Origin of the sequence: Aliivibrio sp. A6, assembly GCF_028765505.1 — a bacterium.
GTDB classification, from domain to species: Bacteria; Pseudomonadota; Gammaproteobacteria; order Enterobacterales; family Vibrionaceae; genus Aliivibrio; species Aliivibrio finisterrensis_A.
Window position 1 is genome coordinate 57,672 of sequence record NZ_JARACR010000011.1, and the last position, 53,714, is coordinate 111,385.

Here is a 53,714-nt window from a genome sequence, read left to right on the forward strand (position 1 = left end):
CTGGTCTGTCTTCAATTTTTGCTGTTTTAATATTCGTTTTATGACAACTTTCACAACCGATATTTTTAAATAATTCTTGCCCTTTAATGACTTGAGGATCTTGAACATTACGGCGAATAGGCACCGCTAAGTGCTGAGAATAAAACTCGACAAAATTTAAAATCTTGTCACTCACTTCAGGAGTGCCCCCATGAGGTAACTTCTCACAAATTTCTTGCGCTTGAGTACAATCATCTTTAGGGAACATATTACTGGTTAAGCCCAAATCACCATTAAAGGCCGCGGCATTTTGCTGCATAAGTGTTGGTTGTCCAGCCTTCCAGCCAAAGCGACCTAACTCTAGTTGATTGGTTTCTACACTCCATACGCGATTAGCCTTACCAGAAACGCCTTGATCCTCTTTTTTTTGTTGTTCAGCAAAACCTAAAATTGTTGATTCAGGGATAGATTCTAATAACCCTAAACCAATCATTGGTGGCGCAATACGTGCAGACATCAATACATTATCAGCCATCTCACCATACGCTAACTCTGTGATTGATAAATTAGGCTTACGTAATGTGACAACGTCACCATCAGCCAAAGTGATTGGATGGGCTGTATACGTGATATGAATTTGCCCTTCTGGTTCAATTCCCGGTAAAGCAAAGTCTTGTAATTGACCGCCGTAAGTTGGCTCTGGGATCACTCCTTCTAACATGACACGTTTTTTCTGTTCAGGCGTTAAAGCAGGAATACTTAATCGCACTAACATAGAAACCGCGTTAGTATCCCCCTCTTTCGGCGTATGCCCTCGCCCATCTTTAATATGACAACTCTGACAACCATTGGTATTAAATAACGGGCCTAACCCATCACGGGCATCAGTAGACGCAGGCGCTTGCACCCAAGGATTACGAAAAAAGCTATTACCTACACTAAAATCGAGACGCTTACTCATTGGTAAGTTAGCAGCAGGTAGAGAAAAGGCATTCTGTCCATTTTTCTTCACGCTGGTTTTTCCGCCGGAAACTACATTTGTAAACGGTGAGTCTTCTGAATCACTCTTAGCAGACACCTCATCAGAAGAAAAAGAATAGAAAGAAAACGTTGAGAGTAAAGCTATTGCTCCAAGCATTACGGGTTTCATGGTATCGAACATCCTGACCATCATTAACATTGTTCTTATCCATACCTAGATAGGTATTATTTACTTGTTTTTTTACGATAAGAACAATGTTAGAAAATAAAAGAGCTCAATCACTATATCGGGAGGGAGAAGTGATTGAGCTGAGTACTACTGCTTTTTCTTAACGTTAAAATTAAAAATCATGATCTGCGGTATCAGGGTTTAAGCTTGTAATACCAATCACATTTGCAGCGCGCTCAATCGACGCGGTTTGTAGCACTAAAGACATAATTGATTTATTTACTAATGCATTACCTGCTGTATTGTCTGAAGCAATCAATTGGTCAAAATGTTGGTTATCTTTTTCAGCTGCCGATACTAACGTCCCAACTTGAGTGCGCGTTGCATCAAATTGTTGCTGAATCTCTTTAGCTGCCTTTGCGTCTTTCTTAGCAACTAAATCGTGAATACTTGGGCCTGATAATTGAGAGCCATCTGCACGAGTGTAAGTACCTGTATATACGTTATAGATACCTTGTTCATTATAGTAATGAGAGTTGTGCGTATTATCAGAGAAACAATCGTGCTCATCTTCTGTAGAATTGGCTTCTAAGGCTACCTTCATGCGTTCACCAGCTAGCTCACCTAATGATAAAGAGCCCATGCCAAACAGCATCTTACGTAAACCTTGCTCTGATGATTCAGATAATAGCTCTGCACGGTAATTTTTCTCACCTTCTTTCCACTGCTTTTCCATCCAAGACAAATCTTTAATTAGTAACTCAGAAGCTGATTTTAAATACTCAGCACGGCGTTCACAGTTACCGTTAGTACAAGCAGAACCAATAACATAATCGGTATATGGTCGCTCACCTGCCCCTGCATTCGTGCCATTTAAATCTTGGCCCCAAAGTAAAAATTCAATGGCATGATAACCTGTTGCTACGTTTGCTTCTGACCCGCCAAGCTCATTAAGATCCGCTAATTTATCTGCTTCTATGTTTTTCACATCAAGGGTTTCTGCACCAATTTTTATTGAGGTAGAAGCAACGATATTAGCTTTAGCACCGTCATTACCTAATTCATATTGGTAATCATCAGCCACATAATCAATTAAGCCTTCATCTAATGGCCATGCGTTTAGTTGCCCTTCCCAATCATCAACCACGGCATTACCAAAGCGGAAGACTTCTGATTGTTGATAAGGAACACGCGCTGCTTTCCATGCAGTTTTAACCGTTTGTAAGCCTTTCTCAGATGGGTTATTCAAAAAAGTGTGAATGGCTTTATCAAGTTGCTGAGCTGTCGTTAAAGAATCACTGTATACCGCATGCGCAATATCTGCGTAATGTTCAACAACTTCTGTTTGAGTCGCGGCATAAGAAAACGCAGGTAAAGCAAAAAGTGAGACGGTAACAATATTTCGAGCAAATTTGACGTGGTTCATAAATCGTCCTTGTTGAGCAAATGAATAGAATTTGTAAACCATTAATTGAAATCTGTAAGAATTCATTAATGATAATAATTTTTATTTGCGTAATATACCGAAATCAAATAAGAATGCAAATATTTATCATTTAGATTAACAAGTCGACGGTAAAGTATAAAAAAGCCCCATCCAATGATGAGGCTCTAGTAAGTGCTTTTTAGCGTTAAGTAAAAAGCAGCTATTTATCTAAATCAAGGTTATGTCCATGAGCAAGCTTTGCTTTTAAATAATGCTCATTGCCTTGCTTGATATGAGCATGAGTATTAACCACTTCTTCTAACTCAATACCGTAATTTTGAATATCTTCAATTTTCTTAGGATTATTGGTAACAAGTTTAATTTTAGAAAGTCCGAGTGCTTCAAGCATCTGAGCTGCTTCTTTAAAGTCACGTAAGTCATCACCAAAACCTAAGTGGTTGTTCGCTTCATAGGTATTCATACCTTGACTTTGAAGCTCATAGGCATCCAATTTATTATACAAACCAATACCACGCCCCTCTTGGCGAAGGTATAAAATAATACCGCCACTTTCAGACATACGATTAATGGTTTCTTCCAACTGTTCACCACAATCACAGCGTGATGAATGAAATACGTCTCCCGTTAAGCATTCTGAATGCATACGAACCAGAGGGGTTGTTTGATTCTTATCAGCGTGATTAAAAATAACAGCGACATGTTCTTTTTCAGTTTCTAGGCCTTCAAATGAAAGCATTTCTGCAGGGATATTACTTTGCTGCCCTACTTTTAACTCTATACGGGCTCTTACGTTTGCCATGCTGATTTACTGCCTTTTTCAATGAGAAGATCATATCTTCTACGATTTAATCTGATAAAAAGATCATAAGCATACCTAGCAAATATGCAAGAATCAAAAAAAAGGCCTAACAAATGTTAGACCTTTATGTACTTAATTAATGATTTTATAAATATTTAATTACATTGCTGCTTTAAAAATGCTCACAATCTCTTCATGAGTTGCTTGTTTTGGGTTAGTAAAACCACAAGCGTCTTTCAGTGCGTTTTCAGCTAGGGTATCAAAATCTTCTTCTTTAGCATTTAGTTCAGTCAAACCAGAAGGAATACCAACATCTTGTGATAATTGTTTAATCGCTTCTAATGCCGCTTGAGCACCTTCTTCGTTTGTCATACCTTCAACATTTACGCCCATGGCTTTTGCAACGTCTTTTAGACGCTCTGGACATACTTTTGCGTTGTAGCTTTGTACGTGAGGAAGAAGAATCGCATTACATACACCGTGTGGAAGATCATAGAAGCCACCTAGTTGGTGCGCCATTGCATGAACATAACCTAGAGAAGCATTGTTAAACGCCATACCCGCCATGAACTGTGCGTAAGCCATTTGCTCACGCGCTTCTAGGTTTTGGCCATCTTCTACCGCAGTACGTAAATGCGCTTGGATTAATTCCATCGCTTTAATCGCAACAGCGTCTGTAATTGGCGTTGCTGCAATAGAAACATACGCTTCAATCGCATGTGTTAATGCATCCATACCCGTTGCTGCAGTTAACGACGCTGGTTTAGCAAGCATTAACTCAGGATCATTTACCGACATTAATGGCGTTGTGTGTTTATCAACAATAGCCATTTTAATATGACGAGCTTCATCAGTAATAATACAGAAACGTGTCATTTCTGATGCCGTACCTGCCGTTGTATTGATAGCAACTAATGGCATTTGTGGTTTAGGTGATTGATCTACGCCTTCATAGTCAGCAATTTCACCCCCATTAGCGGCAACTAAAGCGATGCCTTTCGCACAATCGTGTGGAGAGCCACCACCAAGCGAAATAACAAGATCACACTGATTTTCTTGTAGGATTTTAAGGCCTGCTTTTACGTTACCAATCGTTGGATTTGGTTGTGTTCCATCGAATACAGCAACGTCTACACCGCGCTCGGCTAATAGATCAGACACCTGCTTAACCATACCAATTGCAACTAACACATTATCAGTAACGATTAACGCTTTTTTGTAGCCTTGAGATTTAATGCTGTCCATTGCTTCTGTAAGACAACCTGCACCCATTAAGTTTACTGTAGGGATAAAAAATGCACTCATAACCAACTCCATTAGTATTTATATAAATTTTAAGAACTGCTTATGTTGTAACATTGATGAGGTTAATAACTTTTTGATCTAAGACAAAAAATGAAACAGGTTTATTTTATTGCAATAAAACTGTGAAGTAGAGCATTTACGCTAATGCGTAGGATCACATAAAAAAACGCCAATTTATTGATAATAAAAACAATAGATTAAACAATTAACTGGTGCCCGTTCTCTTTAAGCCATTTTTTACACTCTTGAAAATCTGGCATTACTCGTTCGACTTCTTTCCAAAACTGAGGTGAATGATCGTGATGAATGAGATGGCACAATTCATGAATCACCACATAATCCACTACGCGATTTGGCGCTTGCATAATTAACCAATTAAACTCTAAATCCCCGTAAGGCGTACAACTTCCCCAGCGGCTTTTAAACTCTTTAATACGAATAACCGCGGTTTCAACCCCTACCATCGGCGCATAGCGGTGAACTTTTTCACGAATTTTCTTTTCAGCATTCCGCTTATACCAATTAACCAAAGCGCGATTAATATACTGCGGTTGATGTTTAGGTTCAGGCACGGTGACCAAAATGCGCCCTGCGACCAATTTGGTTTGAGTCAACTCACCCGCCACTACTTTTAAACGATAATTTCGCCCAAGGTAAGGGAAAGCTTCACCCGACACATACTCTCTCGTATTCGTTGGTGTCGCATGCTGATTTAACGCGAGCTTTTCGATAATCCACGCGTGCTTATCTGTAATTACCTTTTCTATGCGATCAAGATCGAGCCTTCTTGGCACAACAACAGTGACCTTTCCCTCTTCCACTTTAATGGACGCGGTTTTTCTGCGAGAAGTGCGCTCAATGTAAACGCAATAACTTTCTCGTTGGATCAGCTCTGTCTTTTTCTCTTTTGCCATGCTACTTATTTCCAAACTTGGTTTTCGCCAAGTCCATAAAGCGATCTTGTAGAACCGTCACCAAGGCCTTATCACCAAAGGATTGGTCAAGCACAGCACGTTTGATCTCTTTCTTCATGCGTTTTATTTCATCTTGCTTATTGAAGAAATCGACAATTTCCGTTGCTTCATCAAGCATAACCACTAACGCCTGGGTTACCGCTTTGATCTCATCATGGGTTGATTCGGCAATCACATCGCCATCACTGACGTTGGTGACTTCAGCGATAAGAATATTGTAAAAAGCGAACTCCGTTTCAGACAAACCGACATCTTGCGCCGCTTGTTGATACTGTGACCCAATATCCCCTCTCATTTCTAACATTAACTCAAGCTGCTGTGCCCATTTGCCTGCGGTTTTTTCGATAATGTCACGCAGACGTAAACTCAACGAACGGTAATATTCTGGGTCTTCATCCAAATTAATCGTAATGTGGTGCTTAATGGCACTTTCTATTTCAGAGGCTTTTGATTCATCTGATTTAATCGCTGTAATGCTTTCTTTAAAATTAGCCGCTAACAAATCAATCGGTGCGATTTTTGGATCAACACCTGTACTAAGAATATGCTCATCCACCAATTGACGCACTTTGGCACCAATCTCGCTCATATCTAGCCCTTCGTCTCGAAATTTGGTTTTTGAGGCATTATGGATCTTGCCTAATAACTTCATATCAGGAATAAACGGGGCCGCTTCGGCATCAGGTAAAATAACGTTTAATTGCTTGGCAAACTGTTTGAATGCCATGTTAAATTGCGCTCGCACCGTTTCATCTTTTAATGCTAAAACGTAATCATCAATATCGTCACTCGGTTTGCCATTTTTAAGTACCTGCTTAAAGAACGACATGGCACGCGTATGCTTGGCTTTCAGCTTTGGTATTTCATCTTTTAAGCTTTGATACGAACCTTCTATATCATCACTGCTGAACAACTCTAACGCCTCAGTAAGATGGGTCGCTAAACCATGATAATCCACCACATAACCACACTCTTTGCCTTTATAGGTTCGGTTCACACGAGCAATGGCTTGCATTAACGTGTGATCTTGCAGCTTTCTGTCGATGTACATCACTTGAGCAATAGGTGCATCAAAGCCCGTTAACAGCATGTCTTTGACTATCAAAAAAGCGGTATTATTAAACTTTTTATTTTTCTCTTCTGTGCCTTGTTTATCGATACCAAAAGGCTTTTTAAAATTGGCGATAACCTTCTTTTGATGCACTTTATCTGTGTATAGAGAGAGGTACTTTTCATCATTGTGATCGCCAGAGATAATCACCTCTGAGTGAGGCGCACCTAATTCATCTAACGTCTTTTTAAAGATAGCCGCCGCATGACGACTGCCCACCACGATCATTGCTTTAAAGCCATCAGGACGAATATGTTCTTTATAGTGTTTGATTAAATCGATACACACCCAACGAATACGAGCAGGTGCTTCACGAACCGCCTTCTCTACACCGTATTTTCTTTTGATCTCACGTTGTTCTTCTTCAGTGTATTCACCAAAGTATTCCTCAAAAAGTTTATCGAGTGAATCACCTGCCACTTCTGATTTAACTTCACGGCCTTCATAAAGCAATTTAACCGTTGCACCATCTTCTACCGCTTGGTTTATTTTGTATTCATCGATGTAACCACCAAAGGCTTGGCTCATTTTTTGAGTTTTCAGCAATGGTGTTCCGGTGAAACCAATTTTAGGCGCATTCGGTAATGCGGCATTAATCGTCATTGCCAAACCACCAAATTGGGTTCGGTGCGCTTCATCAGCCAAGACAATGATTTTGTCGCTTGGGTTTAAATCAGCAAAACCTTCTGCTACCGTTTTTTGCTTCTCTTGTTCTTTTTCAAGATCGGCAAATTTTTGTACCATCGCGGTCACAAGATCAGAGCTGTCTTTCTTTAGTAATTCTTTTAATTCTGCCACAGAGCCTGCGTTATACACCGTCTCACCCTGCGCATCACGGAAGGTATTTGATAGCTGCTCATCAAGCTGAGTTCGGTCGGTAATAAACACCAATTTGTACTGTTTTAATTCTTCATCACGACGCATTTTTACTGCAAGCATCACCATGGTCAGCGATTTACCACTGCCTTGTGTATGCCAAACTACACCACTTCTTTCTTTTCGATCCTTGCCTGATTTCAAGCGTTCAATCACTTTATTAACGGCTCGATATTGCTGATAACGCGCCACTTTTTTAATTAAGCGACCATCATCAGTTTCAAATAAAATGAAGTTTTGCAGAATATCGAGAAAGTTTGAAATACTGAACATGCCCGCCAATAAACGCTGTTGCGCGGTGACTTCTGTTAATACCTCATAACTTGCTGCTGGCTCGGCGGCTTGTTGCCATTCATCATGCTCTGCTGAGTTATCTTCACTCTCGTCTAACGCATCATCAGGGATTTGAACCGTAATAGCAGAACGAAGTGGGACGATATTATCGCGTAATGACTGTTGTGCTAATTGTGCATCAGAAAAAGGATACGCGTCTTTCCAATCACCATAATGCTGACTGTTTGAGCTGATGGTGCCCACTTTGGCTTGATCTCGACAAGTCGATACCATGAGTTGGTTATACCAAAACAGTTTTTCGGCCCCTTCGTGATCATCGGTATGGCGTAGATTCGCGTAACGGCGCAATTGATTAATGCCATCACTCATTGGCGCGGAGATATACGGTGATTTACACTCAATCACAGCTAACGGAATACCATTAACAAAGCAAACAATATCTGGAATGATGCTTTGGTTTGTACCTTCTACTTTAAATTGGTTAGTACATAAGAATTCGTTATTGCTTGGGGTTTCAAAATCAACCAGTTTAACCGTCTGCCCTTTTCGCCCTTTGCCTAAGTCTTGTTCTACTGAGAGATAATTAACCATGGTTTGATAGAAGGCGTGGTTATATTCCATTAAGGCGGCAAAATTGGGGTGCGTGACTTCACGAGAGACTTTGCGAAGGTTCTCGTCGCTTATCCACGGGTTAATGCGTTTAATCGCGGCTTCAAGGCGTTTGACTAACACCACATCACGCAGGTAAGTACGCTCAGGAACACCATCGGCACAGGCATAATCTGGCGACAGTTGTTTGCCTTGAATGTAAGTCCACCCTAGTTGAACCAACTGAGCAATGGCAGGGGCTTCTACTTTATTGAATTCGTTGTTAGCCAAAATGTATTCTCTGCTAAAAAGAAGGGATTAAACTTTACCGCCTTGGGTAAGCCTATCTGAATTAAGTGCAGGTACGATTGAATTACCTGTTGTCATATCAAAACAGCCGCTCTCTGCGGTGCCTTCGAACGTCTGGATAAATCGAACTTTCATATCGAGATAAGCATTGAATACTTTCATCCAAATACTAAAAAAACCGGTTTGCTTAGCCATCATAACAATGACCATTGTTTTTCTAAATGCGGCTGTCCATAAGCGCCATCTTTTGGCTCAATATGCTCAACGGCCAATAAGGTGACGATTTTCCTTTCACAATAACTGCAATATAAACCTAATCGACTAACCAGTTCTGGTTTAGCATCCTCGTATTTATTAAAGTCACCAGCAACTGGGGAAACGCCTTTTCTGATTGGTCGCATTATCTACTCCCCTAGTTTAGCGACTCGTTACATTTCCAAAAAGGCTTGGAATGCCGGATTATCCGCATAAGGTGCTAATGAGTTAGCCAGTCTCTCTTTATATTGTTCAAGCTTATCTTCAGCCACCATATCCGTCTCACTTAGGGCTTTTAGGTATTCTGTCGCAACCCCTTTCATCTCCGAATATCTTTCACTGACTTCAGGTGAATTGACATTCATGATACCAACGGCAATGTCTTCTAAGGTTTTATTTGCGACCTGTACTGGCACTTGTCCATCAAGCATGATCAACTCTTCACTTGAGCGTAAAGATTGAATTAAAAATGGCGAATGCGTAGTGCAAATAAACTGAACATTTGGGAATGTAGTGCGTAAATCCTCAATGACATGACGTTGCCATTTTGGGTGCAAATGCAGATCAAGCTCATCGATTAAAACCACACCTTCTGTTTGTTCTAAAACAGCTTCACCAAGATGTGGGTTTAGTAATGCGGCTTTTTGAGCGATATCGGCGACTAAAGCTAACACACAGCGTTGACCATCACTTAATAAATTAAATGGTTGAGGCTCTGCGTCTTTGAGCGTTAATAGTAACTCTTCCCTTTTTGGATCATAACGTAGCTGCTCTGCGTTATCGATACAACTGACCACGGCTTTACGAACGACCGTCAACATGGTTGGCTCTTTACCTAGCTGAAACGCTTGCCACTCTTGGCGAGCAAACCAAGCAACCAATTCTTTAAGGGCAATACGTGGATCAACACAATGCTTATAGCCATCAAGTCTGGATGGCTTGGCACTTGATTTAGTTAATGAGGGTTTGGCTTTCGATGCTTTAGGATCTTGCCATAAACGCATGGTGCCGTAATAACTAATAAGAGGCAGTGAAATATCATCAGCAAGATTGTCATCACACGCTTTCGCTAATGAAATTAGATCGCCTGCGTTGCCATAGCGAGTGTTGCCCGCTGGGGACTCTTTTGAACGCTCCCACGAGATGGCTTTTTCGTTTACCATTCCTGAGGCTGAAACAACCACAGGCCACGCCTCTATAAATTGAGCTTCATCTTCTTTTTCTACATACGATAAGGTGGCATCACTTGGCTCTAGTCGTTTTTTATCGTTCTTTTTCTTAAAACCAAGCAACCATGTTGCGATAGCGACAGAAACTGCATCCAGTACCGCTGTTTTACCTGTCGCATTTTGCCCAACAATTAAATTAACTTGAGGATGAAAACGAAATGTTTCGTCTTTATAACAACGAAAATTTTTAACTGATACGGTATGTAGTTTCATTGAGTTACCAACGTAAAGAAATATCTGCCTAACATCTTAACCTATAACCACTGTCTTTTCAGGTGGTTGCTTCACTATTTTTATGTCCCGACTTGGGGGGTGACTTAGGGGGTAACTTGGGGGGTCATTGATAATAATCACCAATGACCCAAGGTGTAATTGACGCTAATGTGGTTATTCGGTGTCTACCTTTACTCGTACTTTGCCAGTTAGGAGATCTTGCATAAGGGCTTTTTTATTATTCTTAATAGCAACCATTCTTTGCTGTTTCGTCCGTAACAAATTCTGGATACTACTAATCGCCAGAGCTATTTTCTTCTGCTCACTTTTAGGTGGCAGCACACAAGGTATCTTCTTTATATCTTCTATATTGATACGACTTACTGTTGTGCCAATAGACATCTCAAATATTCTTTTTCTTGCCATTTCAGACGTTAAAAATATCGAAAAAAAGTCTGCATCTATTACATCGCTATTTGGACGCAGTAATACCATTCTCTGCCCCATACAAACTTTAACATTTGAAGGAACTAAACATGATTCACCAGCAGGTGCTTCACGTGTAAATAGGACATCACCATTAGATGGCACCGCTCGCTTAGTCCATTCTTTAAATCCATCAGAATGTGTAAACTTCATATCTTCTAATACGAGTTCACCATTCCTAACATTGCTTGTTCGTACAACCATGTATTCAGACTTTTCAACATATGGTGCCGTTTTATGCTCACAGTCGATTACTCGCTCCGCCACATCAGCAAGTGGCAATACCTTCCACCCCTTCGGAATTCTGCCCACTGGTGAGTCTTTAAACTCGGTATGTGGTTTTCCATCTACACCGACACCACGCGTTAGTAGCTCTTGCATCATGCCTGTTTTTAGGTCTTTGAGCTTATTAATTTGCGCCTGTGTTTTTTCTATTACTTCATCGACTGAGGTGAGAATCGCTGCGATTTTTTGTTGTTCTGGGAGTGGTGGAAATAACAGGCTTATTTGATTTAAAGCACCTTGAGTTATTTTAGGTTGAGCAGAACCACTAGCGATATTTTTATAATTAAATGCTTCCAATACTTCGCATAAATATCCAATATCAATGTTTTTTTTAGGTTGTAGTACGTGAGCGTGATTATTAACCCAAAATTTACCTTTAACAATAAATGCAAGAGGGAGATTGCGCGATAGTACATTTTCACCATCCTCTCCTAAGAGAATATAGTCACCATCAAATATATAATCATCTACATAATCAATAATATTAGATGCACCGTAATATCGGTATCGTCCTTGTCTGGCTGCTCGGTCTGTCGATTTTAAAGCAACTCGTTTACCATCAAAGTTATTAGCTACTTCAGATACAGAACTTACCTTCCATCCTTCAGGCACAAACTCACTCATAACCCAACTCCTTCAAGTATCCTTGCATTACTTGTTCGGCTTCGGTCACTTGTGCATCTAACTCATGCAGAGATACTTGGTATTTGTCCCACCAGTGCTCTAGTTGGCTGATGATCTTGGCATCAACATCACCGACGGCTTCTTCAACAACCGCTCGGATCTGCTCTTTGCTTTCAATGCTTGGTTTGAATGCATAATAGTCGTTGTCATTTTTATCACTTTTTATATCAAAGACGACCGATACATCAAAGCCGTTTAACATCTCTTCTTGAATGTACTCGTCATTTACTTCACGCATTGGAATGCCACCATGAAGGATCGCACGTACATCAAAGATCTCCGCCGGAGGTGATGTATCCGCATAACGGCGAATGTTAAGGTTAAAATCGTTCTCTGCAATTTCAGAGAATGGAACCACACGCGCATAACGCTTAATATCACACTGGCTTTCAAACGAGTGGTTTTCAAAGGTGGTTACAATTTTAGCAATGTCTTCTGGACGCAGTTTGTTTTGGTTTTTGCCCTCTGCAAATTCCAATTCACCATTAATGAACAACACCTTGCCTTTACGTGCACTTGGTTTGTTTTTATTGATGATCAGCAAACACGCAGGAATGCCAGTGCCGTAGAATAATCCTGATGGTAAACCCACCACGGCTTCTAATAAATCGTCTTCTAAAATCCCTTGGCGAATGGCTTTTTCACTTGAGCCACGGAATAACACCCCATGAGGCATAACCACGCCCACCATGCCTTCGCTGTTGGTGCTGGCGATCATGTGTTGTACAAAGGCTAAATCACCTGCGTCTTTTGGTGGTGTGCCGTAAGGGAAACGCCCAAAACCGTCGTTATCACACTCATCTTTGCCCCACTTTTTCAGTGAGAACGGTGGGTTGGCAATAACGCGGTCGAAGCTCATTAGCTCGCCGCCTTCGGTATGTTGTGGGTCACGCAATGTATCGCCTTTACGAATATCAGCATTTTGTACGCCATGTAAGAACATGTTCATCTTACAAATTGCCCATGTGTTCAAGTTCATCTCTTGACCATACAGTGACAAGTTAGCGGCGTTTTCACCCTGCTTTTCTAATTGGTTACGTGTTTGAACAAGCATACCGCCCGACCCTGATGTAGGATCATAAATACGCATTCCTGCATGAGGTTTTAATAACTCAACCAATAGCTGAACCACTTCACTTGGGGTATAAAACTCGCCGCCTTTTTTGCCTGCGCTGTCGGCAAACATTTTAATCAGGTATTCGTAAGCCGTACCCAGTAAATCAGGACGGTCAAAGTCTTCATTACGTAAGCGGTATTTATTGAAATGCGACAGTAAGTCTTGCAGCTTTTTATCTGACAATTTGTTTTTGATGTTGAAGTCAATCGTCACTAACACGCCTTCTAGCGCCGAGTTGAACTCTTCAATCGATTCTGTGGCTTTGTTAAGGCTTTCACCAATGTTGTGCTTTAAATCTTTAAGCACTGACCAACGGGCGTTTTCTGGGATAAAAAAGGTGCTGTCGTATTCGTCTTCATCATTCGCTAATTCCTCGGCTTGAGCCTGTGTTTTTCCTTTATCTAGGTAGTATTGAATGACTTTTTCTTGAGATTCTTCAAAGGCATCCGATAGACGCTTTAAAAACATCATACCGAAGATGTAATCTTTAAATTCAGACGCATCCATGTTGCCACGAAGAATGTCGGCGGTTTCCCATAAGAAGGATTCGAGCTGTTGAAGAGATAGCTTGTTAGTCATGCAATTGTGCCTATTAAATTAGGGGCAACTCGTACTCAATTGTACGGGTTTATTCAAACGAATTGATATGTGGTGAATTTTACGAGGTTATGCCGTTGGGGGCAATCGAACCGTCAGATAAACGTAGACAATAGATAAGAAAAAAGCCAACGAATCAATTCATTGGCTTTTGGAAGTCATGGAATAACTAAACTGCGATTAAGAACGCTTTGGCTGCTGGTACGTTTTACCTGCGGCTTGGTACGTTTCTTTTTGCTTCATATCAAACATTGCGTAGAAGAACCAAGCGATGAATTTAATAACATCATCACCTTCGTTCATGATCCACTCTGCAAGCTCTTGTGCTTCGCCATTTTCGTCTTCATCATTAAATACATGATAAATACGTTGCTCGCCTTCAACTTCAGCAAGACGGAATTGACCCGCTAGCGATTGTGCCGCTTCAACGATGTCTTGGTCTTCACACGTTTTTAATGCTTCTAGCACTTGAGGAAGATTTTCTTTTTGGCATAGTTCTTTAACTAGTGTTTCAAATTCATTCTGTTGCATTTTAATTTAACTCTTTTAGTCAACATGTCATCTAGATAGCGCAATTTTAGCAGTAATTAAAATTTATTCGACAGGAATTCGTTTTAATCCTTGATATTTCGCCTTCACTTTGGCTTTATGGAGGTATTATTTACTTATAATTGAATGGATTCAGATGTCAGATAAATTAGAGACCAAATACGTCACCGCTGGTCGTAGCAAAAAATGGACAAAAGGCGTAGTAAACCCTCCTGTTCAACGCGCTTCTACTGTAGTATTTAATACTGTTGCTGAAAAAACGCACGCCATGATTAACCGCGCAAAACAAACGCTTTTTTATGGCCGTCGTGGCACAGAAACTCACTTTGCATTTCAAGATGCGATGGTTGAACTTGAAGGTGGTGCAGGTTGTGCGCTTTACCCTTGTGGTACTGCTGCGATTGCCAATGCGATTTTATGCTTTGTAAAAACCGGCGATCATATTTTAATGGTCGATGGCTGTTATGAACCGACTCGTGATTACTGTGAAACCATCTTAAAGAAAATGGGCATTGAAACCACCTATTACGACCCAATGATTGGTGAAGGCATTCGTGATCTAATTAAACCAAATACCACAGTGCTATTCACTGAATCCCCTTGTTCTATCACGATGGAAGTTCAAGACGTTCCGCTACTTGCTCGTATCGCGCATGAATCCGACATTGTCGTTATGCTTGATAATACATGGGCTGCGGGGGTGAACTTCTCACCGTTTGATCATGGCGTTGATATCTCTATTCAAGCCGCAACCAAATACATTGTCGGCCACTCTGATGTGATGCTTGGTACCGCAGTAGCGAACGAAAAACATTGGGATCAACTGCGTGAACAAAGCTATTTAATGGGCCAGTGTATTTCACCTGATGACGCCTATTTAGCGATGCGTGGTTTACGCACTATGGGCGTACGTCTAAAACAGCACGAAGCAAGCAGCATTAAAGTGGCTAAGTGGCTTGAGCAGCATCCACTGGTTGATCACGTTCGTCACCCTGCACTTGAAAGCTGCCCGGGCAATGAGTTTTATCAACGTGATTTTAAAGGCTGTAATGGCTTGTTCTCTTTTGTGCTAAAACAATCTGATAGCAAAGCGACAACGGCCCTGCTTGATGGCATGAGTCATTTTAGTATGGGTTATTCTTGGGGTGGGTTTGAAAGCTTGATCTTAGCGAATGAACCAAAAAGCTTTAATGCGTTAAGAACGGTGGCTCATCCTCAGTTTGAAGGGACTTTGATCCGCGTTCATATTGGCCTAGAAGATGTGGATGATTTGATTCACGATTTAGAAGAAGGATTAGCACGCTACCAAGAGACGCTATCTGCCTAATTCAGTAGTTTAATCTGGCGTTGAACACAAAAATGGCGATTACAGTTATACCTGTTAGTCGCCATTTTTATATCTGTCTGTATTTAATATCAATGCTGATAAAAAATTAACGCTTTCTTTCTTGTTTTGTTAATTCAAAATCGAATTCGTCGGGAAAAAGGATTTGCCCTTCTTCGTTTTGATTTGGGAATACTACAACCGCTAATTCATCATCTTCAAGACCTGTTGTCCAGCGACTGTGCCATTTGTTTAATGAAATAGACTCTGCTTTACATACGTCCCATTCACCTGTTGCCCATGCTTCTGCAAACTCTTTATTTGGCCATACAGGAACGCAATCTTCTTCTTCGGTATTCAACATCACACAACCGTGTTCATCAGTCAAAATCCAAATTTCACGATTAGCGACAACTTCTTTCATAAAGTAAGTAAAACGCTCTTCTTCATGAGAATTTACGATTTTGTCCATTGCTTGTTGATCTAATTGGCTCATTTACTGTTCCTAATATGTGGACTGCATTTGTATTATCCAGATAGAATATCACAAAAAAAGCCCATACTAGATATTCTAATATGGGCTTTTGAACATTTATTCTATGCGTCTATTTTAGTATTCGACGACTTTAATTTTATGGAACATGCGATACAACACAGGAACCACAATTAAGGTCAGTACGGTTGCGAAACCTAGACCAAACATAATGGTTACCGCCATTGGTTTAAAGAAGGTATCTGGTAATAGTGGGATCATACCTAAAATGGTCGTAATTGCTGCCATACAAACCGGACGAACACGGCTTAACGCGGCATCAACGACTGCATGGTAGGGTTCTTTTCCTGAGTGTATTTCTATCTCAATTTGATCAAGAAGTACGATACCATTTTTCAATAACATGCCACTCAAACTCAAGAAGCCAAGCAGTGCCATAAAGCCAAATGGGGTATTGAGTAAGAGCAGACCACTGGTTACACCAATGAGTGCCAATGGCACCGTTAACCAAACAATCACCGACTCTTTCACACTGTTAAACAAGAACACAGTCACTAAGAACATGAACAAGTAACCCATTGGCATGGTTTGGAACAATGACGCTTGTGCATCACGAGACGATTCATATTCACCGCCCCACTCCAAGCTATAACCCGTAGGGAAATCAATCGCTTCAATTTGTGGCTGTAAACGCTTTTGTAATGTTGCGGCAGTTTCTTCCCCTAAAATATCAGGGTCAGCCATTACCGTTAGCATACGTTTACGGTTTTTACGCACAACCAGAGGATCTTCCCAAATCACGTCATAACCTAGCACCACTTGTTGTAATGGTATGTATTGTGACAGCGCTGGACTCCAGATCTTCATTCCTTCAATGGTGCTAATATCTACACGTTCATTTTCAGGCAAACGAGTAACGATTGGCATCAATGTTGTCCCATCACGGTACACACCAATGGCTTTACCTGAGAACGCCATTTCAAGCAGTTCATTAACATCCGTTTTGGAAATACCGTATCGACGCGCCTGACTTTCGTTAAATTGAGGCTCAAGTACCTTAGTACGCTCACGCCAATCATGACGTACGTTTGTTGCACCAGAATCGTTATGCATTACCTCAATAACCTGTGCCGCTAAACCACGTAATATTGTAGGATCAGCACCTACAATTCGTGCTTCCACTTTTGCACCGCCACCTGGCCCTAACTCAATCAGTTTTAATTTGTATTGAATTTGAGGATAGTTGGCTTCGATATGTTGACGAAGCTTGTCCATTAGATCAGGTAACGCTAAGTAATCATCCACACGCGTCATTATCTCACCATAAGCTGCATAGCTCTTCTCTGGTGCGTAAGTCAGCATGAATCGTTGTAGACCTTTACCTGCGGTTGTTGTCACATGTTCAATATGATTTTGCTCTAAGATCCACTCTTCTAACTCTTTTAATGTTGCATTAGTCGAGCGAATATCTGTCCCTTCAGGCATCCATACATCCACCATAAAGATTGGGGTTGTCGATGATGGGAAGAAAGACTGTTTAACTTTAGTAAAGCCATACATGCTGCCGCCAAGTGCAATAACCAAGATGATCATCGTCACCGCTGAGTAACGCATACAGAACTCAAGAAATCGCTTATAAATAACAAAGATCATCCCATTGTATGGGTCTTTTTCTTCTAAGCTTTCCTCGTCATTTTGCACTGTCTCTTTAAAGAACAAAGAAGCGAAAAACGGAGTAAGAGAAATGGCGGTAAACCAACTCAGCATCAGTGAAATAAGCAGAACAGTAAATAAGGTCCCACAATATTCACCAGTTGCATCATCCGATAGACCAATAGGCGCAAAAGCAGTTACCGCAATAACGGTTGCACCTAATAATGGCCATTTAGTTTGCGTAACAATATCGGTAGCCGCTTGCAGGCGAGTTCGTCCTTTTTGCATACCAATGAGTATGCCTTCGACCACCACAATGGCGTTATCCACGAGCATACCAAGAGCAATAACCAAGGCACCAAGTGAAATACGCTGTAAGTCAATCGCAAAGTACTTCATGAATACAAATGTGCCTGACACTGTCAGTAACAAAATAAGGCCAATCAATAAGCCTGAACGTACGCCCATGAAGAACAGTAAAACGATGATAACGATAGCAACGGCTTGACCAAGACTGACCACAAAACCACTAACGGATTTATCGACTTCTTTTGGTTGGCTGTAGATCTCTGAAATATCAATACCAATGGGCTGTTGTTCTTTCAGCTCTAGCATTCGCTGATCAACCAGTTTCCCGATCTCGACAACGTTAACGCCAGCACTAAAAGAAATCCCCATATTCAAGGCAAAATTACCATTAAAGTTAACTAAATTGCTTGGTACTTCAACATAACCACGTTTAACTTCGGCAATGTCTTTTAGGTAAATAAGGCCTTGTGCCCCGCCTTCGGTAATAATTAAATCACCAAGTTGTGACACATCTTCAAACTCGCCCGTTGGGTGTATTTGAATGTATTCAGAACCTATTTTTACTGCACCTGCACTCGATACTGTATTTTGGTTTGATAGTAAGCCATATAACGTTTGAGGTGAAATACCAAGGCTTGTCATTCGTTTTAATGACGCTTCAATAAAGACTTGCTCTTGTTGCACACCAGAAACGGAGACCTTACTTACTCCATCAACCAATTCTAGTTCACGACGTAAATAATCAACATAATCAAGCAACTCTTTATAAGAATACCCTTGCCCAGTAACGGCTAAAAGTACGCCATATACGTCACCAAAATCATCAATAACAGACGGTTCACCAACACCCGGAGGTAATTGACGCTTCAAGTCATTCACTTTTCGACGCAGTTCATCCCAAATTTGAGGAAGATCATCAGGCCCATAATTGTTTTTCATGGTTACCGTTATTTGTGATAATCCACGGCTTGAAATTGAATTTACTTCATCAACATAAGTTAGCTGTTGAATAGCTTTCTCTATTGGATAAGTAACCTCTTCTTCTACCTGTTCAGGGGTTGCTCCTGGGTAATTGGTTACTACCATGGCGTCTTTAATGGTGAAGGCTGGGTCTTCTAATCGCCCCAAGCCAAAGAAAGCCGATGCACCACCAATCATAAAGATCAGAGTCAACATCCAGCTAATCACTTTATTTTGTATAAAGTAAGCTGCAATTCCTTTTTCTTGACTCATTATTTCTCCTCCGTATTGATGATATTCACCTCTAGGCCGTCACGTAATCGTGAGACGCCTGCAATAACAATACGATCTCCTGTTGAAACACCATCGACAACTCGTAATCCAAACGATGTCGCTTTGGTTGTTACTACTTTTTGTTTTTTTACTTTATTGTCAGAATCGACAACCCAAACGTATTTTTCTTTTTTATCAATCTCATCACCATCTTCATTAAATATGGCTTCAATAGGGATAATTAGCCCAAATTGGTTGGCTACATTTAATGAGCTCTGTTCTGTAGTGACTTCAACAGCCATACCATCCAGAATAAATTGGTCTTCTGGCATTGGCATGGTTAAGGTAACAAGATACGCTCCAGACTCTGGATCAGGCTCTGTTGTATACTCTTTCACTTTTGCATCGTAAGACTGTCCATTATCAAGGCGAACAGATGCTTGAATTAACTCTACAACACCTTGGTTTGGTTGCTTTGAATATAATTTATCAGGTACTTGAACAATAATATCAACGGAATCTTTGTTGTTAATATTCACTATTTGCTGACCTACTTGAATTGTTTCAAATTGCTCAATACTTACTCGTGAAATAACACCATCAATTGGGGCTTTTAGTTCAGTAAAACTCAGTCGAAGTTTCGCTAGCTCTAAATCAGCTAATGCTATTTGACGCTGCGCGGCTAATTCATCAAATTGCGACTTTGCCAGTAAGCCTTTATCAACTAATGGTTTTGAACGTTTATATTGGCTGTTTGCAACACTGTACCTTGCGCGCGCATTATCAACATCGATGTTGAAATCGGTTTTATCTAATACTGCTAATACTTGCCCTTTTTTAACTGTCTCACCTGGACGAACATTAAGTTCCTTAACTTCGCCAGAAAGTCTAAAGCTTAAATGGGAACGATCAGCCGCTGTTGCAACAGCAGGAAGATAAAGGCGATCACTGACTAAACCTGAATCAATATTTTTAACGATAACATTAGGAGCTTCTATTTCTGTATCCATAGGGGCTGGACTGCAAGCAGTGAGTAATATCGCTGTTGAAAGTAAGGATAGTTTCATTAAATTCTGCATAATTATAATCCTCTCTCCTTAACCCATTTGCGTACTTTCATTCCTTCTTCTAGTCCAGAAATACCTGAAGATACAATTTGCTCAGAATCATTAAGCCCCGAAATTACTTGTCGTTTTTCATTCAACTCTATCGCGATTTTCTCAACGATCCCTTGCTCAGAAACACGCCATACATAAGTGGTATCGCCGTCTTGTTCAATCGCTGAAAGCGGAAGCTTCTCACTGCCACCTTTTGGAATAGTCACTTTCACTTGGCCTGACATTCCCGGTAATATGCCTAAGTCTTTTGGTCTTGGCATGCTCATTTTTACCGTGTAACTTGATGTCTTGCTATCTGCTTCGGTATCAATTTCTTCAAATTCTAGAGGAAAACTAACCGTTGGGAATGAATCGAAAGTAACGGAAGCGGAGACTTGAGTAAAACTAAAGCGTTGCAATAGATAATCAGGAAGTTGAAAGGCAACATATAAGATATCATTGGTTTGAATATGCATAATGGGTTGCTTAGCAGTGACATATTCATAATTTTCAGCAGGTAATAACGAAATGGTGCCATCATAAGGAGCACTTAATTGGGTATAGCTTAAATTAGCACTGGCTTGATCTAACGTCGCTTTCGCTGTTTTTCTGTTCGCTACAGCACTGTCGTAATCTTGCTCTGAGACGACTTTGTCTTTACGCAGTTTTTTAATACGTTGGTATTGAACATCAATCAGTCTGTACTGTGCTTGTGCCTGCTTTTGAATCAAACGATACTCATCAGGGTTTATTGTTGCTAGTAACTGCCCTTTGGTAACTAATTGACCCGCATGAACATCTAAGCTATTAAGTTGACCGGGAACCCGAAAGGCAAGAACTGCTTTATCTCCGGCTTCAGCTTGCGCTGGAAACAATCGAGAAGTTTCATGATCGCCAACAGTGACGGTCATTATTTTAGCTGGTCGCGACTCTGGTTCAGCAATTACTGGGGCTTGTTTTCCACACCCAATAAGAAGCGTTGAACTTAACACCGTCGCTACCATCGTTTTTTTGAACATAAACCGTTCCTTGTAATGGTATATATAAGAATTATTCCTCATATCCCTACCGTCATCCAGTCAATAAGAATAATAAGTTATAAAAATACTCTTATTTATTCTTTTTTATGATTTTTCCCTTTTTCATACTCAGCACGAAAATCAGGCATAACTTGATCGCAAATGCCAAAATATGGCGCTTCACGTAACCCTAAAATATAGGCTTCTTGAGAACAATAGATAGTCGTTCCAGAGGTATGCCCTTCAAGGTACGCATTATAGAATGCCTCCGTAACCGCCTCCTCTGGGTTTGCACTTTCTAGAGTTTCCTTTTCTTGAACTAAAAAGCCATTTTTTGCTCTTTGCTCTCCATATTGGAACCAATCATCCGTATTTTTTTCTTTTACTTCAGATTGTGAAGCTGTACAGCCAACTAATAACAACATCATTAGACTAACAACTTTCTGCTTCATACTTCCTCCAAGAACAATCTAAATCACATAATATCAACAACATAATAACTTAGTTTAGACCTAAATAGTTAACATTAAAAACACAAGTATAAAAAAAGCACTCAATTTATGAGTGCTTTCTTAAATCCTAGAAATATAAATCAATTAATTCATTTCAGCGATTTTAACTTTCCATGTATCTGGGCCGATTTGATGCGCATTTGCCCCTGTTGAATCAACAGCAACCGTTACTGGCATATCTTCCACTTCAAATTCATAAATGGCTTCCATTCCCAAGTCTTCAAAAGCCACTACTCGTGCTTTTTTAATCGCTTTAGCTACTAAATAAGCCGCACCGCCTACCGCCATCAAATACACGGCTTTTTTATCCTTAATAGACGCAACCGTTGCTGGGCCACGCTCTGCTTTACCAATCATGCCCATTAAGCCCGTATCAAGCATCATATCGGTAAATTTATCCATACGAGTGGACGTTGTTGGGCCAGCAGGGCCTACGGCTTCATCACCAACCGCATCAACTGGGCCGACGTAGTAAATAAACTTACCATTGAAGTCAACGCCCTCAGGTAAACCCTCTCCACTTTCAATCATGCTTTGAAGACGCTTATGCGCTGCATCACGGCCTGTTAAGATTTTCCCAGTTAACAGAACCGTTTCACCCGTTCGCCATTCTTGTACGTCTTCTTTTGTGATCGTATCAAGGTTAACTCGGCGTGTATTAGCACCGGCTTCCCACGTAATATCTGGCCACTCTTCAAGTTTTGGTGGTTGTAAGTCCGCCGGGCCTGAGCCATCAAGTGTAAAATGAACATGACGAGTCGCTGCACAGTTTGGGATCATGCATACGGGTTTTGATGCTGCATGAGTTGGTGCGGATTTGATTTTTACATCAACAACGGTTGTTAAACCACCAAGGCCTTGCGCACCAATACCAAGCTTATTCACGCGATTAAAGATATCAAGACGAAGCTCTTCTTCTGCGTTTTCAGGACCACGATCGATCAACTCTTGAATATCGATATGCTCCATTAATGATTCTTTTGCTAATACAGCTGCTTTTTCAGCGGTTCCACCAATACCTATACCTAGCATTCCTGGTGGACACCAACCGGCTCCCATTAATGGTAAGGTCTTTTCTACCCATTCCGCCACATCATCTGAAGGATTTAGCATCACCATTTTTGTTTTATTTTCAGAGCCGCCGCCTTTTGCTGCAATCTGAATCTCAACCTTATCACCTGGTACCATATTAATATGAACTACCGCAGGCGTATTGTCTTTTGTATTAATTCGCTTACCCGCAGGATCAGAAAGTACTGAAGCTCGAAGTGGGTTATCTGGATTCGTGTACGCCTGACGAGTTCCTTCATCAATCATTTGCTGGACGGTTAAATCTCCTTCCCAGCATACATTCATGCCGATATTAACAAAGCAAGTTACTATCCCCGTATCCTGACAAATAGGACGATGCCCTTCAGCCGACATACGTGAATTTATTAAAATTTGAGCGATTGCGTCTTTCGCCGCTTGGCTTTGTTCTCTGTGATATGCTTTTTCTAGTGCTTGAACAAAATCAAGTGGGTGGTAGTAAGAAATATACTGTAATGCATCAGCCACTGAGCTGATCACGTCTTCATTGCGGATGATAGTTTCTTTACCAACAGTCATCATTAAATCCTCTTATATATATGCTTCCATGGCGTGTTAAGTCTGTTTTTTTACTTAGTGACGTGAGCGATCACCAATCTATTATTTTCTTTTAGAACAGCCAATATGATACTCTTGCTCCCCATCCAAGGCTATCGTTGCTCATCACATTCTGGTTATAAAACTTAAAATGAACAATCAATTAGATGCAAAACCACTTATTACCCTACTTGATTATCAATCTACTTCTGTGGTTGATTTATTTTCTGCCATTGAAAGCCAACCTTGGGCAATGCTGCTGCATTCATCTGCCAAAGAACATGTTGATAATCGTTACGATATTTTAGTGGCGGATCCAATAGCAACATTGCAAACCCACCAAGATGTCACTTCTATTAATGTCATAGGAAAGCAGCCTGTAACCAGTGAAGCCTGCCCTTTTAAACTGCTTGCACATTATCAAGAACGATTAACGCCTCATTGCCATTCAATAAATGGTCTTCCTTTTATTGGCGGAGCGTTAGGTTACTTCAGTTATGACTTAGGTCGCCGAGTTGAATCTATGCCTAGTATTGCTGAGCGAGATATTCCAACCGCTGATATGGCTGTTGGGATCTATGACTGGGCCCTAATTGCTGATCATAAAACGTGTACCCTCACTTTAATACAACCACAAGGGAGTAATCGTCTCTATTGGCTACAGCAATTTATAGCGATAAAAGAAAAGAAAGCTGATTTTAATTTAGTGTCTGAATGGCAATCGAATATGACTCAAGCGGAATATAGCGCTAAATTTGATGCGATTCAGGAATACCTTAAATCAGGAGATTGCTATCAAATTAACCTTGCTCAGCGTTTTCATGCTCAATATCAAGGTTCAGAATGGTTAGCGTATCAAAAATTGGCAACCCAAAATGGGGCACCCTTCTCTGCGTTTATTAGAACCCCAGAACTTACCATCTTGTCCGTCTCACCAGAGCGTTTTTTACAGGTAAAAGATCGTAAAATAGAAACAAAGCCCATTAAAGGTACTCGCCCTCGCTCAAATGATCCTGAATTAGATGCTAAAGAAGCGGATATTCTTCGTCATAGCGCTAAAGATCGCTCTGAAAACTTAATGATTGTCGATTTACTGCGTAATGACATTGGACGAGTATCCAAGCCTGGATCGGTAAAAGTGCCTAAATTATTTGATATTGAAAGCTTTCCTGCTGTTCATCATCTAGTAAGTACAATTACTGGCGAATTAGATGACAACTATACTATTAGTGATTTATTGAGTGCTTCTTTTCCCGGAGGATCAATCACTGGGGCTCCCAAAATTAGGGCTATGGCGATTATTGAAGAGCTAGAGCCTCATCGTCGTAACTTATATTGTGGCAGTATTGGTTATATTAGCCGTTGTGGGAATATGGATACGAGTATTACTATACGCACATTAATAGCCTACCAAGATACAATATACGCTTCAGCGGGCGGCGGTATTGTTGCCGATAGCCAAACTGAACTAGAATATGAAGAGACACTGCATAAGCTAAGCAAAATTTTACCCATTTTATAGTTATAAGGATCGGTTTATGGATACGCATTTACTTTCTTATTTGTTACTTCATAAACCAATTGATTACAGTTCCAGTTTACTCTCCCATCCACGACTAACGAACGGCAGTTTTAAGTCTGCTGCTGTTCTTGTTCCTATCGTAAAAAGAGAATCTGGTTTCAACCTAATTTTAACTCAAAGAGCGTCACATTTACGTCATCATCCTAGCCAAATTAGCTTCCCTGGAGGCAAGGTTGAACCCTTCGATTTATCCCTAATTCATACTGCGATTCGTGAAACAAATGAAGAAATTGGCATTGATCCTGCGCACATAAAACCATTAGCAAAACTTAACACAATACCAACAATATCTGGCTATAAAGTAACCCCTATCATTGCATTGATTGATGAAAATTATACCACCGCAATCGATTACGGTGAGGTTAGTAGCACATTTGAAGCACCGATAAATCATCTAATTAACCCTAAAAACACCTATAAACACCTATAAACACCACGTATTTAACAAAAATCATACTTATGATCTGATTTTTATTCCTTTTGATAAAAAACTCATTTGGGGTATTACCGCTGAAATAATTCACGCAATGAATTACATTACAACTTAGAAAATTTAGCATTAATGATAAGTTTTTCTAATAGTTAATCTACAACTACTGTGATCATTATCAATTATTTTTGGATCTTCGTTCATCTTTTTTCATTTTAAGATCTGGGTCAAAGTTTTTCTCGTCAAAATAACGACAATAGCGCCGTTCCCAAAATTCCTGTTCTAAAAATTAAGAGTAAAATTATGCAAACAACAAATACTGCATCAATAGATGCAAAAAAAACAAAGTGGACTTATAAAGACTTCACTTGGTGTCTTTCTCTTTTCGGTACTGCGGTAGGTGCTGGTGTTTTATTCCTTCCAATTAAAGCTGGCGCTGGTGGTTTTTGGCCTCTAGTTATCCTTGCATTAATCGCAGCACCAATGACTTGGTTCGCACACAAAAGTTTGGCTCGTTTCGTTCTTTCTGCTAAAAATCCAGATTCTGATATTACCGATACGGTAGAAGAGCATTTTGGTAAGACAGGCGCGAACCTAATCACTTTTGCCTACTTTTTCGCGATTTACCCAATTGTACTTATTTACGGTGTTGGTATCACAAACACAGTAGACTCTTTCATGGTTAACCAAATGGGCATGGAATCTATTCCACGCTGGTTATTATCAGGTGTGCTTATCACTCTGATGACATGTGGTGTTGTATTTGGTAAAGAACTAATGCTGAAAGCAACTTCTGCAATGGTTTACCCTCTTGTATTCATCCTAATGGCTCTTTCTGTATACCTAATCCCTGGTTGGAACACATCTATGATGTCTGTTTCTCCTGATTGGGGTTCAATGCCTTCTGTTGTTTGGTTAGCGATCCCAATCATCGTTTTCTCTTTCAACCACAGCCCAGTTATCAGCCAGTTCTCTAAAGAACAACGTCGTGTATACGGTGAAAATGCAGTTGCTAAAACTGACATGATCACTGGCGGTGCGGCAATGATGCTAATGGGTTTCGTTATGTTCTTCGTTTTCTCTGTAGTTCTTTCTCTATCTCCAGAGCAACTAGCACAAGCGCAAGCGCAAAACATCTCTGTACTTTCTTACCTAGCAAACGTACATGAATCTCCACTTATCTCTTACTTAGGTCCAATCGTTGCTTTTGCTGCGATTACTTCAAGCTACTTCGGTCACTTCCTTGGTGCTCATGAAGGTCTTGTTGGTCTAGCTAAATCTCGTTCAAAAGCACCTATTGCTAAGCTTGAGAAATTCTCTCTTATCTTCATCGTTGTTACTACATGGATCGTTTCTATCATCAACCCAAGTATCTTAGGTATGATTGAAACTATGGGTGCGCCAATGATTGCCGCTATCCTATTCCTTATGCCTGTATTCGCAATGCGTAAAGTTCCTGCAATGGCTAAGTACAAAACTTCAGCACCTGTGCAAATCTTTACAGCATTATGTGGTGTTGCAGCGATTACTTCTGTAATCTACGGCGCTCTTTAATAACTAGTTTATAAATCCTTATAAGCATTAGTTACACGAAGTTAATAATAATGATAATAAAGCCCCCTCTTTTGGGGGCTTATTCGAGGTAATAACATGATTAGTGTTTTTGATATCTACAAAATCGGAGTTGGTCCTTCTAGCTCCCACACCGTTGGTCCAATGAAAGCTGGTAAAGAGTTTATCGACGATTTACGTGGCATGGGCAAACTGCGTGATATCACTAAAATCACTGTTGATGTTTACGGTTCATTATCACTGACAGGGAAAGGTCACCATACTGATATCGCTATCATTATGGGTCTGGCAGGTAACACGCCAGAACACGTAGATATTGACTCTATTCCGGGCTTCATCGCTCGTGTTGAAGAAACAGAGCGCTTACCTGTTGGCATGCACTGCCACACGGTAGAATTTCCAAAAGAAGGTGGAATGAATTTCCACACAACTAACCTGTCACTTCACGAAAATGGTATGCAAATCCATGCGTGGGTTGATGGCGACGTTGTTTACTCTAAAACATACTACTCTATCGGTGGTGGTTTTATTGTTGATGAAGAAAACTTTGGTAAAGAAGTTGAATCATCAATTCAAGTTCCTTACGCATTTAATTATGCCTCTGAATTAGTTGATTTATGTAAAGAGAATGGACTATCTATTAGTACATTAGTAATGAAGAACGAACACGCTATTCTTGCAGAAGATGAAGTTCGTACTTACTTTGCAAAAATCTGGAAAACCATGCGTGATTGTATGGAAAAAGGCATGAGCACTGAAGGTATCCTACCTGGGCCTCTACGTGTTCCTCGTCGTGCAGCTGCACTTCGCCAGCAACTACTGACTTCTGAAAAGACATCGAAAGATCCAATGGAAGTGGTTGATTGGGTCAACATGTATGCATTTGCTGTAAATGAAGAAAATGCTGCAGGTGGCCGTGTTGTTACTGCTCCAACCAATGGCGCATGTGGCATCATCCCTGCTGTTTTAGCTTACTATGATAAGTTCATCCAAACAGTAACAGAGAAAGATTACATCCGTTACTTTGCAGCTTCTGGTGCGATTGGTGGCCTTTACAAGAAGAATGCGTCAATCTCTGGTGCTGAAGTAGGCTGTCAAGGTGAAGTTGGTGTAGCTTGTTCTATGGCTGCTGCTGGTCTTGCTGAGCTTATGGGTGGAAGTCCTGAGCAAGTATGTATGGCCGCTGAAATTGCAATGGAGCATAACCTAGGCTTAACTTGTGACCCTGTTGCAGGTCAAGTTCAAGTTCCTTGTATCGAGCGTAATGGTATTGCTGCTGTTAAGGCAATCAACGCGACACGTATGGCACTTCGTCGTTCATCTGCTCCTCGTGTTTCACTTGATAAAGTTATCGAAACAATGCTTGAAACAGGTAAAGACATGAACGCTAAATACCGTGAGACTTCTCAAGGTGGCTTAGCGATTAAAGTTATCTGTTAATCACAACAGACTTTACTTAAAGCAATAATGAGGGCGAATATCGCCCTCTTTTTATTTCTCCCCATTCCATTTACATCTTCTATACTAAATATATGCATCAATTTGATGAATAAACCACCTTTACTATTAACAAATGAATCAGTTACTGCAATAATGCAGTCATGCAAATAATTAGTACATTTCAATTATGAATAAGAAAAAACATACTCTTTCACCAAGAGCTCAAAAATTAAGAGCTGAATGGACAGGAATGGAAAGTGAACATCGTTTCATTTCACACTCATTTAATTGCGTTAAAATCCATATTCATACACCTGATGACGGTATGTATAACCGCTCTGTTGGTTGCCTAAAAGAAGGCCGAGAAAAAGCCTTAAAAGAAGCAATTAAGCAACGAAATAAAGTCGGTAAAGAATTATGGGGAAATTGTTGGAACATGGTTCTTAACTACCCTAGCCTGTTTGAGCGCTTACCTCACAGCTTAGAGCCTGATATTATCACGAAAAAACGCACCTTACTTTCAGGTGAAGTGCGCACAACAGATTACTATATCGTTCGTTGGAAAGAGATCGTTGATGGTGAATATAAACCAAAGAGCCGATTGTTCTCTCATGGTAACGGCAACGACAAATTAAGCGCTTACAGTAAAGCAAAGAAAGTCATGCTTGAAGTAAATAAAGACTTTATTCCCGTACTAAAAAAAATGGGTCGCTTTAATATCGTTAAAGTGATCTAATTTAAATCTTCATATACAAAAATGGCGGATAAAGTTATCCGCCATTTATATTTCGATTAAATTAACCTGAAAGATACTACATCCCTCTTTTAGTCGAGTTATAACCTCGTAAATAATCATATTTAAACTCTTTACTGATATCGTCACACACTCCAGTATAAACTCCACCTTTAGTTCCTAATTCAAATGCGTCTTGTCCGCAATATTCTTGTAATCCCTTTTTATATCCCGCAACGTACGCATCATAATTAGAGACTTTAAGCTCCTTGCCATCTAAAAGATCAACTATTTGTTCTTTAGATTCAAAATTCCAACCTTTTTGACCTGTTTCTAAACCATAAGTAGCCCAATCGCTGTCCTGTGTAGATGTTAATGGTACTGTACTTGAACAGGCTGCTAGAAAAAGTGAAACCATTATAACTAAAATTGCTTTCATAACTTCTTACCCTCTTATTTATCTATTCATCCATGCTCCGTATAACTAAATTACATTCCACCAGCGGTTGAATGCATACCGTTAATATAATCTTGGCGGAAAAAGGGATCTATTCGATCACATATACCATTGTACTGCTTCCCTACTACACCTAGCATATACGCACTTTGATCGCAGTACTCTTCCTGACCTTTAGTATACCCATCTAGATAAGCTTGATAATTCTCTTCGCTTACCGCTTTGCCATCTGACAATTTAACTAATTTGGTTTCTGATTGGACAATCCAACCTTTCATTGCTCTATCATAACCAAAGGCTTGCCAATCGCCATCAACCTTTGAGCTTGGCGGTGGTGTTGTTGAGCATGCAGCTAAAAGTAAAACAGTAAAAAGAACCGTTAAATATTTCATCATTCTGACCCTCTACAATAAACACATTATCTATTACGTTAAGTGTATCAGGTCAGATCATTAATATTTATAAAACTTGGCTAACCAATAGTAAAAAACCAAATAATAAGGTTAACCCCAACGCTACATGACCACCTTCAGCTTCATAAATGTGAGCTGAAGTTTCATTGTCATTGCCTTTTTTCTTTCTCAGCGAAACCACCATTGCTAATGGAATAAAAATAGCGAGGAATACTAAGATAACACCGGCATAACCTAATACAGATAAGAACTGATCCGCAGCTAAACTCGCACCCAATAACGGTAAAACAAAAGTACACACATAAGTCACTACCTTATTATGTGAAATCATGTCTTTATTTTGATTATAAAGTGCCATTGCCACACCCAAAAACGATGTTAGCAGAGCCAGAGAAGTAAAGATCGAAAGGATTATTTCAATGTATTCATTTTTCGCACTAAATGTTTGAATTAAATCTGAGATATTAGAAAAGTGAGTAAGCTCATCAGCGTTTAAGTTCCCAACAACTGCATATAGCCAAACTAAATAGCAGATCAGTGGAATGATAGAACCTAGGATAATCATATTTCTTAACTGTTTACTTGTGGCCTCTTTATTATAAGTTACAAGCGACGGTATCACAGGCATTGAAGCAAAGCTGGTAAACAGAATCGTACTTGTGCCAAATAGCATTCCTTTATCCGTATTTGTTACTTGTGTTAAGTTATCAACAGATATCCCTGGGACCAAAATAATCAAGGTAATCGCCAACATTGATATCATAAATAGGAATAAAACGCGGTTAAGCTTATCTATAATTTGAGTTCCACACACCACAAACATACTTGCGACAAGTGTAAATCCGATTTGCGCTACTTCTATGCTCATCTCAATATCAAACATGGCAAGTATGCGCTTTAAAAGATCTGCAGCCCCTAAAATATAAGCAATAAGCATACAAATAAGCAGCAAATAAAATAGAGCATTAGTGATCACTTGACCACCTTTACCTAACGTTCTGTTGGCAACGGTATTGATACCAAAAGCCAACTCAGTCTTTGAGCATGCCTCAGTTAAAAGTAAAGCCGAATATGTCGTACCGGCACAAATGATTAGCATCAAAAATGTGCTATAAAAAAGACCAAATTGCGCCAATACCATAGGAATTGCTAACATTCCAGCGCCAAGAGCAGTACCTGAAAGGATTAATGCACTGCCAAATAATTTAAAATTCATTGTGTATTCTTATTTCGTGAAAATGATTACTCATAAAGAGTAAAAGCATGTGCTCTACCAGTAACATAAAGCACAAATATATTAGTGGCTAAATAACTTGAGAAACCAATAAAAAAGTACCAAAAACAAAAGAGAAGATAAGCATTGCAACTCCTCCTTCAGCTAAATAGCCTTTCGTCTGAGTCTCAACTTTTCGAAGTTGAACAACCATAGCAAGTGGAACAAATACCGCTAAGAAAACCAAAATAATCCCAGCGTAGCTTAAAACAGATAAGAACTGATCCGCGGCATAAACTGCACCAAGTAACGGCAGAATAAAGCTGATCACATAAGTTACTGCTTTATTTTGCTTAAACGTATCTTCATTTTGAGTGAACAACGCCATTGCAACACCTAAAAATGACGTCAAGAGCGCAAGTCCAGTAAAGCTAGATAACACAAGATTAATAAAAGCATGCTCGGCACTAAATACTGAGATCAACTCTGATACATTTGAAAAGTGAGTAATTTGTTCAGGTGTTAGGTTACCTACCACTGCATATAACCATACTAAATAACATACCAATGGAATTGCAGAGCCAATGATCACCATATTTCTTAATTGCTTTGGCGTTGCTTCATGGTTATAGGAAACCAAAGATGGGATTACAACCATAAAGCCAAAACTGGTAAAGATAATCGCACTGGTTTGAACTAATTCAATGCCATTTGAATTTGATACTTGAAGGAGATTATCTAATTCGATCCCCGGAACCAAAAATACAAGAGTCAGCAACAGCATGAATAGCATTACCGCAAAAAGTACACGGTTTAACTTATCAATTACTGCAGTTCCAGAAGCAACAATCACACCTGAAACCAAGGTAAATGCAATTTGGCTTTGCACTAAGGATAAATTCAATCCAACATTTCGAAGTAATTTATTGAGTAAATCTCCGGCGCCTAAAATGTAAGCCATCAGAAGACAAATAAGTAAAGCATACAACAAACCATTCGTGACTAGTTGCCCTCCTTTACCTAAACTTTTGCGAGCGATGGTGTTCATACCTAAACCACCACCCACATTAATACTTGCTTCTAGCAGCAATAAAGCGGCATAAGTCGTTCCTACAAAGATCAATAACATCAATGCAGTACCCCAAATCAGGCCAAATTGAGCCAATACCATTGGGATTGCCAGCATACCAGCGCCTAGCGCAGTACCTGAAATAATAAGTGAGCTTCCGATTAATTTTAAATTCATTGTTATTCCTTCGTTCTATATTCGAGTTTGAGCTTTAGTTTTATTTTTTGTCAAATTCAACGCGCAAAAAGCCATCCACAAAGATAACGCGGTTGAAATTAGAGCTTATTAATTACGAATAAAAACGGAGAAATCGAAAATACGAGAAGAAGTGAAACGCGAGAAACTGAGACGAGAAAAAGCGTAGAGAAAGAACAACTGATGATTTGAAACCAGAGTTATGGGGTGAACCTTCTGTAGGCTCCAACAATGGGCCTGATGTTAATTGGAAAATCATGTGTACATCCTAATTAGTCACATTCCATTTATAATAATAGGCCGTAAATCCCTTACAGACCGAACTACCAAACTAGTAGTCCGATCCATTCTATATAATGAACTTAGCAATGCAACCCTTAAATAAAACTTGTTTCCCCATCCTTTAGCCTCTACTAAGTTATTTATCCATTTCTTACTTTTTAAACCTTAAAAATGATTACCCTTTCAAATATTGAACATGCGCTTCCATCTCTTCGCCAATTTCTTTACGCATATTCATTAGTTTGATTGCTGAATCTCTTAACTTAATGTCTTCTTCTGTCTCTGGTACCCACTCAGGAACTGACGTCGGTTTACCATTTCCATCAACCGCCACCATGATAACGATACAATGCGTGGTTAAACGGTTATTCTGCTCTTTGGGATCGCTTGCTTGCACATCAATTGCAATATGCATAGACGATTTTCCGGTATAGATGACTTTACCTGTGACTTCTACAAGGTTGCCGACAAAGATAGGCTCAACAAAACGAATACCACCTGCGTATGCAGTAATACAATATTTACCACTCCACCCTGCCGATGATGCATAAGCGGCTAAATCGATCCATTTCATCACTGCACCACCGTGAACTTTACCACCAAAGTTCACATCCCCAGGTTCAGCTAAAAAGCGTAATGTTATTTCTCGTTTTGTTTTTCCCATTTTAAATTCCTTTTTACTGCATTACATTGTGCAAAATTAACTGACTTTTTTATATTGTTTTTCTAGCTCACTCACGCCTAAACCACTGCGCTTGGTGACTTTTATTTGGACTGGTATGCGTTCTTTCATCGCTTCGATGTGGCTTATCACACCAATCATTTTTCCTGATGCATTTAAGTTATCTAATGCATCAAGCGCCATGTCTAGCGTTTCACTATCTAGCGTACCAAACCCTTCATCTAAGAACAGTGAATCAATGCTTGTTTTGTGACTAACCAGATCAGAAAGTGCCAATGCCAATGCCAAACTAACAAGGAAGCTCTCTCCACCAGATAAGGTTTTTGTATCACGAACCACATCACCTTGCCATGTATCCAGCACTTGAAGCTCTAATCCATCACTGGCTTTACGTTTAAGCTCATAGCGGCCATGTAAGCGAGTAAGCTGTTTATTGGCTAAATAGACGAGATTCTCTAGCGTTAACCCTTGAGCAAATTTACGGAATTTATCGCCTTTTTGCGAACCAATTAATGAATGCAGATATTGAATATCATCGTATTCTGATTGATACGCTTCAATCGCTTCAAATAGTGCTTTTTGATTGGTTTTACGCTCGCTGTCTGAACGTAATGCTTGAGCGATTTCACCTTCACGTTTCACTAACGTCTCAGATTGAGATTTCACTTGGGCTAACTCAGCCTCAACCGTTTCTTTTGGCATTAATTGCCACTCTGCGGCTTTTGGCGCTTGATAATGGTGTTCTTTGATTTGCTGTGCACTCTCTAGCAAAGCGCCAGTTCGCTCAATCGCTTGTTGTATTTCCGTTTTTAAGCTGAGTAGCTGTTGGCGTTCTTCTTCTGAAATCAACGCCGCTTGGAATAACTCAAGCGTTTCAAATGGGCTTTGTAATAAAGCGCCTTTCCATACATCAGAACGATCTACCGATAGTTTTTCACAACTTAAATAACTCTCTTTAAGACTATTCAACTTGCCATCTAAAGCCGCAAGGTCTTGTACTAATGCTTGTAATTTCTGTTGCTCAACATCATACGTTTGCTCTGAAATTGACAGTTTCTCACTCATCATAAAGCGCGCTGTTTTTATCTCTTGTGTTCCAAACAACTCAATACGTTTTGCTTGTTGCTTCTCTAACTCTATTGTTAATGCTGACATTTCAGTTTGTGATTGTTGCTGTTGAGTGTTCAATTCAACCAATTGCTCGGCTAAATGAGCGTGATCACTTTGTAGCGTTTGCTGTTGTTGGGTTTGCACTTGCTGCTGTGTGATTTTTTTCTGAATTTGTTGTAAGTCTTGCTCTTTTTGTACAAACCAAGAGGTAATTTGAGTCAACTCTGGTGCATTAAAGCCTGCTTGCTCAATTTCGGTGACCAACTGCTGCTTAAGTTCCGTTTGACGCAATTGCAGCTGTTCTCTTTTTTGATTGTTATCTTGTTGCTGTTGAAGCGCCGTTTGGTGTGATTGACGATCAAAATTTAACGCCGCAGTGACAGCGTCAAGACGATGCTGAACTTGTTGTAATTGGTTTTGTTGCACTCGAACCTTATCACCCGCTTCGCGTAATTGCTTTGCTTGCTCATTAAGCGTAGATAAAGAGGCTTCACACTCACTAATGAACTGAGTAATCGAATCAGTATCGCCTAAGGTTAGAGTGAGTTGCGTTGTTTCTAATAACGTAGACCATTGCTTTTGCGTGGATTCAACCGTTTGTTGCCACTGCACTGATTGAGATTGGCAATGATCTTGTTTTATTTTAAGCGAATCTAATTGTTCACGTACTGATTTACCTTGCTCGACAATCTCTACGCGTTTCTGCTCGGCTTCTTTTTTACGTTGTATTGTCGCGCTCAAATCAAGCAATTGAGCTTGTTCTAATAGTGGATGATGCGTTGAACCACACAACGGACAATCTTGATCTTTTGCTAATTCTGCTCGATATTTTGCTAACTCGCCTTCTTGCTCGATTAAGGTAGTTAAATCGATGACTTGCTGCTCTTGTTGCTTAAACTGAGTCGCTAGTTCAGTACGCTGCTCATCCAATTTTTCAATGTCATTCGCTTGTGTTTTCTGCACAGTGGCAAGCATTTTCAGCTCTTTTGTCGCTCGTAAATACTCATTATTAGTATGAGTTAATTCAACACGGTATTGATGACGAGTCGTTAGTGCCGTTATCTGCTCAGTCAGTTGTGCTTCTGACCCTTTATCTTGCCATTGTTGTAATTCAAGCTCTGCGCACTTCGTCGCTTCTATTTCGTTATTAACGATAATTTGAGCTTGATTTAATTCTGCTTCTTTTTTATTGATAGCATCAAGCAGAGTCTCTAGCGCTGCATTCGCTGATGTCAATTGACCATCTAAAGAGGCAGTATCTTTATCTTGTTGTAAAATGTGGCTAACTTGGTTCTTCCACTGACCTAAATAACGTTCAATTTGCAGATCAGCTTTATGCTCTTCAACATAATTGGCTAATAAAGAAAGTTTCTCTGTTATGTCAGATAATGTTGCTGTTAGACCTTGTTGCTTTTTATTACCATCCTCAAGACGCGCAGTAAGGTTTGCGATTTGGTGCTGCTTCTCTTGAGATTGTTGAGTCAGTTGAGCAATCGCAGTATCTAGCGGTTGCACCGAATCATTAATTAAGTTTTCTAATGTTTTACTCTCACCTTTAATAGTATCAAGCTCTTGTTTTAGCTGTGTAACATGAGACTCAAGTGCTTTTTTATCACTGGCCTTTTGTTGGTGAGATTGCTCTGTCGTCTTTAATTCTTTAACCAACTCTTCAAAGCGAGTTTGTGCTTCTTGCCATAGTTGATATGGCGTACGCAGTTTTTCAGCAGGTTCACTTTGTGCTAAACGATGTAATTGTTCGCTGGCTTGTTTTTCTTTCTCTAATGCTAATTGATTATTATCAACCGCTTGCTGCCACTGGAGTTGGTTTTTCGCATCTGCAATCCACCACTCAACATGTGCTTGCCAATCTGCAAGTTGAGCTTGTTGCTGTTTTTGGTCCGTTTGCAGTTCAGCTTGCTCATCAATTAACGCTTGCTTATCTTCTTCAGACAGCAGCTCTACCCCTTCAGCTTTGGCTTTAAGCTCAGCTAATTTTTGTTTTGATGCAGTGTAATGCTCATGCACCTTCTCTGAGATCTGACCGTAGATCTCTGTACCTGTTAGCTCTTCTAATAAACCGGCACGATCATTCGCATCAGCATTTAAAAACGCCGCAAATTGACCTTGAGAAAGCATCATGGATTTTGTAAATCGAGAGAAATCTAAACCCGTAATCGAGTTGATTAGCTCATCTTTCTTTTTTACTTGCGTTGCTAATACTTTTTCAGAATCCACTTCTGCAAGCTCTACAGTAGCGGCTTGTAAGTTGCCATCCACTTTGCCACGTGAACGACGCTGGCTCCAAAACGCACGGTACGCTTTGCCTTTAACTTCAAATTCCACTTCTGCAGAACATTCCGCCGTGCCACGCGTCATGATTTCATTGCTTGAGGTTGAAATACCACCAAGACGAGGCGTTTTATGATAAAGCGCTAGACAGATCGCATCTAAAATCGTCGTTTTACCCGCACCTGTTGGGCCAGTAATCGCAAACAATCCGTTTTCAGCAAAAGGAGACGCTGAGAAATCAATTTTCCACTCACCTTTTAATGAGTTTAAATTTGAAAAACTTAGGCTTAAAATTCTCATGCATCACCTTCTTGTGAATCCGTATCTTTATGTTCTACTTCTGACAAAATCTGTTTAAATTTCATTGTCATTCTTTCTGCGCGTTGCTGCTCTTTTTCTGTCTCAAACGTCTCTTGCTCTATACGTTTAGTAAACACATCAAACGGCGTTAACTCCGCTAGCGTTTCTGTTTTTTCTTGTGCTAACGTTTGTTCACTGCGGTTTCTTGCACGACGCAGTTGCAACACTTCAACGTTAAGATCTTGAGTTAGTGCTTGAATGCGTTGTTGTAGATCTGACAGGTAATCTTGCACTTCGACTTCAATGCAAAGCCAAGTGGTTTCTTCGCACTCTTTAAATTGTGCTAACTCTTTTTCGATGGTTTCTAGATCGCCCTTTAATGCCTTCATTTGCTGAAACATAGGGACATTCATCGGGGTAATTTGAGTTACGCTTGTTTTGTCAAACTCCACCATCACCACTTGTTTCTGAGATTTAAGCTCATCAAAACTTAATGGAATGGGTGAGCCTGAATAACGAATATGTTCAGATTTAGCCACCAATTGCGGGCGGTGAATATGACCAAGCGCGATGTAATCTGCAGGTGGGAAACCATCGGCTGCAAAGCCATCCAATGTGCCAATGTAGATATCACGAACTGAATCTGATTGTTTAACACCAAGTGCCGTCAAGTGACCTGTTGCAATAATAGGGACTTCTACATTTAACTCTTTTCGTAACTCTAACGCTTTCTGATATAGCTGATGATAATGCTGTTTAATCGCTTCACCGAGCGCTTGTTGCTTTTCTACACCCGTTGAGCCTGCGATACTAGTGACAACGTCACGCGGGCGAATAAATGGAACCGCGCATAAAATAGCGCCCACTGCACCATCACTGTTTGGAAGCGTTAATAATTGAGTGGATAAATCATCACAGGTATTGGCAATCACTCGTGCGTTCAAGTGAGCCAATAATTGTTTAGATTCATTTAGCGTTGAAACCGAATCATGGTTTCCACCAAGCACGATCAATTCGCAGTTTACTTTGTTCATCTCCACCACAAATTGGTTATACATTTCGCGCGCGTAACTTGGTGGCGCGCCCGTATCAAACACATCTCCGGCAATGATGACCGCATTAATGGCATTTTCTTGTACTTGTTCAAGCAACCAAGTAATGAATTTTTGATGTTCATTACGACGACTTTTTGTGAAGAAATTTTGACCTAGATGCCAATCAGAAGTATGTAAAATACGCATAAATATCAACTTGTTTGATGGATAGAGAAGACGATACCCCTTTTATACCATCTGGAAGAGAAACTATGTACTTTTATAAGCTTTTAAAATCAAACTATTCACTGGCAAGAGTAGACTAACCCCTTTACACTGAAGGTATATCCACTTCATATTCATCATAAAAATAAAGAGCCTTGTATTTTGTCATCACCTGAAAGCCTCACCTTTACTACCATCAATATGTTCAACTTTGTTGAGCCGCCTAATGCATTTTATGATTTTGAAAACATATTGACCCAAGATGAATGGCAAAAGAAACAAGGTTGGTTTAGAGATAGAATTACCGAATTAAACTCTGATGTGATTGGCTTTCAAGAAGTATTCAGTCCCAACGCGCTAAAAGCGTTAGTCAATGAGCTGGGGTATGCGTATTTTTGTACGGTAGATGAACCAAAATCTGAAGATGGCTATGTTTTCAACTCCCCTGTAGTTGCCTTTGCTTCGCGTTATCCAATTTTAAATGCTCAACCTGTTGTTGCAGAACCAGAACAATTAAAACGATTCGGAATTGAGTTTGAATTTAATCGCGTACCTGTTCACGCCTCTATTGAACTGCCTCATCTTGGGATTACTGACTGTTATGTGGTGCACTTCAAGTCTCAGCGCCCTAAAGAGCCTGAAGAAAGTGATGTAACGGATGAAGTCAACAGCTCTCCTCTTCATCAGCTTCATGATGAACAGCTAGGCTCTTGGCTTTCTACTGCACAACGTGGGTTAGAAGCGAATATTCTACATAACCATATAATTCAGCAGCGCAAAGAATCAAATCAGCCTGTAATTGTCATGGGCGATTTTAATAAACCTTTGTTTCATGATGAATTTAAAGGACTGCTTTCTCATGAACTTCGATTCGATAAATTCAGTACCGATTATTTAACTCGATTTCAGCTTAAAGACAGCTGGGATATTTATTGTAAGTTAAAAGGCGCAGATTTATTGGAAGAGCGAGTAAGTACCCATTATTACGGAGCAAAAGGGTCTGTATTGGATTACATCTTGTTATCTAACGAATTTGATAGCTCATTTTCGGGCAGTATTTTAGAAGTCATTGGTTACACAGTAACAGATCAGCACATTGTGAATCCAAGATTCGATATTGACCAATTCAGCACCGATCACGCTTTGGTTTCAATTACAGCTCGTATACGGCAGGCATAAAAAAGGGCTGAATAATTCAGCCCTCTCTAAACATGACAGTTAATGTAGATTACTCACCGCGGTAAGTACAACCTGCTGTACATGTCTCTTTAATTTCAATTTTACTTAGTAATGGAAGACTTGGTTTTACTTCGTTCCAAATCCACTTAGCTAATACTTCACTTGTTGGGTTTTCTAGCCCTTCAATGTCGTTTAGGTAATAATGGTCAAGGCGATCATAGGTTGGTTTAAATGCCGCTTTAATTTCAGAGAAATCAATTACCCAACCCGTATGTTGGTCAACTTCACCTTCAACATACAAACGAACTAAAAAAGAGTGACCATGAAGACGACCACATTTATGACCTTCTGGTACATGTGGTAAATGGTGTGCTGCTTCAAACATGAAGTCTTTATATAGTTCAGTTGTCATTAGTTAAAATCTCTATTACCTATATTATGAAGCAGGGATAGTACTCTACTTCCCTACTAAACAACAAGACTCACAATCAGTAAGTTCCCTATTCCCTTATGATATTGTCGATTTTTTCGGCGAATTTACAACGAAAATTGATTCTTATTCTGAAAAATCACGTTTATAGAACAACAACACTTGAAGCTATCAATAAGAAAGGTAATATGTATTTCTTGAAATAAAAATATTCGTGCATGTAGCACAACAATGGAGAATGTAATTAACATGACTTACGCGCCTGTAACAGACGTATTAAGCGGCAAACTAGCGGTTGACAGTGAAGTAACTGTTCGCGGTTGGATCCGTTCACGTCGCGACTCTAAAGCTGGAATCTCTTTCCTAGCTATCTATGACGGTTCTTGTTTCGATCCGATTCAGGCCGTAGTTCCTAATGACTTAAATAATTACAATGACGAAGTTCTTAAGCTAACAACAGGTTGTTCTGTTGAAGTGACAGGTACTATCGTAGCTTCTCCTGCTAAAGGCCAAGATTTTGAGCTAGCTGCAACTGAAGTTAAAGTTGTAGGTTGGGTTGAAGACGCTGACACTTACCCAATGGCTAAGACTCGTCACTCAATTGAATATTTACGTGAAGTTGCACACCTTCGCCCACGTACTAACGTGATTGGTGCGGTTGCACGTGTTCGTAACTGTCTATCTCAAGCGATTCACCGTTTCTACCACGAGCAAGGCTACTTCTGGATGTCTGCTCCACTAATCACATCATCTGATGCTGAAGGTGCTGGTGAAATGTTCCGTGTTTCTACGCTAGATCACGCGAACCTTCCTATGGATGACAAAGGCAATGTTGATTACGACAAAGACTTCTTTGGTAAAGAAACATTCCTAACCGTATCTGGTCAACTTAATGCGGAAACTTACGCTTGTGCACTAAGCAAGGTTTACACATTCGGTCCTACTTTCCGTGCTGAAAACTCACACACAAGCCGCCACCTAGCTGAATTCTGGATGGTTGAGCCTGAAGTTGCTTTCGCTACTCTTGATGACGTAGCTAAACTAGCTGAAGACATGCTTAAGTATGTATTCGAAGCCGTTCTTGCTGAGCGTCGTGATGACCTTGAGTTCTTTGCTTCTCGCATCGACAAACAAGCGATCACTCGTCTAGAGCAATTTGTAAGCTCTGATTTCGCACAAGTAGACTACACAGATGCTATCCAAATCCTTAAAGATTCTGGTCGTGACTTTGAGTTTGATGTTGAGTGGGGCATCGATATGTCTTCTGAGCATGAGCGTTACCTTGCTGAAGAGCACTTCAAAGCACCTGTTATCGTTAAAAACTACCCGAAAGACATCAAAGCATTCTACATGCGTCAAAATGACGATGGTAAGACGGTTGCTGCGATGGATGTTCTTGCACCAGGCATTGGTGAGATCATTGGTGGTTCTCAACGTGAAGAGCGTTTAGACGTTCTTGATGCTCGTATGATTGAAATGGGCATCGACCCTGAGCACATGAGCTGGTACCGTGATTTACGTCGTTACGGCACAGTGCCTCATGCTGGCTTCGGTCTTGGCTTTGAGCGTCTAGTGTCTTACGTAACTGGTATGGGCAACGTTCGTGACGTTATCCCGTTCCCACGTACTCCACGTTCAGCTAACTTCTAATTGGCTTTTCTTATAGGGTATTAGCTCTGTAAGAAAAGATGAAGTAGAAAGTATGAATACAAAAATGGCGACCAATGCGGTCGCCATTTTTTTATAACCAATTATTGTTCTGCTGTTACCAGAAACGCACTCTACCCGTATCAATATGCACAAAGTTACTGCCTGGGTAATAGCCTACTCCACCTGCTTTTAATGATAATGCCGCTTTTCTCACTTCATCCAATGGTACACCTTCTAAACGAAAATCCATGGCTTTGCCTAGCATATGCAAACTTTTCTTTGCCACGCCACCGTGTGATTTACCACGTAACATTTCATTTGTTGCTGGTGAGCGATAACCCGAAATAATTTGAACCTGAGTATCACAACCAATGACATTTTGAATCGCCGACAATTGGTCAAATAATCGTTTATCCATTTCGATGCTTTCATTACGTCTGAAATCTCGACATAAATGATTTAGTTTTGCTAACTCTGCGCTCTGATAACCTCGTCCATTGAAATATTCAGTCTGTAGCTCTTCACCGGTATGTAAATTGTTTAACGCTAGCTTACGTGGTGACTCTTCAAATTGTGATGCGAAAGATAACGTAGGAAATAGACTTAAACCAACGGTAGCTGCGCCACCAAGTAGGATTTTACGGCGTAATGGACTAAATTCAGACATGCAGTAAAGGGCTCACTTATAAATAGATCGATCAATAACTGAGCGCAAAGATACACACCAATCATTGATTGGTCAAATAATAAACAACTCTTTTTATCGCCTGAATTATATAATAACTAGCTTACTTATTGAACTAAATACACTTTTTAGGCTTAATTTTGAATGTCAATTATTGGTCAATTTTTAGACTTACTCCATTGATCATACTTATAAATATCATCTCTAAACTGAACTTGGTTCTTTTCATCAATCCACGCTGTTTGATAAATCGTATATACCGAGATCATTTGAGATAAAAATGCTTCTTTCGTTTCAGGTAACTGATGATAGTAACTGTACTCTTTTTTAGAGAAGTGAGACTCTTTCATTAGCAGTTGTGCAAATTCAGAAGCCCTTTCTACTCGAATGCACCCAGAGCTATAAGCTCGACTCTGTTTTTTAAACAACGACCGTGAAGGGGTATCGTGCAAATAAATGGCATTCCTATTTGGGGTGTTAAACTTGTAGCGACCAAGCGCATTACTATTGCCTGATTTTTGTCTTAATTTATAAGGAAAAGTTTCGACACTCTCCTGCTCCCAATCAATATCTTCAATAGGAATTACCTCATCACTTAGCCAAGTGGGCACAATTTCAAAGTTTTGTGATAATAAAAAACCTTTATCATTAAACGCTTTTGGTAAAATATCTTCCCTCATAATTTTCGTTGGTACCTTCCAATTAGGATTGAAAACAATGGAATCAAGATATGTCGAAAACAATGGCGTTTTTCTTTCTGGTTTCCCTACAATCACTTTACTATGAAACAACAACTCATCTTCTTGCCAATACTGCATTTCGTAGGATGGTATATTCACAAGCACAAAACGCGCTTTCTTATTTTCCCATAAGCGTAATCGCTGAATATTTAGTGCCATGATACGAACACGCTCTTTTGCCGACATGTTCAACCAATATTTAGTTTTAGGACCAATGATCCCATCAGGTAATAAACCGTGGCGTTTTTGAAAACGTATCACAACGTCAACAAGCTCTGCATTATAAAGGCCGTTATCATGTAGCAGAATTTCTCTACTTTCTTCTTTTGTCAGCTCACCGGCAACATGAAGACGATTAACCAGTGAAGCATAAGAGATAACTTGGTTAGGCCTTATAAGTTTAAAAGAGGTTAGTTTCTCAATTGGCTCACCGTAAGGATCGTAATAACTCAGCAAGCGTTGATAAAATATTTCGTACTGATCTGAATTAGGCACTAAAGTTTGGGTAAGGTAATCCAATCGACCACCAGTAAAAGCACTATTTATTGAAGAGATAACCTGTGGGTAGGGTTCACCTAAATGCTCTTTAAGCCGCCCACCAAAAAACCAACTTTTTCCTTTTTCTGGTATTTGAGATTGATAAGTTAGAAGATAAATTAAGGTATCAGTTGCTAAAACATCGTATTCCAGTTCTTTTGAATTTTGCAAACGATAATAGCGCTGTTCAAGATCATTATTTAGATCAGCAAGAACCAATAAAGCTAACTGATTTTCTAAATGTTTCCGAGCTTGTGGTGAATTCCATTTTCGCTGTTCATTTTGATAAAAGTGAAGAACTTGCTGTGGGTAAAATAACTCTGTTTCATACAGCTTTAGAACATTTTTGATACCACTCGACGCTTGTGCGTTTAATGGCATAAGTATTAAAAAAACGACAGTAAGAACCAGAAATCTCACCATAAACACTCCTTACCAAATAATAGCTCATTACTTTCATAATAGCCTTTCAGTATTGAATATCAAGTTGATAGGAACTATTCACACAGATATAAAAAAAGGCTGGATAATCCAGCCTTTAGGTAACTTTTCACTATTTTTTATTGAATAACTTCGCCACTTTCAATCACTGTTTTACGAACAACTTTTGTAAACTCAATGACTTCTTTACGAATTTCATCTTCATTAACAGTTAATATTTCACGATCTTTCATGATCACTTCACCATCAACGATTGTATGACGAACGTTACCTGAATTTGCCGAATAAACTAACGCAGAATAAGGGTTATACACTGGCAGCATATTTGGTGCTTTCGTATCAACAACAATAATGTCAGCAAGCTTACCTACTTCAATAGAGCCTATTTTATCTTCCATATGAAGCGCTTTAGCTGCACCCATCGTTGCCATATCAATAACCTTGATTGGAGGCATTGCTGCACGATCTTTATTCACTAATTTATGAACTTTAGCAACTTGGTTAAACTCATCAATAATGCTTAATGTGTTACCAGACATTGGGCCATCAGTGCCTAAACCGATACGAACACCTTCATCGTACATTTTAAGTGCTGGAGACACACCTTTTGCTGATTTGATGTTCGCACTCATGTTATGCGCAACACCCATATCTGATTCTTTTACTAGCTCAATGTCTTTATCATCAATAAGAATCATATGCGCACCAATAAGGTTCTTATTAAGCGCGCCAATACTGTGCATGTACTCTACTGGAGACATCCCATTAGAACGCTCAGCAATCACTTCTTCTTCGCGATGTGATTCTGCTAAATGGATCATTACTGGAACGTCTAGCTCTAATGATAGCTTAGCAATTTTTTGTAACGTCTCAGTTGTATTTGTATAGGGTGCATGAGGAGCAAATGCTGGAGTGATACGAGGGTGATCTTTGTATTCTTCAATAAAGTTTAGTGCGTACTGAATGCCCTCATCTGCATTTGCAGCATCTGCCACAGGGAATTTAATAACACTTTCACCTAGAATGGCACGCATACCAATTTTGTCGACCGTCTTTGCAACTTCGTCTTCAAAATAGTACATATCAGCATAAGTGGTTACCCCCCCCTTAACCATCTCTACGTTACCTAGATTAGCACCAATGCGAACCATATCGCGTGATACTAATTTTTTCTCTAATGGAAAAATATAACGGTGTAAACGGTCAGGAACATCATCACCTAATGAACGAAAAACAGTCATTGAAGCGTGAGTATGTGTATTAATTAAACCCGGTAGAACAATATCACCATCAACATCTAATACGGTTTTTGCTTCATAGTTTTTTGCAATACTTTCATCACCAACTGCAACAATTTTATTACCTTTGATGGCAATTACACCATTATCAAACGTTTGCTTAGATTCATTCATTGTAAGCAATGTTGCATCTTTGATCAGTAAATCGACTTGTTGTGCTGCCAACGTAGAAAAACTAGTTGCAGCTATAGCAATGGCAACTAAGGTTTTTTTTAAATACATAAATATACTCACTAAAGAAAGATAGATAGCTAGATTTCAGGAGCGGATGATATACGTGACATTCCTTTTATCAAGGGAATTATCAATAAACAGTCCTACCTTATTCTCAAAGTAGTGACCAATGTCATATTTTTAAAGATTCAGCGAGGGGTGAGAATTATTGCAAATAATACCCTTACTGCTATTTTGCTGCTAAGTCGGAAGGTAAGGTTGACAAAGGTATCGAAGAAGAAACATTCACTCAACAAGTGAATAGTTAAATAAGTGTTCCAAAAAATGTAAATATATTAAGAGAGCTAGCTTGCCCTCTCTTTTAATTGAAGTAAATGTCTTTATAATGCCTCTACATTTTTTTCACAATTTTGAGTTATGAAGCCTTACTTTTTATCTTTTTTATTTTTTATTTCATTGTTTCCTTTGGAGAGCAAAGCGGAAGAGGAACCTAGTGAGTTATCTCTTTACTCTGTAAACACGGGATCATTTCTCTATCATTTAGTACCCTACGATCCTGACTCTCATCAATACTTTGGTAATCAATACTTTTCTGTTGAGCGTAAATTTTCTGCAGATTCTGATTACAGCTTCATGCTAGGCACTTTTTTAAACAGCCAAGCGAATCGCTGTATGCTTATTGGTGTCCGAAAAGACTGGTATCGTGTAAATAGCAAACTTGTGATTAAAGGGATGTATTCGTACGCAGGTGAGTTCTTTATCGATGCATTTGAAGACTGTGGTGATGGTGGGATATATAAGACATCAAAAGAAAAAGTTGGCGTTGCATTTGCCCCATACATTTATCATGCAGCGCAATACAACTTTACTGACTATTTTGGCGTAGAAGCTGGCTTTATCCTACCCGGGATTATCGTAATGAGTATGCAATGGAGTTTCTAACTTCATAACAATACTAGCACTAGCCATATAATGCGGCTAATAAATACAAAAAAACCACGACTCATCAAATGATAGTCGTGGTTTTTTTTATGGTAAAACGAAAAAGCTTATTCGCTTTCTACTTCAGCTTCACCACGTAAATTCTGTTGCACACCTTGTAAAAAGTTACGTAGAACTTGGTCTTTACAAATACGGTAGTGTTTATGATCTGCTTTACGGAAGAAAGCACTCAGTTCGTGCTTGCTTAAACGGAAGTTAACTAACTTCATTAAGTCTAAAACGTCATCTGCTTTTAAGTTTAAAGCAATTTGTAATTTTTTAAGAATAATGTTGTTCGTTAGTTTTTCTTCAGGCTTTGGTTGCTCGCCTTCACGCTTACCACGACGATCATTAATTAAACCATTTAGAAACGTTGCTAATTGAACATCTTGACAACTTTTGTAGTCTTTATCGTCATCCGCTTTTAACCAGTTACATACTTCTTCACGAGTTACTTTAAGATCAGCAGCACCGAATAGTGCGATCATCTTAGTATCATCAAAATCAAAAGCGTAACGAATGCGTCGTAAAATGTCGTTATTAGTCAAGGTAAATCCTAAATGTATTAAATTTAAATTAGGTGCAGACTATAACTTGTAATCCACTCTGGTAAAAGATTTATGTGATCTATACGTATAAAAAAACCCGAGACAAACTCGGGTTTAATTCATTTCCATCAAATATTACATTTGACGTAAAGCGTCAATGCGTTTCTCAAGAGGTGGGTGGCTCATTAGCAGTTCTGTTAACGACTTTTTGCCGTTAATACCAAATGCCATCATTGAACCTTCTAACTGAGACTCTTGGCCCATGCGTAAGCGCTCAAGAGCTGAAATCATTTTTTGCTTTCCAACCAACTGAGCAGCACCAGCATCAGCATGGAATTCACGATGACGGCTAAACCACATCGTTAAGAAGCTTGCTAGGAAACCAAAAGCTAATTCAAGTACAGTAGAAACAATGAAGTACGTCATGAAGCTTCCACCCTCACCTTCACCTTCTTCATCACTTGATGTAAAGCCACTTACTGCATTAGCAATCATGCGAGATAAGAAAATAACGAAGGTATTTACTACACCTTGCATTAGCGTCATTGTGATCATATCACCATTTGCAATATGGCTGACTTCGTGTGCTAACACCGCTTCTGCTTCATCACGAGTCATGCTATGTAATAAACCAGTAGATACCGCAACCAACGAATCATCACGCTTTGCACCAGTAGCAAAAGCGTTCATATCAGGCGAATCATAAATAGCTACCGTTGGCATACCAATACCAACTTGTTGAGCTTGACGAGAAACCGTCTCTAATAACCAATGCTCAGTTTCGTTTCGAGGTTGTTCAATTACCTCACCACCAACAGAGCGTAACGCCATTGATTTAGACATCATTAATGAGATTAATGAACCACCAAAACCAAACAATACCGCCATAACTAACAAGCCAGACAGACTACCTTGCTGTATCCCCGTTACTGCATAAACAATATTCAGAACAATACTGAATACGATCATAACAGCTAAGTTTGTTGCTAAAAACAGCGCAATACGCTTCATTTATTTTTTCTCCAATTAATAATCAATTCAACTCACTTATTTTTTATATTTTGAGTTGCTACCAAACGTATCTAGCACGTTTATAAAGTATAAGCATAAGATAGTGCCATTTGTCGTAATTACAAGGCTTTGACGTACTTTGATACACTTTCTTTTGCCTATTAACCTTTCTATTCTTTTTAATTTTACCTCTCTGTAACTCAAAGAATAAACCGACCCTTAGACTTTGGTCGTATTGTCAAAACAAGTAATTAACTTTACTTTGTGAATCAAGAAAAATTATGGATATAAATATCAAGGATTGAACATGGCAGAACAACAAACTTACCTAATGGCGATTGATATGCTTTGCTGTCACCTAGGATTATCAAAAGAAGAAGCCAAAGAGCAATTAGGAATCGACGCTCAAACAACGGTCGAAAGTCAGATAGCAGATACCCAAGAAGCATTAATGGATTTATATCGTTAATTAAAATACGGCACATACAAAAAAGGCAGCTTACTAACTAATAGTAAGCTGCCTTTTACTTTTCTATAAGCTTAACGTTACGCAGTAACTGATGCAGCTTCTTTCGCTTTCATTTCACCAACCGGTAATACAGTACGACCATACTCACCGTTAATTACTTGCGCCATAGAGAAGTACATAGCGCTTAAACCGCAGAATAAACCAACATAACCAGCCATGTGACCAATTACTACACTACCTGTGAAATCACGAGCTGAAAGTAATGCGAATAAGATAGTTAAGCTACCAAATACAACTTGCTTAGCGCGTGGGTAGTTAAAAGTACCTAAGAATAAGAAGAATGTTAATACACCCCACATTGCAAGATACCAACCCATGAATGCTGCTGATGTTGCTTGACCTAAGCCCATTTCAGGCATAAGAATTAGAGCAACAAGAGATAACCAGAAGAAACCATAAGAAGTAAACGCAGTTGTGCCAAACGTATTACCTTTTTTATACTCCATGATGCCTGCAATTACTTGCGCGATACCACCGTAAAAAATACCCATCGATAAGATCGCAGTATTTAAAGGAAAGAAACCTGCATTATGTAGGTTTAGTAGCACAGTTGTCATACCAAAAGCCATTAGGCCTAATGGTGCTGGATTTGCAAGTTTGTTTGACATGCCGAAGCCTCAAAAAAAGTGTAATGATTAAAAAATGTTTTAGGAAGCGCATTCTATTTACGAGCACCAAAGATCACAACTATCATTTATGAAATCTTACATTTCATTTATTGCATTCTTAAATTTAAGCCGAAATTGATAATTTTTATGGCTCACCGTATTCAGTTTTCCCTCTTCTATTTAGACAGCATTCTTAATTACGATTACACTAGAGCTCCTGCATATTAATTGAGAACCTACATGGAATTAGTGTTTTCCCTACTACAGCAATTGAGCGTTTATCTTGTACTTGCTTATTTATTAAGTAAGACACCGCTATTTCTTCCAATTACTACTATTTCAGGGCGTTGGAGTCATCGCTTTCTTTGTTACATCATCTTTTCAGGCTTCTGTATTCTTGGTACCTACTTCGGCCTCGCGATTCAAGATGCCATTGCAAATACTCGTGCAATTGGGGCTGTCATGGGGGGCGTTCTCGGTGGGCCTTTAGTTGGATTTTTTGTCGGCCTAACGGGTGGATTACATCGATACTCAATGGGAGGTTTTACCGATCTAGCCTGCGCAATATCAACGACTACAGAAGGCTTATTAGGTGGTTTATTTCATTTGTACTTTGTTAGAAAAAATCAAATAGAACAATTATTTAGACCTAGAACCGTGTTAATGATTGCCTTTATTGCAGAGCTATTACAAATGACGATAATTCTTATTGTCGCTAAGCCATTTGATCAAGCCTATGCACTTGTCTCTTCAATAGTTTTACCTATGGTCGTTGCTAACTCTATCGGTGCTGCAATGTTCATGAGTATTATCCAAGATAGAAAAGCCATTTATGAAAAATACTCTGCCGCATTCTCTAATAAAGCACTAAACATCGCCCAACGTTCTGTTGGAATATTAAGCCAAGGCTTCAACCAAGAAAACAGTGAACAAATCGCAAAAATCATCTATGAAGAGACCGGCGTAGGCGCTGTTTCCATTACTGATAAAGAGAAAATATTGGCCTTTATTGGCATTGGTGATGATCATCACTTACCAGGTACTCCTATTGCCTCTGACTACACACGAAAAGCCATAAAGCAGAGTAAAGTAATGTACATTGATGGGGACGAACACCCCTATCAATGCTCTATTGATGAAAAATGCAAACTCGGCTCAGCACTCGTTATTCCGCTTATTGGTGCAAATAATGAGGTGATTGGCACCATAAAACTGTATGAGCCAAAACTGAAACTATTTTCCTATATCAACATAACGCTGGGAGAAGGCATCGCCAAATTGCTCTCCAACCAAATTTTAACGGGCCGTTATTTACAGCAACAATCTTTACTTACTCAAGCTGAATTACGCCTATTACAAGCTCAAGTGAATCCTCATTTCCTGTTTAATGCGTTAAATACGATTAGTGCCGTGATCCGACGAGATCCAACTCGTGCTCGAGAATTAATTCAGCATTTATCACAGTTTTTCCGTCGAAATTTAAAGCAGAACTTTGAGCAAGTCACCTTAAAAGAAGAATTACATCACGTACAATCCTACTTAGAGATTGAGCTAGCACGATTTGCAGACAGACTGACAGTCGACGTAAGTATTGACGAAAAACTGTACGATCTAAAATTACCCACATTCACCTTGCAACCCTTAGTTGAGAACGCCATCAAACATGGCACGTCGAATATGTTTGAAAATGGCGAAATAAAAATTAAAGGTTATCTATCTCATCACCAAGTGATCCTTGAGGTAATTGATAATGCAGGGCTATATACAGAGAAAACAAGCAGTGATGGTTTAGGTACTACCATTGTTGATAAACGCTTAAAAAATCAATTTGGCGACGCTTTTGGGCTAACTTTATCATGCATTGAGAATCAACAAACCAAAGCCACCATCCATTTACCATTAGAGACGATAAATCATGCTTAAAGCCATTGTGATTGACGACGAACTCTTTGCTCGCGAAGAGTTAATTGAACAATTAAACGAGATAGGTCACATCGACATCATTGCTGAATGCGGTAACGCTATTGATGGGTTAAAGCAAATAAATCAACTAAAGCCCGATGTGGTATTTCTTGATATTCAAATGCCTAAAATTACAGGAATGGATTTAATAAGCATGCTTGCTCCTGAGACCATGCCAAATATCGTTTTTGTTACCGCTTATGATGAATTTGCAGTAAAAGCCTTTGAAGATAACGCCTTTGATTATTTACTCAAACCGATAGAGCCTTGCCGCCTTAAAAAAACCGTAAAACGATTATTGGCAGCAGAAACCAAACTCGACCTCACTCCTATTATTACGCCTGACATTGAGTTAATCCCCTGCTCTGGGCACAACCGTATTCTTCTTCTACCATCTAAAGAGATTGAGGTTGCCAGTATTCAAGCGGCAGGTGTTGAGCTTGTAACCAAATCAGAAAAAGCTTGCACACAATTGACATTAAAAGTCCTTGAAGAAAAGACCCCGCTTATCCGCTGTCATCGACAGTTTTTAATTAACCCTCACTTTATTAGAGAGATTAAACTGCATGATAACGGTACCAGTGAGATCATCACTCAAAGTGGTCATACTGCTCAAGTCAGTCGTCGGTATCTTAAAGAAATTAAAGAGCGACTAGGGATTCAATGCTAATTACCGCTTTTAGTGCTGCCACTTAATCAGGCTCAAAACCGCTTAACATAATATAAAACCACTGAACCTCTAATCTTAACCACTCGCTTTTTTTGGGCGTGAACTCTTTACGCCCATCAGTATGATAACCACCATATTCATTTATTTATATTAACCAGTAATTCAAACAAGGAATAAATTATGGTTTGGTTTCTAACCTGTGTTGCAGCGCTTATCGGTGGTTACTTCATCTACGGTGCATTTATTGAAAAAGTCTTTGGTATTAAAGAAGACAGAAAAACCCCCGCTCATACAAAAACAGATGGCGTAGATTTTGTTCCAATGTCGACACCAAAAGTCTACCTAGTTCAACTTCTTAACATTGCAGGCGTCGGTCCAATTTTTGGCCCAATCATGGGTGCCCTTTACGGCCCTGCAGCTATGTTATGGATTGTACTAGGTTGTATTTTTGCAGGTGCAGTACACGATTACTTCTCAGGTATGCTATCTGTCCGTAATGGTGGAGCCTCTGTACCTACCATTACAGGTAAGTACCTAGGCAATGGTGCAAAACACTTCATGAACGTGTTCGCAATTGTTCTATTGCTTCTTGTTGGTGTGGTATTCGTGTCTGCTCCTGCAAGCATGCTAACCAACCTAATGAATGACCAATTTGATTTAGGCATCACCATGACGGCGATGGTTGTTATCATTTTTGGATACTATATCTTGGCGACCATTGTACCTGTTGATAAAATTATCGGACGCTTCTATCCGCTATTTGGTGCTCTACTAATCTTCATGTCTGTTGGCTTAATTTCTGCAATCGCACTATCAAGTGATCATTCTGTGCTTGGTGGCTACGAGCCAAGTGAGATGTTTACCAACATGAACCCGAACGACTTACCATTGTGGCCTGCACTATTTATCACTATCGCTTGTGGTGCTATCTCTGGTTTCCACGCAACGCAATCTCCGCTAATGGCGCGTTGTATGGAAAATGAAAAGAATGGTCGCTTTGTATTCTACGGCGCAATGATTGGTGAAGGTATTATCGCTCTGATCTGGTGTGCTATCGCTCTGTCTTTCTTTGATGGTATGGAAGCACTTCAAGCAGCGGTTGCAAACGGTGGTCCTGGTAACGTAGTGTACGCATCATCATTCGGTCTTTTAGGTACATTTGGTGGCATCCTAGCGTTCTTAGGCGTAGTTATTCTGCCAATTACCTCTGGCGATACTGCATTCCGCTCAAGCCGTTTAATCCTTGCTGAATATTTCAACATGGAACAGAAAACACTACGTAACCGTCTACTCATGGCGCTTCCACTGTTCGTTCTTGGTGGTATCTTAACTCAAGTAGATTTCGGCATTATCTGGCGCTACTTCGGTTTTGCTAACCAAACAACGGCTGTAATGATGCTATGGACCGCTTCTGCTTACCTACTTCGTCACAACAAGTTGCATTGGGTTGCGACGGTACCAGCGGTATTCATGACAAGCGTATGTATCACATTCATCTTAAATAACAGTCAACTTGGTTTTGGCTTACCGATGACACTATCAACCATTACCGGTGTGGTTTCAGCGTTTGTAATTGCTGGTTTGATTATTGTGAAATCAAAAGGCAAAGGTGAAATTGATTCAGAAGAAGAAAGTCTTCAATCTTAAACTAACGTTATAACCTTTCCCCTATAACGTTAGACTTAAACCGGACCATTAATCGTGGTTCGGTTTTTTTATACCCAAATAAAAA

Annotated in this window: 45 protein-coding genes (1 of these 45 only partly in view); 13 read left to right on the plus strand and 32 right to left on the minus strand. The window is 39.7% G+C overall.

Going from position 1 to position 53,714, the window contains the following annotated elements; translation table 11 throughout:
• The 12 genes from PVK70_RS08630 to PVK70_RS08685 all read right to left on the minus strand — a co-directional run.
• Positions 1 to 1,129: the 5' portion of a di-heme oxidoreductase family protein gene (locus PVK70_RS08630; RefSeq protein ID WP_130047881.1), read on the minus strand. The gene continues 305 nt to the left of window position 1, outside the view; 1,129 of the gene's 1,434 nt are visible here — the first part of the coding sequence; the start codon lies at positions 1,127 to 1,129; its stop codon lies off the left edge, out of view.
• A gap of 172 nt (positions 1,130 to 1,301) precedes the next feature.
• Positions 1,302 to 2,555, minus strand: coding sequence for an imelysin family protein (locus PVK70_RS08635; RefSeq protein WP_130047854.1), 1,254 nt, complete (start codon positions 2,553 to 2,555; stop codon positions 1,302 to 1,304).
• Positions 2,556 to 2,775: 220 nt separating this feature from the next.
• Positions 2,776 to 3,375, minus strand: coding sequence for a GTP cyclohydrolase II (locus tag PVK70_RS08640; protein ID WP_130047855.1), 600 nt, complete (start codon positions 3,373 to 3,375; stop codon positions 2,776 to 2,778).
• 159 nt (positions 3,376 to 3,534) lie between these two features.
• Complete coding sequence (gene yiaY, locus PVK70_RS08645) at positions 3,535 to 4,680, minus strand: L-threonine dehydrogenase (RefSeq protein ID WP_130047856.1); 1,146 nt, start codon at positions 4,678 to 4,680, stop codon at positions 3,535 to 3,537.
• A 197-nt stretch (positions 4,681 to 4,877) separates the two neighbouring features.
• A complete protein-coding gene (locus PVK70_RS08650; RefSeq protein WP_130047857.1) occupies positions 4,878 to 5,594 on the minus strand; it encodes a M48 family metallopeptidase in 717 nt (238 codons plus the stop codon).
• A gap of 1 nt (position 5,595) precedes the next feature.
• Positions 5,596 to 8,814: a type I restriction endonuclease subunit R gene (locus tag PVK70_RS08655; protein ID WP_130047858.1), complete on the minus strand. Its 3,219-nt coding sequence runs from the start codon at positions 8,812 to 8,814 to the stop codon at positions 5,596 to 5,598.
• Between the two features lie 27 nt (positions 8,815 to 8,841).
• Positions 8,842 to 9,030 (minus strand): hypothetical protein, encoded by a 189-nt coding sequence (locus PVK70_RS08660; RefSeq protein ID WP_207216403.1) that lies wholly within the window; start codon positions 9,028 to 9,030, stop codon positions 8,842 to 8,844.
• Positions 9,027 to 9,233, minus strand: coding sequence for a hypothetical protein (locus tag PVK70_RS08665; protein WP_207216404.1), 207 nt, complete (start codon positions 9,231 to 9,233; stop codon positions 9,027 to 9,029). Before PVK70_RS08665 ends, PVK70_RS08660 begins: the two co-directional genes overlap by 4 nt.
• A gap of 27 nt (positions 9,234 to 9,260) precedes the next feature.
• Positions 9,261 to 10,529: an AAA family ATPase gene (locus PVK70_RS08670; protein ID WP_130047859.1), complete on the minus strand. Its 1,269-nt coding sequence runs from the start codon at positions 10,527 to 10,529 to the stop codon at positions 9,261 to 9,263.
• Between the two features lie 174 nt (positions 10,530 to 10,703).
• On the minus strand, positions 10,704 to 11,924 hold the full coding sequence (locus PVK70_RS08675; RefSeq protein ID WP_130047860.1) for a restriction endonuclease subunit S: 1,221 nt from the start codon (positions 11,922 to 11,924) through the stop codon (positions 10,704 to 10,706).
• On the minus strand, positions 11,917 to 13,680 hold the full coding sequence (locus tag PVK70_RS08680; RefSeq protein ID WP_130047861.1) for a type I restriction-modification system subunit M: 1,764 nt from the start codon (positions 13,678 to 13,680) through the stop codon (positions 11,917 to 11,919). Before PVK70_RS08680 ends, PVK70_RS08675 begins: the two co-directional genes overlap by 8 nt.
• A 198-nt stretch (positions 13,681 to 13,878) precedes the next feature.
• Positions 13,879 to 14,229 carry a hypothetical protein gene (locus PVK70_RS08685; protein ID WP_105054594.1) on the minus strand — a complete coding sequence of 117 codons (351 nt, stop codon included), beginning with the start codon at positions 14,227 to 14,229 and terminating at the stop codon, positions 13,879 to 13,881.
• A gap of 154 nt (positions 14,230 to 14,383) precedes the next feature.
• On the opposite strand from PVK70_RS08685, the gene PVK70_RS08690 reads away from it, so the two are divergent.
• On the plus strand, positions 14,384 to 15,574 hold the full coding sequence (locus PVK70_RS08690) for a cystathionine beta-lyase (protein ID WP_130047862.1): 1,191 nt from the start codon (positions 14,384 to 14,386) through the stop codon (positions 15,572 to 15,574).
• A 106-nt stretch (positions 15,575 to 15,680) separates the two neighbouring features.
• Here PVK70_RS08690 and PVK70_RS08695 read toward each other — a convergent pair whose 3' ends face one another.
• The 6 genes from PVK70_RS08695 to PVK70_RS08720 all read right to left on the minus strand — a co-directional run bounded on the left by PVK70_RS08695 (position 15,681) and on the right by PVK70_RS08720 (position 23,498).
• The gene (locus tag PVK70_RS08695; protein ID WP_374954013.1) at positions 15,681 to 16,043 is read right to left on the minus strand and encodes a DUF2750 domain-containing protein; all 363 of its coding nucleotides are present in this window, start codon (positions 16,041 to 16,043) and stop codon (positions 15,681 to 15,683) included.
• Between the two features lie 138 nt (positions 16,044 to 16,181).
• Positions 16,182 to 19,259 (minus strand): efflux RND transporter permease subunit, encoded by a 3,078-nt coding sequence (locus PVK70_RS08700; RefSeq protein ID WP_130047863.1) that lies wholly within the window; start codon positions 19,257 to 19,259, stop codon positions 16,182 to 16,184.
• Complete coding sequence (locus PVK70_RS08705) at positions 19,259 to 20,338, minus strand: efflux RND transporter periplasmic adaptor subunit (protein WP_130047864.1); 1,080 nt, start codon at positions 20,336 to 20,338, stop codon at positions 19,259 to 19,261. The genes PVK70_RS08700 and PVK70_RS08705 overlap by 1 nt, the downstream gene beginning before the upstream one ends.
• 2 nt (positions 20,339 to 20,340) lie before the next feature.
• On the minus strand, positions 20,341 to 21,375 hold the full coding sequence (locus tag PVK70_RS08710) for an efflux RND transporter periplasmic adaptor subunit (RefSeq protein WP_130047865.1): 1,035 nt from the start codon (positions 21,373 to 21,375) through the stop codon (positions 20,341 to 20,343).
• 95 nt (positions 21,376 to 21,470) lie between these two features.
• On the minus strand, positions 21,471 to 21,827 hold the full coding sequence (locus tag PVK70_RS08715; protein ID WP_105054588.1) for a DUF2799 domain-containing protein: 357 nt from the start codon (positions 21,825 to 21,827) through the stop codon (positions 21,471 to 21,473).
• Positions 21,828 to 21,971: 144 nt separating this feature from the next.
• On the minus strand, positions 21,972 to 23,498 hold the full coding sequence (locus PVK70_RS08720) for a fumarate hydratase (protein ID WP_130047866.1): 1,527 nt from the start codon (positions 23,496 to 23,498) through the stop codon (positions 21,972 to 21,974).
• Positions 23,499 to 23,664: 166 nt separating this feature from the next.
• Between PVK70_RS08720 and pabB the strand changes: the two genes are divergently transcribed.
• The 5 genes from pabB to PVK70_RS08745 all read left to right on the plus strand — a co-directional run bounded on the left by pabB (position 23,665) and on the right by PVK70_RS08745 (position 29,273).
• The gene (gene pabB / locus PVK70_RS08725; protein WP_130047867.1) at positions 23,665 to 25,035 is read left to right on the plus strand and encodes an aminodeoxychorismate synthase component I; all 1,371 of its coding nucleotides are present in this window, start codon (positions 23,665 to 23,667) and stop codon (positions 25,033 to 25,035) included.
• A gap of 16 nt (positions 25,036 to 25,051) precedes the next feature.
• Positions 25,052 to 25,525 (plus strand): NUDIX hydrolase, encoded by a 474-nt coding sequence (locus tag PVK70_RS08730; protein ID WP_242504768.1) that lies wholly within the window; start codon positions 25,052 to 25,054, stop codon positions 25,523 to 25,525.
• Between the two features lie 303 nt (positions 25,526 to 25,828).
• The gene (locus PVK70_RS08735; protein WP_130047868.1) at positions 25,829 to 27,079 is read left to right on the plus strand and encodes an aromatic amino acid transport family protein; all 1,251 of its coding nucleotides are present in this window, start codon (positions 25,829 to 25,831) and stop codon (positions 27,077 to 27,079) included.
• 96 nt (positions 27,080 to 27,175) lie between these two features.
• Positions 27,176 to 28,537: an L-serine ammonia-lyase gene (locus PVK70_RS08740; protein WP_130047869.1), complete on the plus strand. Its 1,362-nt coding sequence runs from the start codon at positions 27,176 to 27,178 to the stop codon at positions 28,535 to 28,537.
• Positions 28,538 to 28,724: 187 nt separating this feature from the next.
• Positions 28,725 to 29,273: a hypothetical protein gene (locus tag PVK70_RS08745; protein WP_130047870.1), complete on the plus strand. Its 549-nt coding sequence runs from the start codon at positions 28,725 to 28,727 to the stop codon at positions 29,271 to 29,273.
• A 76-nt stretch (positions 29,274 to 29,349) separates the two neighbouring features.
• On the opposite strand, the gene PVK70_RS08750 is transcribed toward PVK70_RS08745, so the two are convergent.
• From PVK70_RS08750 to sbcD, 7 genes are all read right to left on the minus strand, one after another.
• A complete protein-coding gene (locus PVK70_RS08750; protein WP_130047871.1) occupies positions 29,350 to 29,709 on the minus strand; it encodes a DUF2799 domain-containing protein in 360 nt (119 codons plus the stop codon).
• A gap of 50 nt (positions 29,710 to 29,759) precedes the next feature.
• Positions 29,760 to 30,122 carry a DUF2799 domain-containing protein gene (locus PVK70_RS08755; protein ID WP_338000490.1) on the minus strand — a complete coding sequence of 121 codons (363 nt, stop codon included), beginning with the start codon at positions 30,120 to 30,122 and terminating at the stop codon, positions 29,760 to 29,762.
• A gap of 64 nt (positions 30,123 to 30,186) precedes the next feature.
• Positions 30,187 to 31,356 carry an amino acid permease gene (locus PVK70_RS08760; RefSeq protein WP_130047872.1) on the minus strand — a complete coding sequence of 390 codons (1,170 nt, stop codon included), beginning with the start codon at positions 31,354 to 31,356 and terminating at the stop codon, positions 30,187 to 30,189.
• Positions 31,357 to 31,444: 88 nt separating this feature from the next.
• Complete coding sequence (locus PVK70_RS08765; protein WP_130047873.1) at positions 31,445 to 32,599, minus strand: amino acid permease; 1,155 nt, start codon at positions 32,597 to 32,599, stop codon at positions 31,445 to 31,447.
• A 475-nt stretch (positions 32,600 to 33,074) separates the two neighbouring features.
• Positions 33,075 to 33,563, minus strand: a complete 489-nt coding sequence (locus tag PVK70_RS08770) for an acyl-CoA thioesterase (RefSeq protein ID WP_130047874.1) — start codon at positions 33,561 to 33,563, stop codon at positions 33,075 to 33,077.
• Positions 33,564 to 33,599: 36 nt separating this feature from the next.
• Positions 33,600 to 37,280 (minus strand): AAA family ATPase, encoded by a 3,681-nt coding sequence (locus PVK70_RS08775; RefSeq protein WP_130047875.1) that lies wholly within the window; start codon positions 37,278 to 37,280, stop codon positions 33,600 to 33,602.
• Positions 37,277 to 38,521 carry an exonuclease subunit SbcD gene (gene sbcD / locus PVK70_RS08780; protein ID WP_130047876.1) on the minus strand — a complete coding sequence of 415 codons (1,245 nt, stop codon included), beginning with the start codon at positions 38,519 to 38,521 and terminating at the stop codon, positions 37,277 to 37,279. The genes PVK70_RS08775 and sbcD overlap by 4 nt, the downstream gene beginning before the upstream one ends.
• A gap of 180 nt (positions 38,522 to 38,701) precedes the next feature.
• On the opposite strand from sbcD, the gene PVK70_RS08785 reads away from it, so the two are divergent.
• A complete protein-coding gene (locus tag PVK70_RS08785) occupies positions 38,702 to 39,718 on the plus strand; it encodes an endonuclease/exonuclease/phosphatase family protein (RefSeq protein ID WP_165367210.1) in 1,017 nt (338 codons plus the stop codon).
• Positions 39,719 to 39,767: 49 nt separating this feature from the next.
• On the opposite strand, the gene queD is transcribed toward PVK70_RS08785, so the two are convergent.
• Positions 39,768 to 40,130, minus strand: a complete 363-nt coding sequence (gene queD / locus PVK70_RS08790) for a 6-carboxytetrahydropterin synthase QueD (protein ID WP_061002237.1) — start codon at positions 40,128 to 40,130, stop codon at positions 39,768 to 39,770.
• A 267-nt stretch (positions 40,131 to 40,397) separates the two neighbouring features.
• On the opposite strand from queD, the gene asnS reads away from it, so the two are divergent.
• On the plus strand, positions 40,398 to 41,798 hold the full coding sequence (gene asnS, locus PVK70_RS08795; protein WP_072054459.1) for an asparagine--tRNA ligase: 1,401 nt from the start codon (positions 40,398 to 40,400) through the stop codon (positions 41,796 to 41,798).
• 115 nt (positions 41,799 to 41,913) lie between these two features.
• On the opposite strand, the gene PVK70_RS08800 is transcribed toward asnS, so the two are convergent.
• The 3 genes from PVK70_RS08800 to PVK70_RS08810 all read right to left on the minus strand — a co-directional run bounded on the left by PVK70_RS08800 (position 41,914) and on the right by PVK70_RS08810 (position 45,721).
• Positions 41,914 to 42,465 (minus strand): YcbK family protein, encoded by a 552-nt coding sequence (locus PVK70_RS08800; RefSeq protein WP_069594814.1) that lies wholly within the window; start codon positions 42,463 to 42,465, stop codon positions 41,914 to 41,916.
• A 176-nt stretch (positions 42,466 to 42,641) separates the two neighbouring features.
• Positions 42,642 to 44,183, minus strand: a complete 1,542-nt coding sequence (locus PVK70_RS08805; RefSeq protein WP_242504769.1) for a L,D-transpeptidase family protein — start codon at positions 44,181 to 44,183, stop codon at positions 42,642 to 42,644.
• 137 nt (positions 44,184 to 44,320) lie between these two features.
• The gene (locus PVK70_RS08810) at positions 44,321 to 45,721 is read right to left on the minus strand and encodes an amidohydrolase (protein WP_130047877.1); all 1,401 of its coding nucleotides are present in this window, start codon (positions 45,719 to 45,721) and stop codon (positions 44,321 to 44,323) included.
• A 369-nt stretch (positions 45,722 to 46,090) separates the two neighbouring features.
• Between PVK70_RS08810 and PVK70_RS08815 the strand changes: the two genes are divergently transcribed.
• The gene (locus PVK70_RS08815) at positions 46,091 to 46,615 is read left to right on the plus strand and encodes a hypothetical protein (protein WP_130047878.1); all 525 of its coding nucleotides are present in this window, start codon (positions 46,091 to 46,093) and stop codon (positions 46,613 to 46,615) included.
• A 107-nt stretch (positions 46,616 to 46,722) separates the two neighbouring features.
• Here the strand turns inward: PVK70_RS08815 and PVK70_RS08820 are convergent, their stop codons facing one another.
• Together PVK70_RS08820 and htpX are read right to left on the minus strand one after the other, a co-directional pair.
• Positions 46,723 to 47,202 (minus strand): DUF1456 family protein, encoded by a 480-nt coding sequence (locus PVK70_RS08820; RefSeq protein WP_130045311.1) that lies wholly within the window; start codon positions 47,200 to 47,202, stop codon positions 46,723 to 46,725.
• A gap of 135 nt (positions 47,203 to 47,337) precedes the next feature.
• On the minus strand, positions 47,338 to 48,213 hold the full coding sequence (htpX, locus tag PVK70_RS08825; RefSeq protein ID WP_130045310.1) for a protease HtpX: 876 nt from the start codon (positions 48,211 to 48,213) through the stop codon (positions 47,338 to 47,340).
• A gap of 307 nt (positions 48,214 to 48,520) precedes the next feature.
• On the opposite strand from htpX, the gene PVK70_RS08830 reads away from it, so the two are divergent.
• Positions 48,521 to 48,682 carry a heat-shock protein HtpX gene (locus tag PVK70_RS08830; protein WP_130047879.1) on the plus strand — a complete coding sequence of 54 codons (162 nt, stop codon included), beginning with the start codon at positions 48,521 to 48,523 and terminating at the stop codon, positions 48,680 to 48,682.
• A gap of 77 nt (positions 48,683 to 48,759) precedes the next feature.
• Here the strand turns inward: PVK70_RS08830 and PVK70_RS08835 are convergent, their stop codons facing one another.
• On the minus strand, positions 48,760 to 49,350 hold the full coding sequence (locus PVK70_RS08835) for an acetate uptake transporter (protein ID WP_130045308.1): 591 nt from the start codon (positions 49,348 to 49,350) through the stop codon (positions 48,760 to 48,762).
• A 240-nt stretch (positions 49,351 to 49,590) separates the two neighbouring features.
• Between PVK70_RS08835 and PVK70_RS08840 the strand changes: the two genes are divergently transcribed.
• The 3 genes from PVK70_RS08840 to PVK70_RS08850 all read left to right on the plus strand — a co-directional run bounded on the left by PVK70_RS08840 (position 49,591) and on the right by PVK70_RS08850 (position 53,629).
• Complete coding sequence (locus PVK70_RS08840; protein ID WP_130045307.1) at positions 49,591 to 51,273, plus strand: sensor histidine kinase; 1,683 nt, start codon at positions 49,591 to 49,593, stop codon at positions 51,271 to 51,273.
• Positions 51,266 to 51,982, plus strand: coding sequence for a two-component system response regulator BtsR (btsR, locus tag PVK70_RS08845; RefSeq protein ID WP_130047880.1), 717 nt, complete (start codon positions 51,266 to 51,268; stop codon positions 51,980 to 51,982). Before PVK70_RS08840 ends, btsR begins: the two co-directional genes overlap by 8 nt.
• Positions 51,983 to 52,162: 180 nt before the next feature.
• Positions 52,163 to 53,629, plus strand: a complete 1,467-nt coding sequence (locus PVK70_RS08850) for a carbon starvation CstA family protein (protein ID WP_130045305.1) — start codon at positions 52,163 to 52,165, stop codon at positions 53,627 to 53,629.
• Positions 53,630 to 53,714 lie beyond the last annotated feature (85 nt).

What these genes read in the sequence shown, in the direction of transcription:
- PVK70_RS08850 (WP_130045305.1), top strand. Translation starts at nt 52,163, where the DNA reads ATGGTTTGGTTTCTAACCTGTGTTGCAGCGCTTATCGGTGGTTACTTC.
- PVK70_RS08730 (WP_242504768.1), top strand. Translation starts at nt 25,052, where the DNA reads ATGGATACGCATTTACTTTCTTATTTGTTACTTCATAAACCAATTGAT.
- PVK70_RS08805 (WP_242504769.1), bottom strand. Translation starts at nt 44,183, where the DNA reads ATGGTGAGATTTCTGGTTCTTACTGTCGTTTTTTTAATACTTATGCCA.
- PVK70_RS08665 (WP_207216404.1), bottom strand. Translation starts at nt 9,233, where the DNA reads ATGCGACCAATCAGAAAAGGCGTTTCCCCAGTTGCTGGTGACTTTAAT.
- PVK70_RS08705 (WP_130047864.1), bottom strand. Translation starts at nt 20,338, where the DNA reads ATGCAGAATTTAATGAAACTATCCTTACTTTCAACAGCGATATTACTC.
- PVK70_RS08830 (WP_130047879.1), top strand. Translation starts at nt 48,521, where the DNA reads ATGGCAGAACAACAAACTTACCTAATGGCGATTGATATGCTTTGCTGT.
- pabB (WP_130047867.1), top strand. Translation starts at nt 23,665, where the DNA reads ATGAACAATCAATTAGATGCAAAACCACTTATTACCCTACTTGATTAT.
- PVK70_RS08695 (WP_374954013.1), bottom strand. Translation starts at nt 16,043, where the DNA reads ATGGACAAAATCGTAAATTCTCATGAAGAAGAGCGTTTTACTTACTTT.
- yiaY (WP_130047856.1), bottom strand. Translation starts at nt 4,680, where the DNA reads ATGAGTGCATTTTTTATCCCTACAGTAAACTTAATGGGTGCAGGTTGT.
- PVK70_RS08660 (WP_207216403.1), bottom strand. Translation starts at nt 9,030, where the DNA reads ATGATGGCTAAGCAAACCGGTTTTTTTAGTATTTGGATGAAAGTATTC.
- PVK70_RS08815 (WP_130047878.1), top strand. Translation starts at nt 46,091, where the DNA reads ATGAAGCCTTACTTTTTATCTTTTTTATTTTTTATTTCATTGTTTCCT.
- htpX (WP_130045310.1), bottom strand. Translation starts at nt 48,213, where the DNA reads ATGAAGCGTATTGCGCTGTTTTTAGCAACAAACTTAGCTGTTATGATC.
- PVK70_RS08760 (WP_130047872.1), bottom strand. Translation starts at nt 31,356, where the DNA reads ATGAATTTTAAATTATTTGGCAGTGCATTAATCCTTTCAGGTACTGCT.
- PVK70_RS08700 (WP_130047863.1), bottom strand. Translation starts at nt 19,259, where the DNA reads ATGAGTCAAGAAAAAGGAATTGCAGCTTACTTTATACAAAATAAAGTG.
- PVK70_RS08710 (WP_130047865.1), bottom strand. Translation starts at nt 21,375, where the DNA reads ATGTTCAAAAAAACGATGGTAGCGACGGTGTTAAGTTCAACGCTTCTT.
- PVK70_RS08800 (WP_069594814.1), bottom strand. Translation starts at nt 42,465, where the DNA reads ATGTCTGAATTTAGTCCATTACGCCGTAAAATCCTACTTGGTGGCGCA.
- PVK70_RS08835 (WP_130045308.1), bottom strand. Translation starts at nt 49,350, where the DNA reads ATGTCAAACAAACTTGCAAATCCAGCACCATTAGGCCTAATGGCTTTT.
- queD (WP_061002237.1), bottom strand. Translation starts at nt 40,130, where the DNA reads ATGACAACTGAACTATATAAAGACTTCATGTTTGAAGCAGCACACCAT.
- sbcD (WP_130047876.1), bottom strand. Translation starts at nt 38,521, where the DNA reads ATGCGTATTTTACATACTTCTGATTGGCATCTAGGTCAAAATTTCTTC.
- PVK70_RS08685 (WP_105054594.1), bottom strand. Translation starts at nt 14,229, where the DNA reads ATGCAACAGAATGAATTTGAAACACTAGTTAAAGAACTATGCCAAAAA.
- PVK70_RS08775 (WP_130047875.1), bottom strand. Translation starts at nt 37,280, where the DNA reads ATGAGAATTTTAAGCCTAAGTTTTTCAAATTTAAACTCATTAAAAGGT.
- PVK70_RS08740 (WP_130047869.1), top strand. Translation starts at nt 27,176, where the DNA reads ATGATTAGTGTTTTTGATATCTACAAAATCGGAGTTGGTCCTTCTAGC.
- PVK70_RS08650 (WP_130047857.1), bottom strand. Translation starts at nt 5,594, where the DNA reads ATGGCAAAAGAGAAAAAGACAGAGCTGATCCAACGAGAAAGTTATTGC.
- PVK70_RS08720 (WP_130047866.1), bottom strand. Translation starts at nt 23,498, where the DNA reads ATGATGACTGTTGGTAAAGAAACTATCATCCGCAATGAAGACGTGATC.
- PVK70_RS08750 (WP_130047871.1), bottom strand. Translation starts at nt 29,709, where the DNA reads ATGAAAGCAATTTTAGTTATAATGGTTTCACTTTTTCTAGCAGCCTGT.
- asnS (WP_072054459.1), top strand. Translation starts at nt 40,398, where the DNA reads ATGACTTACGCGCCTGTAACAGACGTATTAAGCGGCAAACTAGCGGTT.
- btsR (WP_130047880.1), top strand. Translation starts at nt 51,266, where the DNA reads ATGCTTAAAGCCATTGTGATTGACGACGAACTCTTTGCTCGCGAAGAG.
- PVK70_RS08810 (WP_130047877.1), bottom strand. Translation starts at nt 45,721, where the DNA reads ATGTATTTAAAAAAAACCTTAGTTGCCATTGCTATAGCTGCAACTAGT.
- PVK70_RS08755 (WP_338000490.1), bottom strand. Translation starts at nt 30,122, where the DNA reads ATGATGAAATATTTAACGGTTCTTTTTACTGTTTTACTTTTAGCTGCA.
- PVK70_RS08690 (WP_130047862.1), top strand. Translation starts at nt 14,384, where the DNA reads ATGTCAGATAAATTAGAGACCAAATACGTCACCGCTGGTCGTAGCAAA.
- PVK70_RS08765 (WP_130047873.1), bottom strand. Translation starts at nt 32,599, where the DNA reads ATGAATTTAAAATTAATCGGAAGCTCACTTATTATTTCAGGTACTGCG.
- PVK70_RS08675 (WP_130047860.1), bottom strand. Translation starts at nt 11,924, where the DNA reads ATGAGTGAGTTTGTGCCTGAAGGATGGAAGGTAAGTTCTGTATCTGAA.
- PVK70_RS08840 (WP_130045307.1), top strand. Translation starts at nt 49,591, where the DNA reads ATGGAATTAGTGTTTTCCCTACTACAGCAATTGAGCGTTTATCTTGTA.
- PVK70_RS08680 (WP_130047861.1), bottom strand. Translation starts at nt 13,680, where the DNA reads ATGACTAACAAGCTATCTCTTCAACAGCTCGAATCCTTCTTATGGGAA.
- PVK70_RS08670 (WP_130047859.1), bottom strand. Translation starts at nt 10,529, where the DNA reads ATGAAACTACATACCGTATCAGTTAAAAATTTTCGTTGTTATAAAGAC.
- PVK70_RS08745 (WP_130047870.1), top strand. Translation starts at nt 28,725, where the DNA reads ATGAATAAGAAAAAACATACTCTTTCACCAAGAGCTCAAAAATTAAGA.
- PVK70_RS08640 (WP_130047855.1), bottom strand. Translation starts at nt 3,375, where the DNA reads ATGGCAAACGTAAGAGCCCGTATAGAGTTAAAAGTAGGGCAGCAAAGT.
- PVK70_RS08715 (WP_105054588.1), bottom strand. Translation starts at nt 21,827, where the DNA reads ATGAAGCAGAAAGTTGTTAGTCTAATGATGTTGTTATTAGTTGGCTGT.
- PVK70_RS08635 (WP_130047854.1), bottom strand. Translation starts at nt 2,555, where the DNA reads ATGAACCACGTCAAATTTGCTCGAAATATTGTTACCGTCTCACTTTTT.
- PVK70_RS08770 (WP_130047874.1), bottom strand. Translation starts at nt 33,563, where the DNA reads ATGGGAAAAACAAAACGAGAAATAACATTACGCTTTTTAGCTGAACCT.
- PVK70_RS08735 (WP_130047868.1), top strand. Translation starts at nt 25,829, where the DNA reads ATGCAAACAACAAATACTGCATCAATAGATGCAAAAAAAACAAAGTGG.